Annotated in this window: 45 protein-coding genes and 1 pseudogene (2 of these 46 cut by a window edge); 26 read left to right on the top strand and 20 right to left on the bottom strand. The window is 62.5% G+C overall.

Annotation, left to right across the window (positions count from 1 at the left end):
* Window positions 1-850, bottom strand: the 5' portion of a protein-coding gene (rfbB, locus tag ASD68_RS15500; protein WP_056608378.1) for a dTDP-glucose 4,6-dehydratase. It extends 200 nt beyond the left edge of the window; 850 of the gene's 1050 nt are visible here — the first part of the coding sequence; it begins with the start codon at window positions 848-850; its stop codon lies beyond the left edge, outside the window.
* 195 nt (window positions 851-1045) lie between these two features.
* Between rfbB and ASD68_RS15495 the strand changes: the two genes are divergently transcribed.
* From ASD68_RS15495 to ASD68_RS15445, 11 genes are all read left to right on the top strand, one after another.
* On the top strand, window positions 1046-2209 hold the full coding sequence (locus tag ASD68_RS15495; RefSeq protein WP_056608751.1) for a cystathionine gamma-synthase: 1164 nt from the start codon (window positions 1046-1048) through the stop codon (window positions 2207-2209).
* Window positions 2210-2274: 65 nt separating this feature from the next.
* Entirely contained in the window at window positions 2275-3000 is a 726-nt protein-coding gene (locus tag ASD68_RS15490) for an ABC transporter permease (RefSeq protein ID WP_162247423.1), read from the top strand.
* 1 nt (window position 3001) lies between these two features.
* On the top strand, window positions 3002-3781 hold the full coding sequence (locus tag ASD68_RS15485) for an ATP-binding cassette domain-containing protein (RefSeq protein WP_082546101.1): 780 nt from the start codon (window positions 3002-3004) through the stop codon (window positions 3779-3781).
* A 7-nt stretch (window positions 3782-3788) separates the two neighbouring features.
* Window positions 3789-5126, top strand: a complete 1338-nt coding sequence (locus ASD68_RS16700; RefSeq protein WP_156458438.1) for a glycosyltransferase — start codon at window positions 3789-3791, stop codon at window positions 5124-5126.
* A 140-nt stretch (window positions 5127-5266) separates the two neighbouring features.
* Window positions 5267-6520, top strand: a complete 1254-nt coding sequence (gene wecC, locus ASD68_RS15475; protein ID WP_304437674.1) for a UDP-N-acetyl-D-mannosamine dehydrogenase — start codon at window positions 5267-5269, stop codon at window positions 6518-6520.
* A 3-nt stretch (window positions 6521-6523) separates the two neighbouring features.
* The gene (locus ASD68_RS15470; RefSeq protein ID WP_056608367.1) at window positions 6524-11254 is read left to right on the top strand and encodes an FkbM family methyltransferase; all 4731 of its coding nucleotides are present in this window, start codon (window positions 6524-6526) and stop codon (window positions 11252-11254) included.
* Between the two features lie 93 nt (window positions 11255-11347).
* Entirely contained in the window at window positions 11348-11851 is a 504-nt protein-coding gene (locus ASD68_RS17010) for a hypothetical protein (protein ID WP_156458437.1), read from the top strand.
* A 25-nt stretch (window positions 11852-11876) separates the two neighbouring features.
* A complete protein-coding gene (locus ASD68_RS15460) occupies window positions 11877-12593 on the top strand; it encodes a DUF6270 domain-containing protein (RefSeq protein ID WP_056608360.1) in 717 nt (238 codons plus the stop codon).
* A gap of 94 nt (window positions 12594-12687) precedes the next feature.
* Window positions 12688-13719 (top strand): glycosyltransferase family 2 protein, encoded by a 1032-nt coding sequence (locus tag ASD68_RS15455; protein ID WP_235578764.1) that lies wholly within the window; start codon window positions 12688-12690, stop codon window positions 13717-13719.
* Complete coding sequence (locus ASD68_RS15450; protein ID WP_082546099.1) at window positions 13712-14113, top strand: GtrA family protein; 402 nt, start codon at window positions 13712-13714, stop codon at window positions 14111-14113. Before ASD68_RS15455 ends, ASD68_RS15450 begins: the two co-directional genes overlap by 8 nt.
* A gap of 56 nt (window positions 14114-14169) precedes the next feature.
* On the top strand, window positions 14170-15525 hold the full coding sequence (locus ASD68_RS15445) for a glycosyltransferase family 39 protein (RefSeq protein WP_056608353.1): 1356 nt from the start codon (window positions 14170-14172) through the stop codon (window positions 15523-15525).
* A gap of 329 nt (window positions 15526-15854) precedes the next feature.
* On the opposite strand, the gene ASD68_RS15440 is transcribed toward ASD68_RS15445, so the two are convergent.
* From ASD68_RS15440 to ASD68_RS15410, 7 genes are all read right to left on the bottom strand, one after another.
* Window positions 15855-16514, bottom strand: coding sequence for a class I SAM-dependent methyltransferase (locus ASD68_RS15440; RefSeq protein ID WP_156458436.1), 660 nt, complete (start codon window positions 16512-16514; stop codon window positions 15855-15857).
* A gap of 74 nt (window positions 16515-16588) precedes the next feature.
* Window positions 16589-17740 (bottom strand): UDP-N-acetylglucosamine 2-epimerase (non-hydrolyzing), encoded by a 1152-nt coding sequence (gene wecB, locus ASD68_RS15435; protein ID WP_056608348.1) that lies wholly within the window; start codon window positions 17738-17740, stop codon window positions 16589-16591.
* A gap of 22 nt (window positions 17741-17762) precedes the next feature.
* Window positions 17763-18704: an FAD-binding protein gene (locus ASD68_RS15430; RefSeq protein ID WP_056608345.1), complete on the bottom strand. Its 942-nt coding sequence runs from the start codon at window positions 18702-18704 to the stop codon at window positions 17763-17765.
* A gap of 103 nt (window positions 18705-18807) precedes the next feature.
* Window positions 18808-19554, bottom strand: coding sequence for an electron transfer flavoprotein subunit beta/FixA family protein (locus tag ASD68_RS15425; protein ID WP_056608342.1), 747 nt, complete (start codon window positions 19552-19554; stop codon window positions 18808-18810).
* A gap of 102 nt (window positions 19555-19656) precedes the next feature.
* The gene (locus tag ASD68_RS15420; RefSeq protein ID WP_343123444.1) at window positions 19657-21771 is read right to left on the bottom strand and encodes a glycosyltransferase; all 2115 of its coding nucleotides are present in this window, start codon (window positions 21769-21771) and stop codon (window positions 19657-19659) included.
* A gap of 121 nt (window positions 21772-21892) precedes the next feature.
* The gene (locus tag ASD68_RS16695) at window positions 21893-22543 is read right to left on the bottom strand and encodes a sulfotransferase family 2 domain-containing protein (protein ID WP_082546098.1); all 651 of its coding nucleotides are present in this window, start codon (window positions 22541-22543) and stop codon (window positions 21893-21895) included.
* Window positions 22544-22549: 6 nt separating this feature from the next.
* Complete coding sequence (locus tag ASD68_RS15410) at window positions 22550-24157, bottom strand: electron transfer flavoprotein-ubiquinone oxidoreductase (RefSeq protein WP_056085411.1); 1608 nt, start codon at window positions 24155-24157, stop codon at window positions 22550-22552.
* Between the two features lie 211 nt (window positions 24158-24368).
* Here ASD68_RS15410 and ASD68_RS15405 point away from each other — a divergent pair, with 211 nt between their 5' ends.
* The 8 genes and pseudogenes from ASD68_RS15405 to ASD68_RS15370 all read left to right on the top strand — a co-directional run bounded on the left by ASD68_RS15405 (window position 24369) and on the right by ASD68_RS15370 (window position 33874).
* Window positions 24369-25766 (top strand): amidase, encoded by a 1398-nt coding sequence (locus tag ASD68_RS15405; protein WP_056608333.1) that lies wholly within the window; start codon window positions 24369-24371, stop codon window positions 25764-25766.
* Window positions 25767-26068: 302 nt separating this feature from the next.
* The gene (gene cysD, locus ASD68_RS15400; protein ID WP_056608331.1) at window positions 26069-26983 is read left to right on the top strand and encodes a sulfate adenylyltransferase subunit CysD; all 915 of its coding nucleotides are present in this window, start codon (window positions 26069-26071) and stop codon (window positions 26981-26983) included.
* On the top strand, window positions 26983-28890 hold the full coding sequence (gene cysN / locus ASD68_RS15395) for a sulfate adenylyltransferase subunit CysN (RefSeq protein ID WP_056608329.1): 1908 nt from the start codon (window positions 26983-26985) through the stop codon (window positions 28888-28890). The genes cysD and cysN overlap by 1 nt, the downstream gene beginning before the upstream one ends.
* Window positions 28891-29012: 122 nt before the next feature.
* On the top strand, window positions 29013-29633 hold the full coding sequence (locus ASD68_RS15390) for an alpha-ketoglutarate-dependent dioxygenase AlkB (protein WP_056608327.1): 621 nt from the start codon (window positions 29013-29015) through the stop codon (window positions 29631-29633).
* A 109-nt stretch (window positions 29634-29742) separates the two neighbouring features.
* Window positions 29743-30843, top strand: coding sequence for a glycine cleavage system aminomethyltransferase GcvT (gcvT, locus tag ASD68_RS15385; protein ID WP_056608325.1), 1101 nt, complete (start codon window positions 29743-29745; stop codon window positions 30841-30843).
* Window positions 30844-30940: 97 nt separating this feature from the next.
* Window positions 30941-31336, top strand: coding sequence for a glycine cleavage system protein GcvH (gcvH, locus tag ASD68_RS15380; RefSeq protein ID WP_007080625.1), 396 nt, complete (start codon window positions 30941-30943; stop codon window positions 31334-31336).
* Window positions 31337-31890: 554 nt separating this feature from the next.
* Window positions 31891-32145: pseudogene (gene metJ / locus ASD68_RS17480) on the top strand (met regulon transcriptional regulator MetJ); the annotation flags it as partial.
* A gap of 718 nt (window positions 32146-32863) precedes the next feature.
* On the top strand, window positions 32864-33874 hold the full coding sequence (locus ASD68_RS15370) for an energy transducer TonB (protein ID WP_056608323.1): 1011 nt from the start codon (window positions 32864-32866) through the stop codon (window positions 33872-33874).
* Between the two features lie 91 nt (window positions 33875-33965).
* On the opposite strand, the gene ASD68_RS15365 is transcribed toward ASD68_RS15370, so the two are convergent.
* Window positions 33966-35273: a serine hydrolase domain-containing protein gene (locus tag ASD68_RS15365; protein ID WP_056608320.1), complete on the bottom strand. Its 1308-nt coding sequence runs from the start codon at window positions 35271-35273 to the stop codon at window positions 33966-33968.
* Between the two features lie 55 nt (window positions 35274-35328).
* On the opposite strand from ASD68_RS15365, the gene ASD68_RS15360 reads away from it, so the two are divergent.
* The 3 genes from ASD68_RS15360 to ASD68_RS15350 all read left to right on the top strand — a co-directional run bounded on the left by ASD68_RS15360 (window position 35329) and on the right by ASD68_RS15350 (window position 39291).
* Complete coding sequence (locus ASD68_RS15360) at window positions 35329-35916, top strand: LemA family protein (protein WP_056608317.1); 588 nt, start codon at window positions 35329-35331, stop codon at window positions 35914-35916.
* A 50-nt stretch (window positions 35917-35966) separates the two neighbouring features.
* Entirely contained in the window at window positions 35967-37850 is a 1884-nt protein-coding gene (locus tag ASD68_RS15355; RefSeq protein WP_056608315.1) for a M48 family metallopeptidase, read from the top strand.
* A gap of 133 nt (window positions 37851-37983) precedes the next feature.
* Window positions 37984-39291, top strand: a complete 1308-nt coding sequence (locus ASD68_RS15350; RefSeq protein ID WP_082546120.1) for an MFS transporter — start codon at window positions 37984-37986, stop codon at window positions 39289-39291.
* A gap of 56 nt (window positions 39292-39347) precedes the next feature.
* Here the strand turns inward: ASD68_RS15350 and ASD68_RS15345 are convergent, their stop codons facing one another.
* Both ASD68_RS15345 and mtgA read right to left on the bottom strand, forming a co-directional pair.
* A complete protein-coding gene (locus ASD68_RS15345) occupies window positions 39348-39776 on the bottom strand; it encodes a CBS domain-containing protein (RefSeq protein ID WP_007080632.1) in 429 nt (142 codons plus the stop codon).
* An 86-nt stretch (window positions 39777-39862) separates the two neighbouring features.
* On the bottom strand, window positions 39863-40594 hold the full coding sequence (gene mtgA, locus ASD68_RS15340) for a monofunctional biosynthetic peptidoglycan transglycosylase (RefSeq protein ID WP_235578774.1): 732 nt from the start codon (window positions 40592-40594) through the stop codon (window positions 39863-39865).
* 180 nt (window positions 40595-40774) lie between these two features.
* On the opposite strand from mtgA, the gene ASD68_RS15335 reads away from it, so the two are divergent.
* Window positions 40775-41674: an Hsp33 family molecular chaperone HslO gene (locus ASD68_RS15335; RefSeq protein WP_056608309.1), complete on the top strand. Its 900-nt coding sequence runs from the start codon at window positions 40775-40777 to the stop codon at window positions 41672-41674.
* A gap of 24 nt (window positions 41675-41698) precedes the next feature.
* Here ASD68_RS15335 and ASD68_RS15330 read toward each other — a convergent pair whose 3' ends face one another.
* Window positions 41699-44599, bottom strand: coding sequence for an EAL domain-containing protein (locus ASD68_RS15330; RefSeq protein WP_056085387.1), 2901 nt, complete (start codon window positions 44597-44599; stop codon window positions 41699-41701).
* A 241-nt stretch (window positions 44600-44840) separates the two neighbouring features.
* Between ASD68_RS15330 and ASD68_RS15325 the strand changes: the two genes are divergently transcribed.
* Window positions 44841-45731, top strand: coding sequence for a hypothetical protein (locus ASD68_RS15325; RefSeq protein WP_056085385.1), 891 nt, complete (start codon window positions 44841-44843; stop codon window positions 45729-45731).
* A 75-nt stretch (window positions 45732-45806) separates the two neighbouring features.
* On the opposite strand, the gene ASD68_RS15320 is transcribed toward ASD68_RS15325, so the two are convergent.
* The 4 genes from ASD68_RS15320 to ASD68_RS15305 all read right to left on the bottom strand — a co-directional run bounded on the left by ASD68_RS15320 (window position 45807) and on the right by ASD68_RS15305 (window position 48383).
* Window positions 45807-46709, bottom strand: a complete 903-nt coding sequence (locus ASD68_RS15320) for a DUF4097 family beta strand repeat-containing protein (RefSeq protein ID WP_056085593.1) — start codon at window positions 46707-46709, stop codon at window positions 45807-45809.
* Window positions 46710-46725: 16 nt separating this feature from the next.
* Window positions 46726-47169: a hypothetical protein gene (locus tag ASD68_RS15315; protein ID WP_056608306.1), complete on the bottom strand. Its 444-nt coding sequence runs from the start codon at window positions 47167-47169 to the stop codon at window positions 46726-46728.
* Entirely contained in the window at window positions 47166-47711 is a 546-nt protein-coding gene (locus ASD68_RS15310; RefSeq protein WP_056085592.1) for a sigma-70 family RNA polymerase sigma factor, read from the bottom strand. Before ASD68_RS15310 ends, ASD68_RS15315 begins: the two co-directional genes overlap by 4 nt.
* Window positions 47712-47804: 93 nt before the next feature.
* Complete coding sequence (locus ASD68_RS15305) at window positions 47805-48383, bottom strand: TetR/AcrR family transcriptional regulator (RefSeq protein WP_007080640.1); 579 nt, start codon at window positions 48381-48383, stop codon at window positions 47805-47807.
* A gap of 109 nt (window positions 48384-48492) precedes the next feature.
* Here ASD68_RS15305 and ASD68_RS15300 point away from each other — a divergent pair, with 109 nt between their 5' ends.
* Both ASD68_RS15300 and ASD68_RS15295 read left to right on the top strand, forming a co-directional pair.
* A complete protein-coding gene (locus tag ASD68_RS15300) occupies window positions 48493-49398 on the top strand; it encodes an alpha/beta hydrolase (RefSeq protein ID WP_056608303.1) in 906 nt (301 codons plus the stop codon).
* A gap of 4 nt (window positions 49399-49402) precedes the next feature.
* Window positions 49403-51895: an acyl-CoA dehydrogenase gene (locus tag ASD68_RS15295; protein WP_056608300.1), complete on the top strand. Its 2493-nt coding sequence runs from the start codon at window positions 49403-49405 to the stop codon at window positions 51893-51895.
* A 60-nt stretch (window positions 51896-51955) separates the two neighbouring features.
* Here the strand turns inward: ASD68_RS15295 and ASD68_RS15290 are convergent, their stop codons facing one another.
* The 4 genes in view from ASD68_RS15290 to ASD68_RS15275 are tightly spaced (each overlapping or abutting the next) and all read right to left on the bottom strand, a layout consistent with a single transcriptional unit that may run on beyond the window.
* Window positions 51956-52954 (bottom strand): diguanylate cyclase, encoded by a 999-nt coding sequence (locus tag ASD68_RS15290; RefSeq protein ID WP_235578763.1) that lies wholly within the window; start codon window positions 52952-52954, stop codon window positions 51956-51958.
* A complete protein-coding gene (locus tag ASD68_RS15285; protein WP_056608296.1) occupies window positions 52951-53517 on the bottom strand; it encodes a chemotaxis protein CheB in 567 nt (188 codons plus the stop codon). The genes ASD68_RS15290 and ASD68_RS15285 overlap by 4 nt, the downstream gene beginning before the upstream one ends.
* Window positions 53504-54382, bottom strand: coding sequence for a protein-glutamate O-methyltransferase CheR (locus ASD68_RS15280; protein WP_056085377.1), 879 nt, complete (start codon window positions 54380-54382; stop codon window positions 53504-53506). Before ASD68_RS15280 ends, ASD68_RS15285 begins: the two co-directional genes overlap by 14 nt.
* Window positions 54379-57671: the 3' portion of a response regulator gene (locus ASD68_RS15275; protein ID WP_056608294.1), read on the bottom strand. The gene runs 328 nt beyond the window's last position; 3293 of the gene's 3621 nt are visible here — the last part of the coding sequence; the start codon falls outside the window, past its right edge; the stop codon is at window positions 54379-54381. The genes ASD68_RS15280 and ASD68_RS15275 overlap by 4 nt, the downstream gene beginning before the upstream one ends.

Here is a 57671-nt window from a genome sequence, read left to right as displayed (position 1 = left end):
TCAGCGATTCGCGCGCGCGCCCGTCGGCCAGCGGCTGGCGCGCGTCGAGCAGGGCGCAGATGGCCTTCACCACCTGGATGTTCTCGCGCTCGGCATTGCCGCCGACGTTGTAGGTTTCGCCAACCCGGCCGGCGTCGAGAACGCGGCGGATGGCGCTGCAGTGATCGCCCACGAATAGCCAGTCGCGGATGTTCTTTCCGTCGCCGTACACCGGCAAGGCCTCCCCGGCCAGCGCCTTCTGGATGATCAGCGGGATGAGCTTCTCGGGGAACTGGTACGGCCCGTAATTGTTCGAGCAGTTGGTGGTCAGCACCGGCAACCCGTAGGTGTGGTGGAACGCGCGGACCAGGTGGTCGGAGGCCGCCTTGGAGGCGGAGTAGGGCGAATTGGGCGCGTAAGCGGTCTGTTCGGTGAACTTGCCCTCGGCGCCCAGCGAGCCATAGACCTCGTCGGTCGACACGTGCAGGAAACGGAACGCGTCGCGCACCCCGTCGTCGAGGCTGCGCCAGTAGTCGCGGGCGGCTTCCAGCAAGGCCAACGTGCCCACCACATTGGTCTGCACGAACTCGGCCGGGCCATCGATGGACCGGTCCACATGCGATTCGGCCGCAAAGTTGACGATGGCGTCGGGGCGGTGTTCGGCCAGCAGTTTCGCCACCAGCTCCCGGTCACCAATGTCGCCCTGCACGAACACGTGGCGGGCGTTGCCGTTCAGCGAGGCCAGCGTGTCCGGGTTGCCGGCGTAGGTGAGCTTGTCCAGGTTGACGACGCGCAGGCCATCGGCGATGGCCTGCAGCACGAAGTTGGCGCCAATGAACCCGGCGCCGCCGGTGACGAGCAAAGTGTTCATGCAGTGTGGGTCGATGGCCTGGGCACTCCATTGTGCCATGTCGGATTGACCACTCTGGCGCTTTCAAAGCCCCGGAAGGGTGCGGGCAGGGGTTGGTTAAGGTAGCGGTGACGGTATCCCGGTTATCATTGCCGGCTGCTAGTTGGGTGGCATTTTGTGCCGCCGTCGACCTCAGCTCCTATCAGGATGTTTGCGATGACCAAGAAAACCAAGACGCCTCACGGGCTGGGTACGCGGGCGATCCACGCCGGACAACGCCCGGATCCGAGCACGGGCGCGATCATGACGCCCATCTATGCCACCTCGACCTATGTGCAGGAAAGTCCGGGCAAGCACAAGGGTTTCGAGTATTCGCGTTCTCAGAATCCCACTCGCATGGCCTTTGAACGCTGTGTAGCCGATCTGGAGGGCGGCGTGGCCGGGTTCGCCTTCGCTTCCGGGCTGGCAGCCGCGTCGACCGTGCTGGAGTTGATCGATTCGGGCAGTCATGTAATTGCGATGGACGATCTGTATGGCGGTACCTATCGGCTGTTCGAGAAGGTGCGTCGTCGTTCGGCTGGGCTGGATTTCAGCTTCGTCGACCTGAACGACACCGCGGCGATGAAGGCTGTGCTGCAGCCGAACACGCGGATGATCTGGGCGGAGACGCCCACCAATCCGATGCTGAAGCTTGTCGACTTGGCCAAGGTCGCTGCATTCGCAAAGAAACACGGTCTGATCCTGGTGGTCGACAACACCTTCTGCTCGCCGATGATCCAGCGCCCGCTGGAGTACGGCGCAGACGTGGTGCTTCACTCGGCTACCAAATACATCAATGGCCACTCCGATATCGTCGGTGGCGTAGTTGTCTGCGGCGGCGATGAGCTGGCCTCACAGCTGGGCTTTCTGCAAAATTCGGTGGGTGCGATTGCGGGGCCGTTCGATTCATTCCTGGCGATGCGTGGTCTGAAGACGCTGCACCTGCGCATGAAAGCTCATTGCGAAAGCGCCATGGTCATCGCCAAATGGCTGGAACAGCACCCGGCGGTGGAACGGGTGATCTATCCCGGTCTGAAAAGCCACCCGCAGCACGCGCTGGCCAAACGCCAGATGGATGGCTTTGGCGGCATCATCACGATCGTGGTCAAGGGTGGCATGCGCAAGGCACGCCGCATGCTGGAACGCTGCGAGCTGTTTGCACTGGCCGAGTCGCTGGGCGGCGTGGAAAGCCTGATCGAACACCCCGCCACCATGACTCACGCCTCCGTGCCTGCGGCCAACCGCAAGCGGCTGGGGATCAGCGATGGGCTGGTGCGGTTGTCGGTGGGCACCGAGGATGTGGAGGATCTTCGCGAGGAGTTGGCGAGGGCTCTGCAATGATGGGCCGTTCGCTGTTGCGAGATTACCGAGACAGCTTCAGCTACCCAGAGTTCTGGATGTATGCAATGTGGCTGGATCTGCTCACGAAATATCGCCGCTCGCGACTGGGTTTGATCTGGGCAATCATGCCGCCTGTGCTCTATGCATTCGGTATTGGTGGGTTTTATGCGTTGATCGGCCACCAGCCCCCCTCTCACATCATTGCGCATTTGGGCGTGGGTTACGTCGTATATCGTTTTGTTACCGCAACGCTTAATGAGTGCACGGTAACCTTCACGAGCCATGCTGGCTTTATTCAGGATGGACGCATCCGGTTTACGGATTATGTGCTTCGAGTCATTGCCAAGGCGCTCTTTTATTTACTCATCTCCATCCCGGTCATGGCGGTTGCGCTGTACATGAGTCCGCAGTTCCACTGGGCGGGTCTGTTGACGCTGATTCCTGCGCTCCTTGTCGTGTTGGTGAACGTGGCGTGGATGGGGGCACTTGTAGCGGTCTTGGGAGCCCGTCTTCCTGATGTCCATGAACTCATGGGCAGCATATTGATGTTTGCGTTCCTGTTCACGCCTATTCTGTGGCACGCAAGCCAAGCCCCACCCGGCACGATCCAGGGATTCATTGCCAGGCTCAATCCCCTGTTCCATCTTGTGGAAATTGTTCGCGCGCCGCTCTTGGGAGAGCCAATCAGCAAAACGACATATATGTACCTTGCGTTGTTGACCTGCTTGGGTTGGTCCCTCACTACCTGGGTGTACAAGCGTTACGCCCGATTCGTACCAATCTGGATCTGAAATGGATGCATTTCTCAACGCTCGTGGAGTTTCCCTTGATCTTCCACTTTATACGCAAGAACAGCGGAGCCTGAGCGCCACAGCCAGCGTGTTGTTGCGAGCGGCTTTCAGCCCTCCACGAAGAGAGTTGCGCACTACGCTTGACGATGTCAGCTTTGAGCTAAAGCCAGGCGATCGAGTTGCCATTATCGGTCGTAACGGCGCGGGGAAGTCGACGTTGTTGAGAGTACTGATCGGTGCTTACCCGCCAACCCGGGGTTTCATTGAGGTGAAGGGGACGCGCCAAGCGTTGCTCAATATCGCTCTTGGCTTTAGTCCGGACGCCACGCTTGTCGAAAACATCCTTCTTCGCGGCATAGCCATGGGTATGCGCCCCGCGCAGGTGAGTCAACATGTCGAGGAAATTCTCGAATTTGCTGAGCTCACGGAGAAAGCAGGGCATCGCCTCAGGACGCTATCCACAGGTCAGCGAATGCGGCTTGGGTTCGCTCTCGCAACCACGGTGCAGAACGAGATCCTCATCATGGACGAGTGGATTGGCACCGGAGATGCCGGTTTTGTGGAGCGGGCAACCGAACGCCTGAAGTCGCGCGTCGACAACGCGCAGATTGTGGTGCTGGCGAGCCATAGTGCACCGTTGTTGCGCCAGGTTTGCAATCGCGCGTTGCTCATTGAGCGTGGTCGGCTGATCGGCATGGGTGGCGTCGAAGACGTACTCCGTCAGTACAAGAAGTTGCTTGTGGCGGAGACTGAGACGCTACCCGGCAACAGTGACGGATAGCACGGGCATGCGTTTGTTGATCGTTGCATATGATTTTCCGCCTAATCCATCGCCGCAAAGTCTGCGTTGGGCATATCTGGTGCGGGAGCTTGCGGCGTCAGGGCACGAGATCAGGGTGATAACCGCGGACTTGCCGGGGTATGGCCCGGGCGGCCTACCTGAAATTCCGAATGACGTGCGGATTCAGAGAGTCTGGCCAGGCCCCTTAAGCGCGCTGCTTCGCAAGCGTCGGAGTGGCGACTTTTCAACGGGTGACGCAGCGGCCGTTGCGCGCTCGGATGGTACGTCTACCTTGGCTTCAAGTAGTCAATTGGCGTCGCTTAACTGGAAGGGGCGTCTCGCGAAGCGCTTGAAGGACAGCTTGTCGCTGGTCCTTTTCCCTGACTACCGGGCCGAATGGTCGCCTTGGGCTCGTCACGCCCTGCGTCGAATTCTTTCCGAGTTCAACCCTGACGTCGTGGTGACATCCCATGAGCCGGCTTGCTCTTTACCACTCGGGATAGAGGCAAGTCGGCAGGGCTTTTTCTGGGCGGCCGATCTTGGTGATCCGGTCCTTGCGCCGTACACGCCCTTGCGCTGGCGGAGTCGTGCCCGGCGACTGGAACGAGCGGTCTGCAAGAATGCAACATTGGTCAGCGTGACCAGCGAGTCGTTCGCCCGACTGCTTTCCGACCGTCACGGGCTCGATCCGTCGCGCTGCATGGTTTTGCCGCAGGGATTTGACGCAAATGTTGATGACCAGTCGGTGGCGGCTGGAATCTTCGAGCATGATTTGCTGGAATTGTTGTATACGGGGAGGTTCTACGATTTCCGACGTGCGGACGCACTGCTCGACGCTGTTGTTGGTATCGAAGGCGTTCGCCTGAGTATCGCGACCCCCAGTGCACCGGAATACGTGTTGCGGGCAGCGGCAGCTCACCCCGAAAAAGTGAGAATCCTTGGGTTTGTCAAGCATCGGTCGGCATTGCAGTTTCAGCGCCGCTGTGACGTATTGGTGAACCTTGCCAACGAAGATCCGGTGCAAATTCCGGGAAAAGTGAATGAATACTTGGGCTCGGGCAGGCCGATTTTGCATGTTGGTGATGCAGAGGCTGATGCTACCGGCCGGCTCATCGAAGCGCTTCACGCCGGTTGGCATGTAAAACGAAATCGAGAGGAAATCCAGACTCTGCTGCGCCAGATCCAGCGTCGCCATGCCACCGTTGGGATTGGAGGCGAGGAGCGAGACGTCGGCACAATCGCGGCCTACTCGTGGCAACGTCTGGCTGTCGACTGGGTGCGCCGAGTCGAACTCCTAAGCCCCTCAGTACAGTCAGTAAGTGGGGTCCCGGGTGGCATGGCATAGAATGGAGTGATCTTCTTTTTGGCTCGATTCAAGGTCTTCGGGCACATGGATTTGGGTTCGGTCGCTCAAATCCTGCTACAGGCGCGCACGGAAGCTTGGAGTCGACTTTTGAATACTTCTTTTGAAATAAGGAATAGACAATGATGGAACACTCATTCGGGACTGTCTCGGTAATTGGACTGGGATATATTGGTCTGCCCACTGCCACGATGTTTGCGTCGCGAGGCAAACACGTGATTGGGGTCGATGTAAGTCAACCCGCCGTCGATGCGATCAATCAAGGTCGAGCGCATATCATCGAACCCGGGTTAGACGAAATCGTGAGGACGGTGGTGTCCAGCGGATCGCTCCGGGCGGTCATGAACCCTGAGCCCGCTGATGCATTCATCGTCGCTGTTCCAACACCGGTTGATCACGTAACGCATGTTCCCGATACCAGCTATGTCGAAGCTGCAGGGCGCTCCATTGCACCGGTGTTGCGCGCCGGCAATTTGATCGTCCTAGAATCGACGTCGCCCGTGGGTACCACTCGGCAGCTCGCGCAGGTGATGGCCAAATTGCGCCCGGATCTGCGCTTTCCCCTGGACGGAGAGACGGCGCCAGACATTTATCTGGCGTATTGTCCCGAACGCATTATTCCGGGTCAGATGCTCAGGGAGCTGGTGGAGAACGACCGCATCATTGGCGGCATGTCAGGTGAATGCACAAAAAGGGCGACGGCGCTCTACGCGACGTTTGTCAAAGGTCAGTGCTTACAGGCGGATGATCGTACGGCCGAACTGTGCAAGCTGACCGAAAACGCCTTTCGGGATGTGAACATCGCGTTCGCCAATGAGCTATCCATGGTCTGTGATGACATCGGCATCGACGCGTGGAAAGTCATTGAGTTGGCGAATCACCATCCACGCGTCTCCATACTCAATCCTGGTGCTGGCGTCGGTGGGCACTGCATTGCAGTCGATCCATGGTTCATTGTCGCGTCGTCCCCGGAGCGGGCGCGATTGATGCGAACGGCGCGGGAGGTCAACGATTCCAAACCCGAATACATCCTCGCGAAGGTTGCCCGCATACTCGAACATAATCCAGGCGCCCGGATAGCCTGTCTAGGCCTTGCATACAAACCTGATGTCGATGACTTTCGCGAGAGTCCGGCGCTGGAAATTGCACTGCGCCTCAATACGCAGTATCCGGAGAATGTGGTGATTGCCGATCCATTTGCGTTTGCCTTATCTGCGATCAAAGACTCGAGAGTCGGACAGTTGCGGGTCGAATCTGCCGAGGAGGCAATCAACGGCGCGGATGTTGTATTGATGCTGGTGGGCCATAGCGCTTTCAGGAGTCTGTCGCGCCCTCAGGGAGTGGAGTTGATCGATGCAGTAGGGTTCTGGCGCTGACTCATGGCGAGCACCACCTCCCTCATTGCCGAGTTTGAGCACGCTGGCCACCAGGTAAAGCTGGCATTGCCCTCTGAGTCAGACCACATTTCGGTCCAGATTCTTGCGTCGAAGTCCTTCTACGAGCTTGCGTTTCTCCAGGCCCTCAAGGCGCTACTCAAACCAGGTGACCTCGTCCTTGATGTCGGGGCCAATATCGGCAATCACACCGTGTACTTTGCCAAGATCGCTGCTTGTCGCGTCATGGCGTTCGAGCCGGTGGCATCGACCTGCGAGTTTTTGCGGAAAAATGTGGAGCTCAATGGTTTGGGCGACCTGGTACAGATTTCGGAGCTCGCTCTTGGCGAGAGCGAAGGAGATGCCAGTGTTGCGTCGTTCGATGCGGGCAACCTGGGCGCGACTCGATTGAAGCTGGACGTGGCAGGCGAGATAAAGATCGACACGATCGACCACTTGAAAACAAAAGGGGCGATCAGGCTGATAAAGATTGATGCGGAAGGCATGGATGCGTCGGTCGTGGCCGGTGCCGGTGAGACGCTTGCACGTGATCGACCGATCGTTGCCTGCGAGGCGGCGACTCGGGACGAATATCAGCGGCTCTGCAGTTCGCTTGAGGCGCAGGGCTATGTCTCCGTAGCCTGCTTCAATGCCACAGACACCTTTATCTTTATGCCTGCGTCAACAGAGGATGAGCGGCGATTGCTAATCCGGCACGGGTTTGGCGAAATCATCGCACTCCGGCGCGAAACCAGGATGCTCGATGGGCGCTTTGCCCAGATGGGCCGGTACGCCGAACGAGTGGCGCGCGAGGGTCGAGAGCGGGCTGTGGCTCGCGCAGAGGAGCTGGTTGAGGAGACTTACGAATCCATGCGACAGACACTGCTGGTAGAGCTGCAGCATCTTGCCAGCGTGATCGTGGCCAAGGATGAAACGTCTGCGCAGATGTTTGGGCAATTGCGCGAAGTGCAGACTCAGTTGGATTCCACACGGGCCGCGCTCGATGAGCGTCAGCAACAGCTGGCTACCGAGCGCGGACAGTTGGAGGCAATGAGGCAGGCTCAGCGAAAATCCGAGACCGACATGGTCGCGCTGCGAGCACGCCTCGGCAGCGAAGTGATGGAGAAAAATCGCTGGCAGCAAGTGGCTGCCACCGCCTCCACGGGCGCGCGTTCCGCCACGCGACTGGTTGAGATGTACGGGCGCTCCATCACCTTTCAGATCGGAAGTGCAGTGCAGGCGTCGCTCCGATCGATGACAGGCATGCTCAAGCTGCCTGTGCGCATGTTTCGCATCGCTCGCGAGAAGGCAAGACGCCGTGCTTCGCCCGACGAAATGCCGGCGGATTGGCGGATAGTGGTTCCCGTGCAGATGCCCGCACTCTCCGATCCATCTGCATTTGTCGTATCGGTCGGCGCACCGTCTTTGCAACCCTCGCAGGGAGGCTTGGTTGGCCCGGCTGATATCGGGGTAGCTCCGCCAAATGCAAATGAAGCCGCCTCGCCGGTCCGACATGTGCCACGGCTGCCATTGCTGCCGCGCCATGTGGGCGATCTCAGGCTTGCGGTGATCATGGACGAGTTTACGTTCAGCTCGTATGGCCCGTGCTGCAGCGTCGAGCAGTTGCTCCCGTCGACCTGGCGCGAGCAACTGGATGCATTTGTGCCCCACATCCTGTTCATTGAATCAGCATGGCAGGGCAAGGAAGGCGCGTGGCAGGGCAAAGTGGTACATAGCTCGCCCGAGCTCGAAGGGATACTTGCGTGGTGTCGGGAGCGGCGAATACCCACGGTATTCTGGAACAAGGAAGACCCTGTCCACTTCGAGACCTTCGTCGGATTCGCGCAGCGTTTCGACTATGTTTTCACCACCGACATCGATTGCATCGGGCGATACAAGGCAGCACTGGGGCACGACCGCATTTTCCTGCTCCCGTTCGCGTGCCAGCCGCTCAACCATAATCCGATCGAGAAGTACGAACGAAAGGACGCATTCTGTTTTGCGGGCGCCTATTACGCCCGTTACCCGGAGCGGCAGAGGGATTTCGATGTCTTCATCGATACGCTGTCCGTGATGGCGCCGGTGGAGATATTTGACCGCAACCATGGCAAGGATCATCCCGACTACATGTTCCCCGAGCGTTACCGGGAGCTGATCCTGGGCAATCTGACGTTCGATCAGATTGATCTGGCCTACAAAGGCTATCAGTACGCGATCAATCTCAATTCCGTCAAACAATCACAGACCATGTTTGCGCGCCGAGCCTTTGATTTGCTGGGCTGCAATACGTTGACGGTAAGCAACTATTCGCGTGGCCTGCGCCTGATGTTCGGGGATCTGGTGGTTACCACGGATAGTGGCAGTGAGCTTCTCCGTCGTCTGCAGGGTCTGCTGGGTCAGTCGAATGTCTCCCGCTACCGCAAGTTCCGGCTTGCCGGGCTGAGGAAGATCTTGCAGGAGCACACTTACGCAGACCGGCTTGCGTATATCCTCACCAAGATTTCCGGCTTTCCGTGCACGAAGCGCGTGCCTGTTGTTCATGTGATGGCTTGCGTAAATGACGACGCGCAGGCTCAGCGCGTCGTGGAGGCATTCTTCCGCCAGTCCTATGAACACAAGAGGCTGGTTCTGGTGGCGATGGATGGCTATATGCCGCATATCGCACTGGACTGGCCGGAGATATCACTGCTGGGTGAAATCCAGGCCGAAGGATTCGTGCCGGCCACGGCCTGGCCAGGGGACTTTGTGGCGTGCTTCTCGATCAATGACTACTACGGCCCCAATTATCTGACCGATCTTGCATTGGCGACGCTTTACAGCGATGCGACGATTATCGGAAAAGCGAGCTATTACATGGCTGGCGAGTCGGGGCTGACGTTGATTGGCGAAGGAGCCCAGTACAGGGCCTGCTTGACCCCTCCGATGCAACGCAGCATCGCCCGCGCGGCCATGTTTGCCGGAAGCGTGGTCGAGTGGTTCTCTCTCGGCGAGAGCGCAAACCTGGAGGCCTCGGCGGCCTTTGCTGTCGATGAGTTCAACTATGTCGCCGATGGCGGGCACGATTCGTGGCCTGATGCAGACGATCTGCAGGGTCTCGATGTCGGCTTGCCGCTGATTGAGTTGTTGCGACGTGCAGAGGCCATTGCCCCGCAAACTTACGATCCACCCGCGGGTACGCGGTTGCTCACGGGTGAGGACTTGGCAGGGATGTTTGCCGCGCCGCACCGGGACGGTGGCGTGCGCTTGGAAATGGATGGTGCGGGCCTGGTCGTGATGTCGTCGCTCTCTCACGACAAACACCATTACGTTTATGCGAAGCAGTTGCTGCCATTACTCGGCTGGGGGGCTGATAGGCAGGTTTCCTTTCATCTGGATATGGAGCCTGGTGTATCCGTAGAGCTTGCCTTGTTGTTTTTCGATGCGGCGGGTGTGAAGACTGGCAGCGTCGTGACACATGCTTGCCGCAACGTCACGGTTCCTGTGCCGGACGGAGCTACGCAGGTCCGTCTTGCTTTACGCGTCAAGGGTGCTGGCGAGGCCCGGATCAACCGGTTCGTCATGGGGCACCTCCCCTCGCACTCCAGCCTCGAACTCGGCCGTGCGGATCATTTGTTGATAACCAATCAGTATCCGAGCGACGAACACTTGTATCGGAATGCATTCGTGCATCGCCGGGTGAAGGGATACCGGGAACGTGGCCTGCGCACGGATGTATTTTGCCTTCGCGATGTGGCCGTTACCGCTCATCGCGAGTTCGAGAATGTCGATGTCTCGGTGGGTGGCAGGGAACAACTGCAAACCAAGCTTCGCGGAAACCATTACCAGAGCGTGTTGGTGCATTTCCTCGATCGAGCAATGTGGAACGTGTTGAAGGATGTTGTCGACGACGTGCGCGTGTTGGTGTGGGTGCACGGATCGGATATCCAGCATTGGCGCCGGCGCGAATTCAACTACGGCACAGACGCAGAGCGCGGGCGCGCCAAGACGCAGAGCGACGAGCGCATGGCATTCTGGCGGGAGGTGCTTGAGCATCCCCACCCCAACCTGCATATCGTTTTTGTTTCACGCTATCTTGCCGAAACGGCGATGGAAGACCTTGGTGTGCAACTGGCGCCCGAGCAGTTTTCCATCGTGCACAACTTCATCGATGGTGATCTGTTCGACTATCAGCCGAAGGATCCCGAGCAGCGCTGGAAAGTTCTGTCCATTCGGCCATATGCGAGTCGCGTTTACGCCAATGATCTTTCGGTACGGACGATTCTTGCATTGCGGGACGAACCGGAATTTGAGCGTATGGAGTTTCGTCTGATAGGTGACGGTCCGCTGTTCGATGCCACGCTGGAGCCGTTGCTGGACTTGCCTAATGTGCGTATCGAGCGAGGCTTCCTGCAGCAGACCGAGATTGCACGGCTTCACAAGCAGTACGGCGTGTTTCTCGTACCCACGCGAATGGACTCACAGGGCGTGTCACGCGACGAGGCGATGGCATCCGGACTGGTGCCACTCACCAACGCCGTGGCCGCCGTGCCGGAGTTTGTCGACGACCAGTGTGCCTTGCTGGCGACAGGTGAGGATGTGGAGGCCATGGCAGCTCAGCTGCTGGAACTGGTCCGGTCGCCGCAGAAGTTCCAGAGGATGTCCGAGGCTGCAGCGGCTCGCGCAAGGCGACAATGTGGCGCGGACCAGACCTTGTCGCGTGAAGCGGAACTGATCAGAAGGTCCCCCTTTGGGCACTAGCGCTCAGATCCGGCAAACCCACCCATGCCAGACAACGTTGGTCGATCACGACATCTCGGACCTCCGGGTACGGGTTTCTCTTGGAGTAGAACGATGAAATATCGTTTCTTGTGCACCCTTGCCGCCCTTGCCGCCCTTGCCGCCCTTTCTGCCTGTGATCGGACGCCCCAGCAAGGCGATTCAAGTTCAGAGCGGCCGCCCGTTGCGTCGCCTGCAAGCACGGCATCGACCGCTGCCGTCAATGATACCGTGGTACTCGGCGGCGTCCGCCTGAATTTCCCGAATCATGTTCGTTCGACCAAAGACGTCACGACAGACGACGGTACGGTCACCCATCGCATGGCCGTCGAGTACATCGGCCCGGACCTGAGCGCCTTGGATGCGGATCTTCGCAAGGCGCTAGCCACCAAAAACTACACATTGGCGGGGCCGTCGGAACGGGATGGCGTATCCCGATATCTGGTCATGTCGGGGAAGGTACGCGTGGGCCAGGTGGCCGTGTCCCCGGTGGGTCCTGCGTTGACGATTAAATTGGGGGCTCCGGGAGCCACGGGCATAGCATTGTTCATCTGGCAAGATCCCAAGCCAGCGAACTGAAAGACAGATTCCGCCGGATCACCCCATGAAAATCGCCATTTTTGGAAGTTGTGTCTCGCGCGATGCGTTTGCCTTTGCCCCCAAGCCCGGGCTTGAGGTGGCGGAGTACATCGCGAGATCGTCGATGGCTAGCGCCTTTCACAAGGTGCCGCTGGAAGAGCGCTGGCTGTCAGCCGTCGAGCGTATCGAGAGTCCATTCCAGCGCCGCATGGTTGAATGTGATCTGCGCAAGCTTGCCGAGCAACGGCTGCTTGCGTCCTCGGCGGATGTGGTGCTCGTCGACTTGGTCGACGAGCGCTTCAATCTGGTTGCTCTGGGCAACTCGTTTGCCACGTGGTCGAGCGAGTTTTCCAAGCTGGGTTTCGATCCAGCAGAGTTCGATGCCGTCTTACGCATTGAGTCAAATGAGCGCAAGCCGCTGTGGCGGGAAGGTGCTCAAGCGATGCTCCAGGCGATCGGTGCTAATCGCATTGTTCTCAACGAAGTGTACTGGGCACGTGAGCTTGCCGATGGCCAGCCCATGGAGAGGCTGGAACAGATCGACCGCGCCAACGTCGAGCTGCGCGAGATGCATGCATTTTTGCGATCACTAGGGGTTGAACGCGCGATCACGTATCCCTATGACCTGTTGCGAGCCGATCCTGGCCACAAGTGGGGCTTGTCGCCATTTCATTTCATTGCGGACTTTTACGAATTCACAATGCGCTCGCTTGAGCCCTACTTGTTGCACCCGACCATTTAGGGGCGGTTAGATATTTCGCCGCGGCGCGAGCGAAGCATTCCGGAGCTCCTCTCGTCACATATGGAACGCTTAGAGATGGTTTGGGAGAACATCATTGAATGAAACAATCAGCGGGCCTGACAATTATCCCTTGCCCGTCAAGGAAAATTATCGTATCGGGGTCGTCATCCCATGCTTCAAAGTAAAGAAGCACATCCTCGAATTATTAGAAAAGATCCCGGACTATGTCAGCAGGATCTACGTAGTCGACGACAAGTGTCCCGAAGAGACGGGGGTGCTTGTCAGCAAGAGATCTGAAGACGAACGTGTGACTGTGCTGTTCAATGATGCGAATATCGGTGTGGGTGGTGCAGTGATGGCAGGCATGAAAAAGGCCATCGAAGACAAGATGGACGTTATTGTCAAAGTGGATGGAGATGGTCAGATGGATCCATCCCTTATAAAGAACTTCGTCATTCCGATACTTGATGGAGACGCGGACTATACGAAGGGTAATAGATTTTACAGTCTGGAGAGTGTGTCGGAAATGCCGGGGATGCGCATATTCGGCAACGGGGTATTGTCCCTGATGGCCAAGTTTTCCACAGGCTACTGGGATGTTTTCGACCCCACCAATGGGTACACCGCAATTCACAGCAAGGTTGCAGCTCTCTTGCCACTAAAAAAGATAAGCAACCGCTATTTTTTTGAGACCGATATGCTGTTTCGATTGGGAACAATAAGGGCTGTCGTCCAGGACATTCCCATGGTCGCCATATATCAGGACGAAAGCAGCAATCTCAAGATAAGCAAGATTCTCGGCGAATTTCTATTCAAGCACGTGAAGAATATGTTTAAAAGGATATTTTATAATTATTTCCTGAGAGATGTGAATGCGGGAAGCCTTGAGCTCCTGGCTGGAGTGGCCTTTACCGGCTTTGGTGTATGTTATGGCGGGTACCACTGGATAGAGGCTTACCGAGAAGGGCAGCCCTCCGCTGGTGGCGTTATCATGTTGTCGGCGTTGACGGTAATCCTCGGTGTCCAAATGCTTCTAGGATTTCTCGGGATCGATATGGGCTCCACGCCAAAAAAACCAATCTGTCGGCAAGCCGCGAATATCAGAGACGAAGTTGAAAATGCGTGATGACAATTTTCATCACAAAGTCCATAACCAAGGGTTATTATTCCTCCTTATTGGTGCAATTCAGTTTGCATGTGATACCTCCATCTTCATACTTCTGACATGGCTGGGTTACCCTGCGTCAGGGGCGAATGTAGCGTCGCGTCTCTTGGCTGCAATTGGCGGATTCGTGCTGAACGGAAGTCTTACTTTCAAAGGGAATGAGGCCAAGTTGGGAAAGAAAAGGTTGCTGAGATATCTGCTGACCTGGATCCTGCTGACGGCGATCAGCACCTTTGTTGTACAGGCTGCTTATGCGTGGCTCGGCATTCAGGGGGCTTGGTATGCGAAGCCGTTGGTTGAAGTTTTGCTTGCGGTCTGCAGCTTCGCCATAATGAGGCAGTGGGTCTATAAGTAATCATTGGTTGGCGAGATGCGCTCTGCTTCGGCGGTTTTTTACCTTCATTGAGATCCATGGATATGAATATCATCCGGCGCAGGAAGTTAGTGGGGTGGATTGTCAGGCACAGATGGGTCTTTCCTGCACTTATTATTTCTCTAATTCTTCATCTCTCCTTTCTCGCGGCGAATCCGGGAAAAGTTTTCAATATGCCAGGAAAATACGGGGCCGACATATCCACGTTTGGGTCCAGGGATGCCGCACTGTATGCCAAGATGGCGGACCAGATGCTGACAAAGCATATATATGGCTATAACGATGACGAGCCAAATGCCAGGATAACACCAGGGCAGCCCGTATATCTTGCCGCGTCCTTCATGTTGGCTGACGTCGCTCACGTTTCCCGTCTCAAAACGGTTCAAGTGTTCAATCTAATGATGAGCGTGGGCACCGTTTTTATCGTGTTTTATTTGTCTATCATGCTGGGCGGTACGAATTCAGTCGCGCTATTGGCTTCATTATTGTATGCGACATATTTCAGTCCGCTACACTTTTTTCGGACGACTCTCACGGAGACGCCGGCTATCTTTCTGGCCTACCTCAGTTTGTATTTGTATATTAAAACCATCAACGTAAAGAATCTTCGTCCCCACTTCCTGTTTTCGATCTGCTTTTGCGTTGCCGTGCTATTTCGGCCGACGCCGGCGCCATTGATTGTTCTGGCGGCCATGCCGGTGCTATTTAGACATTCCGGCAGGGACTGTTTACGCATTTTTACCATGTGGGCGCTTGGCGCCGCTTTGATTTTCGGTCCTTGGTTCCTGCGGAACTATCTTGTGTTTCATGAGTTGATGTTTACATCACATGGGGGGAATCCCCTGCTCGCTGGAGCGAATCCGTTTTTTGCGGATCAATATCCAACGATGTTACGGGAGGCAAGAGAAAGTGGGCTGGGTCAAGGAGGGTTTGCATTTGCCAGAATATTGGCAGGATTTAATGAGCACCCAGACCTTTGGCTAGCTTGGTTTACTGCGGGCAAGGCTTATTGGCTATTTCGCGTTCCGGCCGCCTGGTTGGGGTATTTGCCAAATTTCGCCTCGTTTAATTTTTTCGTGTACGGAGCTCAATATTTTATATTGATTTTCTCAGCAATTTTTTCAGTGATGTATGGCGTAGGTGCTAGAAAATACCTCAAGGTGACGATTCTTGGTTACGTTGTTCTGTCTCTTTTCTTCCTTCCTAATTCTCGTTATGGATTTTTTGCAATTCCCGGAATGATCGTCATGGCGGCGCTAGGTACAAATCAAGCGCTGCTCTATTGCAAAGGAATTTTCACGATAGTTAAAATTAGAACAATGGAAGTCATCAGTCCTCGTAAGAAATCTGGAATAGCTAAGGACTCAGTCGTGGCTGATCTTGCCGGCGACTAGGGTGAAATGGTCGTCGCAGTTGGGAAATGGGCCCGTGGGACTAACAAGGACGATTGGGCTCTCTTGACTTCGCGGGATGAAAAACACCGACGATGCTGCGTCTGCCAAGCCCTGGGATCGGTGCCGAGTAGGCTCGGTACAGTCTTCATGTTCAATGGATATGGCGGGTTGGATTTATCCTGGCTTTGGCGTTGCGATTACGGCAGATACTCTCGAATGCCAAAAGTTTCCTTCGAAGCTGAGCTGGAGCATAAGTGTGAAGCGTGGCTGATTTTCCCAGCGATGCGGCAGATTGCCAGGCCCCCGACGATCGTCCATTCAATAGCGCATCATCCAGATAATGCAGCTGCACCGGCACGTCGGACAACCAGCAACGTTTTGTTGAACTTGGTCGCCGGGTAGAGGAAATCTCGCATGTCCACCAGCGTAAGCCCCAGTGTCTGGAATACGTCAGCGTATTGAGCCGCGCTGCGCCAGCAAACATAGTCCGCGGATTTCTGGGTTCCCTTCTCAAAATACTCGATGATCAGCAGGTGACCTTGGAACTTCATGTGTCGGGCCAGGTTGCGAAGGCTGTTGCGCCATTCCTCATCGGTAACTACATGGTAGAGCACGTCAAGGCAAAGCACGGCGTCGTAGACCCGACCCATGTCGAAGCTGTCCAGTTCACCGCGCTCGAAACTCGCCTTGCTGTCGATTCGGGCCGACTCGAGGGCGGTGCTGGAGCAGTCAATCCCTGTCACATCGAAATCAGCATCTGCCAGCAGGTTGGCGACGACACCTGCGCCGCACCCTGCATCAAGCACACTTGAACCGTGGGGCAGGTTTAGCGCACCCAACTCGCGAGCGATACGAAGCGCCTTGTTGCAGAGCATTCGGAAGTTCTGTGCAGAAGTCAGCCCCCGGTTGCCGACATTGCGGTGGTCGTCCTTCAGCTCCCGATGACGATGTTCCCAGTACTCGATGGGATTGAACTGAGAAGTCGCCATGAACACCTCCGTGATTCGGACCAAGAGCGAAGGACATGGGAGTGATCCTCGGCAGGATGCAACGGTGTGGCCGACTAAGCGACTTGAATGGCGGTCGCGTGGCTCATGATGGTTGAGGCAATCCGACCGGACGCTTTGCCATCACCGTAAGGATTGTGCGCCGTGGCCATCTGCTTGTAGGCATGCTCATCCTCAAACAGATGAGTTACGTCTTCGATAATTCTCTTGTCGTCCGTTCCCACCAGGATGACTGTTCCGGCGTCAACAGCTTCCGGCCGCTCGGTCGTGTCGCGCATCACTAGTACCGGCTTGCCCAGCGAAGGGGCCTCTTCCTGAACACCGCCCGAGTCGGTGAGGATCACGAATGACCGTTGCATGAGGTAGACGAACGGCAGGTATTCCTGCGGCTCGATCAGGTGGACGTTCGACAGGTCCGAAAGATGTCGCCGTACCGGTTCCTGCACGTGAGGATTCAAGTGCACGGGGTAAACGATCTGAATGTCGGTGCGCTGCGCGAGGGTGGCGAGGGCCTCGCAGATGCGCTCGAAGCCGTCGCCAAAGTTCTCACGACGATGACCGGTCACCAGCAATAGCCGTTTGGCGGGATCCAGGAAAGGGAAGCGCGCTTTCATGCCGTCGCGCAGAGTGGCGTCGGTGCGCAGTCGCTCGTCCACCTGAAGCAGGGCATCGATCACCGTGTTGCCGGTGACCACGATGCTGCCCGCGGCAATGTTCTCGGCGAGCAGGTTGGCCTGGGAACGCGCGGTGGGTGCAAAGTGGAACTTGCACAGCGGCGCGGTGAGCCGGCGGTTGGCCTCTTCGGGCCAAGGTGCATCCATGTTGCCGGTACGCAGCCCAGCCTCGACATGACCCACGGGGATACGCGCGTAGAACGCAGCGAGTGCCGTGGCCAGGGTGGTGGAGGTGTCGCCGTGCACCAGTACAATATCCGGCTTGGCTTCGGCAAACACCGCTGGCATGCCAAGTAAGATCTTGGAGGTGATGCTCGCGAGCGTCTGGCCAGGCTCCATGATGTCCAGATCGAAATCCGGCACGATGTCGAAGATTTCCAGCACCTGGTCGAGCATCTGCCGATGCTGCGCCGTGACGACTACGATCGGATCGAGGTGGGGATGAGCTTTCAGCGCATGGACGACCGGGGCCATCTTGATGGCTTCGGGTCTTGTGCCGAAGACCACCATCACTTTCTTGTTATTCGCGCTCATGCGGGTATGGCTTCCTTGGGGTTTAGAGGGCGGCTTCGAGTTCCGGCAGAATCTTGAACAGATCCCCCACCAGTCCGAAGTCCGCCGCCTCGAAGATCGGTGCCTCGCCATCCTTGTTGATGGCCACGATGGTGCCGGCGTCCTTGATGCCGGTGAGGTGCTGGATGGCGCCGGAGATGCCGATGGCCATGTACAGCTCGGGGGCGATGATCTTGCCGGTCTGGCCGACCTGCATTTCGTTCGGGCAGTAGCCGGCATCGACGGCGGCGCGCGAGGCACCGACGGCGGCGCCGATCTTGTCCGCGAATTTGTAGATGATGTCGAAGTTTTCCTTCGAGCCGACACCACGGCCACCAGAGACAACTTTGGCGGCGCTTTGCAGGTCGGGACGGTCGCTGCTGCCCTGGTTCAGTTCCACGAAGCGGGTGTGGGTGGGCAGCGGAACGTCGATGGTCAGTGCCTCGACTGGCGCGGTATTGGCGCCCGAGGCGGCCGCCGACCACGAGGCGGTGCGGATGGTGGCGACCACGGTGTGATTGGCATCGGCTTCGACGGTGATGATGGCGTTGCCGGCGTAGATGGGACGGTTGAACGTGTGAGCGGCCTCGACGCTCATCACGTCGCTGACTTGGGCCACACCCAGCAGCGCAGCCACGCGCGGGGCGATGTCCTTACCGAACGTGGTGGAAGGCGCAAACACATGGCTGTAGCCATCGGCGGCCTTGGCGATCTGCGGTGCCAGCACGGCAGCCAGCGGATGCGCGTTCTCAGGCTTGGCGACGGTCAGCACGCGGCTCACGCCTTCGATCTTCGCGGCTTCCGCGGCGATGGCGTCGGGGGCGTCGGACAGCACCAGCACGTCGATGGCATCGCCCTTGATGGCGGCGGCAGCGCTGACGGCGCGCGCGGTGGATGAGTTCAGCTTGCCGCCGAGGTGTTCGGCGATGACGAGAATCTTGCTCATGAGTGTCTCCGAAGCTTCATGTAGGAGCCCGCGCTGTGGGCGATGCTCTTTGTGGTTATTGAAAAGCGTCGCCCACAGGGTGGGCTCCTACAGGTATGAGGGGTTACAGCAGGCCTTTCTGCTTCAGTGCGGCGACCAGTTCGGCGGCGTCCTTCACCATCACGCCCTTGCTGCGTTTGGCGGGCGCGGCGTAATGCGTGGTTTTCAGGTGGTCGTGCGCCTCAACGCCGAGTGAGCCGAATTCGATCACGTCGATGGGCTTGGACTTGGCCTTCATGATGTCGGGCAGCTTGATGAAGCGCGGCTCGTTGAGGCGCAGGTCGGTGGTGATCACGGCGGGCAGGTCGGCCTCGATCACTTCCAGGCCCGCGTCGACTTCGCGGGTCACCGTGGCCTTGCCATCGGCGATCTCGACCTTGCCGGCGAAGGTGGCCTGCGGGCGATCCCACAGGGCCGCCAGCATCTGGCCGGTCTGGTTGGCGTCGTCGTCGATGGCCTGCTTGCCCAGGATCACCAGGCCGGGCTGCTCTTTCTCGATCAGCTTCAGGAAGACGCGGGCGGCGGTCAGCGGCTGCACCGCGTCTTCGGTGGCCACGTGGATGGCGCGGTTGGCGCCCATGGCCAGGCCATTGCGCAGGTGGGCAGTGAGGTTGGCCGGGCCGATGCCGACCACGATCACTTCCTCGGCCACGCCTTTCTCGCGCAGGCGCAGGGCTTCTTCCAGCGCGATGTCGTCGAATGGATTGGCGGAAAGCTTGACGCCATCGGTCACCACACCACTGCCGTCGGGTTTGACCTGGATGCGCACGTTGTAATCCACGACGCGCTTGTAGCCGACCAGAATTTTCATTTGCGGGTTCCTTAGCCTTGGCGGCGCCATGCGGCCCCAGGGGAAAGCCACGATTCTACCTCGGTCGTAAAAGCTTGTCTGAGAACAGTAGGCGGCTGTTGGCTAGCTCAGGCTGCGGCGCAAGGTTTCGCGGGCGGCGTCGAAGGAGAAATGGGCGCTTACGTTGGCCAGTCCCCCGTCGGAGAGGGCAAGCCAGAGCGCTTCGTCGTCATGAAGGCGCAGGATCGCCGAGGCGAACTCGTCAGCGTCGCTTGCCAGCAGCACATCGCGACCGTCGGTCAGCCACATGCCTTCGGCAGCCATTGGTGTGGCGATTACAGGCAGGCCATGACTCATGGACATGTTGACCTTGCCCTTTACGCCGGCACCGTAGCGCAAAGGTGCCACGGCAATACGACAGTCACGCATCCAGGGCATGAGGTCGTCAACGCGGCCATGAATGGTCACGCCGGGCCGTGCGAGTGTGTGGCGCTCGTTCGCCGGCATATCGCCGATTAGGTGCAGGGGGATGTCCGGTCGCACGGATTGCACACGCGGGAGGATCTCATCCACTAGCCAGTGCGCCGCATCCATGTTGGGTGTGTGACCGAACCCACCAACGAATACCAGCCCGTGACGTCCGTCGAAGGCTCGTGAACGGCCGTAGACTTCGTGCACATTGGAGAGCAACTGCACACGTGCTCCTGGGACAAGTTCCTGCAGCATGGCGTGTTCTACCGGACTCACCACGAAAGTCACATCGGCAGCAGCGATCAACCCCAATTCGCGCTCGCGCGATGCCCGCGCTTGCCGGGCAAGCGCGGCTTTGCCGCTGTGGTTGGCGGCGCGTTGCTCCCGCAGAAAATGCAGGTCGACTGTGTCGAACAGTACCGTCGCATTCGGTGCTAATCGGCGCACCAGAGGAAGATGTGGCTCGGCAATGTAGTGTCGGCATAGCATTACTGCGTCAAGCGTGTCGCCATTCGTCGTCAGCCAAGAGGCCAGTATCGGCGCCCAAGGCTTGCACAGTACATGTACGCCCAACCTGCCCAGTCTGGTGATTTCATCTGTGCTGGCCCGCCGGTTGTCGGCCATGAACGTAATGCGCCAACCCTGTTCGCGTAGCAGCCGCATGATATTTACGAGTCGCAGCGAGCCTGAGTCACGATTCGGCTCTGGTGCCAGGGCGTCGACGATCAGTATGTGGCGGCCCGCACGGTGCTGAATCGCCTGTTCCACTCGCGTCCCGGGTATGGGGTGGTGGGCTAGTATGGTGCTCCATTTTTCCGCGAATTTTCCGCGATTGATCACCTGGTATCGCTTCACACCGGAAAATGGATCGAGCCCCGAGCTTATGCCCTCGCAGTGAATTACCAGACTCTCGGGTTGGTAGACTACGCGACGCCCGGCAGCTCTTGCAGCGAAGCAGAGATCCATGTCTTCGCAATAGGCAGGCGCATAACGCACATCGAAGCCACCAATCGTGCGAAACAGTGCCGTTTCGATCATCATTGCTGCGCCGGAGACGTAATCCACGTCGCGGCGGTGGAGGAAACGCGGGTTGTCCCGCTTTTCGAAGCGGCCTACAGTCCACGCACTGCCGTTGGCGTAGACGAGTCCGCCGGCTTCCTGCAGGCGCCCATCGGGATAGACCAATCGGCTTCCCGCAATGCCGCAATCCGCCTCTTCGTTGAAACAGTCAAGCAGTCGATCCAGCCAGCCGGCAGTGACTTGGGTATCGTTGTTGAGGAATAGAAGATGGGTGCCACGTGCCTGAGCCGCGCCGGCGTTGCAACTACCGACAAAGCCGAGATTGACCACATTACGTAGCACGCGCAGACCAGTCACCTCCGCCAGTGCTGCGAGGCTGTCATCCGGAGAGGCATCATCCACCACGATCACCTCAAACCGCGCGGCTGCACCGTGTTGCGCAATCGATCGCAGGCAGGCCAGCGTATAAGTGATCTTGCCGTGGATCGGGATGATTACCGATACCCGAGGCGCGTCGCTGGTCGGCAAAGAAAATGCATTGCGGGGTGTGTCAAGAGATAGCAGCGATAGAGCCTCGTCAGGCTTTGCGGCCGATCGAAGTTCCTGTGTGATCCGGATCCACGTGGCATACAGGCCGCGCTGCTTCGTGCTGCTAACTATCCGGCTCAACAGGTAAAGCAATCGCTTGCCATGCCATGTCAACATGCTGTTCAGGTTGATAATCCTCGCGACGGTTTGCCGCGCCAATGGTGTGTGTCGATGATTACAAGAAAACAGGGCGGCGCGGTGGCCGGTAAGTGCGTTCTTCCATTTTATTTACCGGGGGTGAGAGCGTTAAACGTCGACTCTGTTCACCTGATCCTGTTCCCTACGCTGGGTCCAGCATCGTATAGCCGAAGTTTGCGAAATCCTGCGCGTAGAGATCATTAACGATCTGTATGCTGCGCGGGGTGTACTTATCGATATATTTCAGAGACTCCGAACATGTTCCCGTTCGCACGTTGTGGTCCGGTGCCTTTTGGATGGTCAAGCCCAATGCATCGCCCAGCTTGTTCATATCTTCTTCGAGGTGCTCGGCTCGACCCACGAAATCAAGCATGTTCTTTCCATCCAGGGTGGCAAACTCCGTCATTGGACAAAAACATATCCATCTCCAGTCTGACCCTATGTCGGCAGTGGAGACGTAATGTTCAAGATAAGCCGCAAAGTCTTCCCCGATCTCGTCGAAGATGGGCTTTTTCTCCTTGGTCCAACGGGGATAGTGTTCGCTTGCGAATCTATCCTGCAGATAACCTGAGTAGATCCTGTCGTAGGGGTTGCGAGTAAATGTAAATCGAAAGTAGGTGCTAAGTAGCGGTGCTTCCGGAGTAAGCAGAAATCGTTTGATGGGCACGTGTTGCTCATAATTGTTGACTGGCCATCCGATGTCCGCATGCGGGGCGAGCGACTGCCTCAGCGTCGCAGAGCCACATTTGGGGATGACGAAATATAAAAATTTATGTCTATGAGATATCAGCATTTCATATCACAGGTTCTGGTAATTCGGCCCCGAACCACCCTCGGGCGTGACCCAGGTGATGATCTCGTACGGGTCCTTGATGTCGCAGGTCTTGCAGTGCACGCAGTTGGCTGAGTTGATCTGCAGGCGCTTGCCGTGTGGCTGGGTTTCGTCGGCCACCATCTCGTAGACGTTGGCCGGGCAGAAGCGGGTGCAGGGGTTGTCGTATTCCTCGACGCACTTGGTCGCGCAGATGTCGGTGTCGGCCACGTGCAGGTGGATGGGCTGGTCTTCGTCGTGTTCGGTAGCGGCGAAGTAGACGCTGGCCAGGCGGTCGCGCGGGGGCAGGGTGCGTTGCACGTAGTCGCGCTCGGGCTCGTCGTATTCGCCGAGCTTGTGCAGCGATGACCAGTCCGCCTTGTTCTTCAGCGTCCACGGCGAGGCGCCGCCGGTGACGGTTTCCCAGGCCGCATTGGCCATGCCGAACCACAGGCCTTTCTTGAAGCCGGGCTTCACGTTGCGCACTTTTTTCAGTTCGGCCATCACGTCCGACCCGCGCAGGCGCGCGTCGAAGCCGCGGGTATCGAGTGTTTCGGCCACGTGCTCGGCGGCCAGCATGCCGCTCTTGATGGCCTGGTGCGTGCCCTTGATCTTGGGCACGTTGAGCAGGCCGGCGGTGTCGCCGATCAGCAGTGCGCCGGGCATTTCCACCTTGGGCAGGGACTGGAAGCCGCCGGTGGCCATCGCGCGCGCGCCGGCGGAGAGGATGCTGCCGCCTTCCAGCAGGGGCTTGATCAGCGGGTGGTGCTTCCATTGCTGGAACGCTTCCCACGGCTTGTATTCGGGGTCGCTGTAGTCGAGGCCGCTGACGTAACCCAGCGCGATGCGGTCGCCATCGAGGTGATAGATGAAGCCGCCGCCATAGGTGCGCGTGTCGGCCGGCCAGCCGAAGCTGTGCACGATCTTGCCGGGCGTGGCGCGGCCGGCGGGCACCTGCCACAGCTCCTTGATGCCGATGGAATAGCCCTGCGGGTCGCTGTCCGCATCCAGCTTGAAGCGCTTGACGAGCTGCTTGGTGAGGCTGCCGCGCGCGCCCTCGGCCAGCACGGTGACCTTGGCCTTGATGTCGATGCCTTCGGTGTAGCCGGGCTTGTGCGTGCCGTCCTTGGCTACGCCCATGTCGCCGATGCGCACGCCGGCGACCGAGCCATCCTCGTTGTAAATGTTGTCGGCGGCGGCGAAGCCGGGGAACACGTCGACACCCAGCGCCTCGGCCTGCGGCGCCAGCCAGGCGCACAGCGCGCCCAGCGACACGATGAAGTTGCCGTGGTTGTGCATGCCCGGCGGCAGCGGCAGCTTGCGCGCGCCGGTCTTGCTGAGCAGGAAAAACTGGTCCTCGCCGGCCGGGATGCAGATCGGCGGCGGGTTGTCGCGCCAGCCCGGCAGCAGCGCATCCAGCGGCTGCGGCTCGATCACGGCGCCGGACAGGATGTGCGCGCCGATGGTCGAGGCCTTCTCGATCACGCAGACGTTGACGTCGGGCTTGAGCTGCTTCAGCCGGATGGCAAACGACAGCCCGGCCGGCCCCGCGCCGACCACGACAACGTCGTATTCCATGGTTTCGCGTTCGCTCATCGCGGACTCCGGCAGCAGGTGGGAAGGGCGGCATGGCGCCAAGGATGCGCGATACCACTGCGTATTGTCCGGTTTCGCGTGCTGCGCGGCAACGCAGGCGGAAACACGCGACTGTTGGCGGCGTCGTGATATGCGTGTGAAGACGCACCGGCGCTTGCAATCGACTTGCGTTCAATGGCGATAATCAGGGCACGATCCGAAGGGAATGCTCATGAATCAAACGCCACCGATCGCCGATTTCGAACTGCGCCGCGCCAGTCTGTGTCAATTGCTGCACTGGCTGGCCGTCGGCAGGGTCCAGCCGCAGGCGCTGGCCGATGCCTACCTGAGCGCGATCGAGCGGATCGACCCGCAACTCAACAGTTACGTGGATGTGCGCGCCGGTTTGCTGCACGACCAGGCGCAAATGGCGGATCGCCGCCGCCGCGACGGCGTGATCGGCCGGCTCGACGGGATTCCGCTGGCGGTGAAAGACAACTTCGACGTTGCTGGCTGGCCGACCCGGGCGGGCCTGCCCGATCGCAACACGCCGGTACAGGACGATGCCCACGTCACCGCCCGGTTGCGCGCGGCCGGCGCCTTGCTGATCGGCAAGACCAATATGGATGAAGGCGCGTTGGGCGCCGCCACCGACAACCCGCATTTTGGCGCCACCCATAATCCGCACCGGCACGGTTACACCGCGGGCGGTTCGTCCGGCGGCGCGGCGGCGGCCGTGGCGGCGGGGCTGGCGGTGGCCGCGGTGGCGTCGGACAGCCTGGGGTCGGTGCGTATCCCGGCCAGTTATTGCGGCGTCTACGGGCTCAAGCCCACCCATGGCGAAATCTCCGCCCGTGGCATGGTGACGGCCGCGCGCCGGCTCGATGCGGTCGGCCTGCTGGCGCGCAGCGCCGACGACCTCACCGTGCTGCTGCAGGTGCTGGCCGGTTACGACGCCGACGATGCACGCTCGCGCCGCCGCCGGGTGGCGTTCGCCTTGCCCGACTGGGAGCCGGGCCACCTGCGCGTGGGCCTGCTGCCGAACCTGGCCGCCGTAGGCGTGGAGCCCGAGGTGATCGAAGTGTTCGAGGCGGCGATGGCGAAACTGCCGCACGCCCTCAGCGACCGTCGCACCGTCGATTTCGCCGACTGGAATTTCAGCCGCACCCGCCGCGCCGGCCTGCTGTTGATGGAGGCCGAGATGCTGGGCACGTTCGCCAGCGACCTGGCCCATACCGAAAAGCCGGTGTCCGCGCGCTTCCGCGGCATGCTCGACTTTGCCGCGAAGAAGAGTGCCGCCGACTACGCCATCGCCGACCGCGTGCTCGATGCCGCCACGTTGAAGATGCGCCGCCTGTTCGCCCAGGTCGACGTGCTGGTGCTGCCCACCACGCCACAGGGTGCTTTCCCGCTGGATGGCCCGGTACCCGATTCCCAGGCCGATCTCACCAGTTTTGCCAGCCTGGCCGGCTGCCCGGCGGTGAGCCTGCCGATGGGCCATCTGCCCAATGGGCTGCCGGTGGGGTTGCAGCTGGTGGGCGCCAGGGGTTCGGATCTGCGGCTGCTGGAGCTGGCATCAGTGTGCGCGGCTACGCTGGATACGGCGCCGACGTACCCGGTGATTGCCTAGCGTTGGCGGGCGGTGGCCCTTCGGCTCCGCTGCGCTACGCTCAGGGCGATCGGTTCAGGGGGCTTGTGTTCGGCGGAGTTGGCCACGGTCCCGCCCAGCCGGTCACCCCGAGCGTAGGCCGCAGGCTGGAGTCGAAGGGCGCCCCCCGTGGCGGCTGTCCATATGGCCGCGTGTTATTAAGATATGAAAAGACGTCTGGACGTCTATTCATGAAATTGGCCTAAGATGAGTGCCCCGGGACGCGTATCAGTTGGGTCTGTTGGCGTGTTTCCCGATGCCACCCGATGTCGAGCTTCCCACTGATGACCATCCCCGCAACACCGCGTACGCACCTCGATGACCTCGAGGCGGAAAGTATCCACATTTTTCGCGAGGTGATGGCCAGCTTTCAGAAGCCGGTCATGCTGTATTCGATCGGCAAGGATTCGTCGGTATTGCTGCATCTGCTGCGCAAGGCCTTCTATCCGGGCAAGTCGCCGATCCCGCTGCTGCACGTGGATACCACCTGGAAGTTCCGCGAGATGATCGCTTTCCGCAACGAGGTGGCAGCAGCAGGTGATGTAGACGTGCTGGTGCATATCAATGAGGAAGGCGTGCGCCAGGGCATTTCTCCGCTGACGCATGGCGCCACCGTGCATACCGATGTGATGAAAACCCAGGCGTTGAAGCAGGCACTGGACAAGTACGGCTTCGATGCGGCCATCGGCGGGGCGCGGCGTGATGAGGAAAAGTCGCGCGCGAAGGAGCGCGTCTTCTCGTTCCGCAACGCGCAGCATCGCTGGGACCCGAAAAACCAGCGTCCCGAGCTGTGGCACACCTACAACACGCATATCCGCAAGGGCGAAAGCGTGCGGGTGTTCCCGATGTCCAACTGGACCGAAATGGATGTGTGGCTGTACATCCAGCGCGAGAACATCCCGGTGGTGCCGCTGTATTTCGCCAAGCCGCGGCCGATTGTCGAGCGCGATGGTGCGTTGATCATGGTCGACGACGAGCGCTTCACCCTGCGCGAGGGTGAAACCGTGCAGATGCGGGAGGTGCGCTTCCGCACGCTGGGCTGTTACCCGCTGACCGGGGCGGTGGAATCCTCCGCCACCACGCTGGAAAGCATCATCGAGGAGATGGCCACCTCGCGCAGTTCCGAGCGACAGGGGCGGGTGATCGACCAGGACCCCACCGCCTCGATGGAACGCAAGAAGCAGGAGGGTTATTTCTGATGAATGCACAACCTGACATCGTCGTCGATACGGCCGCCGTGGCCGCGGCCACGGCTTCCAAGAGCCTGCTGCGTTTCATCACCTGCGGCAGCGTGGACGACGGCAAGAGCACCTTGCTGGGCCGCCTGCTGTATGACGCCGGCATGCTGTCGGACGACCAGCTCGACACCCTGGCGCGCGAAAGCAAGCGCCAGCGCGGTGACGGCAGCGACGTACTGGACTTCTCCCTGCTCACCGACGGCCTGGATGCCGAGCGCCAGCAGGGCATCACCATCGACGTGGCGTACCGCTACTTCCACACTGCGCGGCGCAGCCTGATCGTGGCCGATTGCCCCGGACACGAGCAGTACACCCGCAACATGGCCACCGGCGCCTCCAATGCCGAGCTGGCCGTAGTACTGGTCGATGCGCGCAAGGGACTGCTGCCGCAGACGCGCCGTCACACTTATATATGTGGCCTGCTGGGCATCCGCCACGTGGTGCTGGCGGTGAACAAGATGGATCTGGTCGATTACGACCAGGCCACCTACGAAACCATCGCCACCCAGTACCGGCAACTGGCGCAGGGCCTGGGCATCACCGACGTGCATTGCCTGCCGGTGGCGGCGCTTACCGGCGACAACGTGGGCAGCCGTTCGCCGCGCATGCCGTGGTACCAGGGCGAAAGCCTGCTGGAGGTGCTGGAGACGGTCGACGTGGCGGCGGTGCGTGCCGACGATTTCCGCATGCCGGTGCAATGGGTCAATCGCCCGGATCAGTCGTTCCGCGGTTACGCCGGCACCATCAGTGGTGGCCGCGTTTCGCGCGGTGACGAGATCGTGGTGCAGCCTGGCGTGCAGCGTGCGCGCATCGATCGCATCGTCACCGCCGATGGTGATCTGGACAGCGCCGTCGAAGGGCAGGCAGTCACGCTTTGCTTCGACCGCGAGATCGACGCCAGCCGCGGCGACGTGATCGCCGATGCGCTGCGCCCGGCGCCGGTGGCCGACCAGTTCACCTGCCACCTGCTGTGGATGGGCGACACCACCCTGCTGCCCAACCGCACCTACTGGATGAAGATCGGCACCCGCACCGTCAATGCGCGGGTGATGTCGATCAAGCACAAGGTGGATGTGAACAGCCAGGCGAAGCTGGCTGCGCGCCACCTGGATCTCAACGAGGTGGGCTATTGCACGGTGGGTCTGGACGACGCTATCGCTTTCGAGGCCTATACCGCCAACCGCACGCTGGGCGGCTTCATCCTGATCGATCGGCAGACCAACGCCACGGTCGCCTGCGGCATGCTGGATTTCGCGCTGGACCGTTCGTCCAACGTGCATTGGCAGCACATGGATATCGACAAGTCCGTGCGTGGCTCCAGCAAGGGCCAGCAGCCGACGTGCCTGTGGTTCACCGGCTTGTCCGGCGCCGGCAAATCCACCATCGCGAATCTGGTGGAGCGGCGCCTGCACGTGCTCGGCTATCACACCTACCTGCTGGATGGCGACAACGTGCGCCATGGCATCAACAAGGATCTGGGCTTCACCCCCGAAGCGCGCGTCGAGAACATCCGCCGCGTGGCCGAGGTGGCGCACCTGATGGTGGACGCCGGATTGATCGTGCTGGTCAGCGTGATCTCGCCGTACCAGAGCGAGCGCCGCTCGGCACGCGAACTGTTCGACACCGGCGAGTTCCTGGAAGTGTTCGTGGACACCACGCTGGCCGAATGCGAAGCGCGCGATCCGAAGGGCCTCTACCAGAAGGCGCGTGCGGGCGAGATCCGCAACTTCACCGGTATCGACTCGCCGTACGAAAAGCCCGAGGCGCCGGATATCCATCTCGTCACCGCCGGCCAACGCGCCGAGGAACTGGCCGAGCAGGTCACCCAGCAACTGCTGGCGCGGCTGAACGCTCCCGACCTCGACTGATCCACCACCCTTCTGTAGGAGCGACTTCAGTCGCGACGCTTCTGCTCTGGAATTCCAAGGCAAGAGCATCGCGACTGAAGTCGCTCCTACAGTTGGATCATCGCCTGCCGGATAATCGCGCCATGACGATGACCGAATGGCAGCGCGTGGATCTGCAGGCCGGTGCCGACGTGGCGCTGTTGTCGCAATGGCTGGGGCCGCAGGAAGCCGCGGCCACCTTCACCGCGCTTTACGCGGCCATCCCGTGGGAAACCCATCGCCTGCGCCTGTTCGGTCGTGAGGTGGCTGCGCCGCGGTTGAGCTGCTGGATCGGCGATCCACACACCAGCTATGCCTATTCCGGCACCCGCTTCGAGCCTCGCCCCTGGTTGCCCTTGCTGGCCGAACTGCGCGAACGCCTGCAGCAGACCTGCGATGCCCGGTTCAACAGCGTGCTCGCCAATCTCTATCGCGATGGCCGTGATTCGATGGGTTGGCACAGCGACGACGAACCCGAGCTTGGCGCCCAGCCATTGATCGCATCGTTGAGCCTGGGCGCGGAACGGCGCTTTCGCCTGCGTCGGCGCCTGCCGCGCACGCTCAAGCCATCGCCCGCCGATACGGTGAACCTGCTGTTGCCGCCGGGCAGCGTGCTGCGCATGGCTGGCGCCACCCAGCGGCTGTACCGGCACGATCTGCCGAAGACGCGCGTCGCCGTGGGCCCGCGCATCAACCTCACCTTCCGCTGGATCGAACCGCGCTGATACTCCGTGCATGGCGCGCGTTGTGGCGGAAGTCCAGTGCCAGAGGCGCGCTTGGATTGCGTGCCTGCGCTGGGGATAATGCAGCCACTTCCTTTCAAGCCGTTTCCCCATGACCGAAAAGACCGTACTCAACGCCACGCATCGCGCACTTGGCGCGCGCATGGTCGACTTCGGCGGCTGGGACATGCCGATCAACTACGGCTCGCAGATCGAGGAGCACCACGCGGTGCGCCGCGACGCGGGCATGTTCGACGTGTCGCACATGACCGTGATCGACCTGCACGGCCCGCGCACGCGCGAGTTCCTGCGCCATCTGCTGGCCAACAACGTCGACAAGCTGAAGAAACAGGGCAAGGCGCTGTACTCGTGCATGCTCAACGAACGCGGCGGCGTGATCGATGACCTGATCGTGTACTTCTTCGATGAAGCGCATTTCCGCCTGGTGGTGAACGCCGGCACCCGCGCCAAGGATCTGGCGTGGATCACGCAGCAGGCCCAGGACTTCGCGGTGGAAGTGAAGGAGCGTCCCGACTTCGCCATGATCGCGGTGCAAGGCCCCAACGCGCGCGGCAAGGTGCTCGACCTGCTCAACGCCATGGATCGCCCGCGCATCGAAGCGCTGGGCAAGTTCACCGCGGCCGCGGCGCAGGGCCCGCGCGGCATGCCGCTGTTCATCGCGCGCACCGGCTACACCGGCGAGGACGGCTTCGAGATCATGCTGCCGAATGACGATGCCGTTGCGTTGTGGCAGGCATTGAGCGAGGCGGGCGTCGCCCCGGCCGGTCTGGGTGCGCGCGATACCTTGCGCCTGGAGGCCGGCATGAACCTCTACGGCCAGGACATGGATGACGATGTGTCGCCGTGGGAGGCCAACCTCGGCTGGACGATCGCCCTGGACGAAGGCCGCGACTTCATCGGCCGAGGTCCGCTGGAGGCGATGAAGGCCGCCGGCGTGCCCCGCGTGATGATCGGCCTGGTGCTGGATGAGAAAGGCGTGCTGCGCCACGGCCAGCGCGTAACGACCGCCAACGGCAGCGGGGAAATCCTCTCCGGAAGCTTCGCCCCGACCTTGAACAAGGCGGTGGCCTTCGCGCGCATCCCGGCCGGCGATCCGGGCGAGATCAGCGTGGACATTCGCGGTCGCGAGCTGCCGGTGCGGCAGGTGAAGTATCCATTTGTCCGCGATGGTCAGCCGTGCGCTGGCATATGAGCGTTTTCACCGCGCCCATGGCACGGTTTGTACACAACGGTTGCGTCTAGAATTGCCGCCGTTACTCTGCCCAACCTCTTACTGACTGGATCCGACCATGAGCGAAATACCCGGTGATCTGAAGTTCCTGAAGTCCCACGAATGGGCACGCGCCGAAGACGATGGTCTGGTCCGCGTGGGCATCTCCGAGCACGCGCAGGAGCAGCTCGGCGACTTGGTCTATGTGGAATTGCCGGAGGTCGGCGCCAGCGTCGTGGCCGGTGCCGGCACGGCCGTGGTCGAATCGGTGAAGGCCGCATCGGATATCTATTCGCCGATCTCCGGCGAGGTGGTCGAGATCAATGAGCTGCTCGGCGACAAGCCCGAGACGATCAACGAAGACGCCTACGGCGATGGATGGATGTTCCTGGTGCGTCCCAGCGACCGCGCCGAACTCGACGAACTGCTCGACGCCCACGACTACGAAGCACTGATCGAAAACGAAGATCATTGAGCGCGACGTGTCCGGAACGAATGACGGCCGCCTATGCGGCCGTCGTTTTTTTGACTCGTCGATGATGCAGATCGACGATCGGTGTGTGCGAAAACGCGGTCGACGAGGACGCGTTGCGCTTCGCCTTCTGCGTGCCGAACAACCCGCTTCGTCGCGTTTTCGTCACGCCAGGATCGACCAGGCAGAATTATTTTTCAGCTTGTGATCGACGCCGCGACGAACTTTCAGTGGCGTTCTGTTCATATGCGCAGCACCAAAAAAAGCGGTTGCCTGCCATGCTTGTCACAACGACAGGCACGGCGGTCGAATTTCTTTTATTGCGCCTTATTGCGCGTATCCAGCGCAATACAGCGCTTTTTTGCAATTTCAGTGAAATATGGAATGGACGTATAGACGTCCATGACATGCAAGGGTACTTGGCGGGGCGACCCTGACTGCAACGGGTTTTCAGTCCTTCCAGGTGCCTTTCAACCGAATGGATTTCATGCCTAAAATCCATTGACAGGTGAAATCTTCGGGGCTAGCTTTCGCATCAGATAACGGGGAACGTTGCCATGGCGACATCAAAATTTATCAAGCCTTATGTAGAGCACGGTGAGAAGGCGGCAGCCGTACGCAAGATCACCGTCTCGATTCCGCTTCACGTACTGCACAAGCTGTCCGATCTGCGCACGTATCGCCAGGTCAACAATCTTCGGCACGCTACCAACAGCGACTTGTTGGTCGAAGCGTTCCTTCACGCTTTTACTGGGCAACCACTGCCAACTGATGAGGAGCTGAGACGAACCATGGCCACTGCCAAAAAACCTGCTGCAAAGAAACCGGCCGCCAAGAAGGCCGCCAAGAAATCCACCGCGAAGAAGGTTGCTGCCAAGAAGCCGGTAGCGAAGAAGCCGGTCGCGAAGAAAGCCGCTGCCAAGAAGGTTGCGGTGAAGAAGGTTGCCGCGAAGAAAGCGGCTCCGAAGAAAGCTGCCGCCAAGAAACCGGCGGCCGCCAAGAAAGCCGCCGTGAAGAAGGTTGCGGTGAAGAAGGTTGCCGCGAAGAAAGCGGCGCCGAAGAAAGCCGCCGTCAAGAAAGCTGCACCGGCTCGGGTGGTCAAGGCCACCAAGACCGCCAAGGCAAAAGCGAAGAAATAAGCACCCAAGAAACACGCTGTACGTTGTCGCATTCATCGTTGTTTTCTCTCCCCGCGGTGCCCAGCGCGGGGAGAGCACTTCGAAAGTCTTCGTCCCGGCCTGGCCGGGACGCTTCGTTTCCGGCTCCCGGTTTTATGCGCGGGACGCAAAACTGCCGGACCACCGTTCTCTCCGGATTGCCCTCGCCGCACGGCTCGTTCGCAGGACGTCGCCGTCCACGCCGGCCCTGCCGCCGCCCGCGCAAACGATACGTTGAACGTTGATTTGCCGTGCCACTTCGTTTGGGGTTACCTTGTCGCACATCCGCGCTGCGGCCTGTCAGGGGACCGGTCGCTCCTGGATCTACAGGGGGAAAAAAGCGCGGGTATCTATCGACACTCAGCGAGAGACTATGGATACCCGAAATACACTTCATTCGCGCCGGCGTTCGCGCGGTGCGTTCAGGCCCGTGGCCATTGCCATTCTGGTCGTCATCGGTTTGCTGGCCATCGCCGCATGGTTCCTGATCGTGCGCCCGTACCAGGCGCAAGTGCTGGCTGATGCGGGTGGTCATCCTTCCACACCGGTGGCAGCCACCACGTCCAACGCCGCGCCACCGCCAGCCAATGTGCAGGCGATGGGTACCAGCGAGCTCCTTTCCGAAGCGGGCAAGGCGGTAAGGGAGCAACGATTGCTGGCGCCGGCCGGCAACAATGCGTTCGAGTTCTACCTGCGCGTGCTTGAGAAGCAGCCGGGCAACCAGGTGGCGACCGATGCGCTGCGTGAGACGTTTCCGTTCGCGGCCACGTCGGCGGAGCAGGTCATCAACCGAAGTGACTTCGGTGAAGCACAGCGACAGATCGACTTGCTCGCCAAGGCGGACCCGACGAATTTCACCCTGACCATCCTGCGCTCGAAACTCGATGCGCAGCGCAAGGTGCTGGACAAGCAGCAGCAGCAACTGGTGCTCGACCAACAGAAGGCGCAGGAGCTTGCGCAGCAGAAAGAGGCGGCGGACAAGCTGGCGGCCGAGCAGCAGGCGGCCCAGGCCGCGCAGGTGGCGGCTCAGCAGAAAGCGCAGCCGACACGTACGCCGCAAAGGACGACAGCGGCTGATACCGCGCCGGCCCCGAGTGCGCAAGACAATGCCGCAATCACCGAGGCCGTGCTGGTCAAGGGCGCGGCGGCGCGCTATCCCCCATCGGCGATGCGGGCGCAGCAGGAAGGCTGGGTCATCGTGTCCTTCATGATCGATCCCGATGGCAGGACCAGCCACATCGACGTGGTGAGTTCGGAACCTCGTCGTGTCTTCGACCGTGCCGCGATAGAAGCCGTGGGCCGATACGTGTTCACCCCGGCGACGCGAGGTGGCGTGCCGACGGCCAGCAAGCAGCAGCAGCGCATCGAGTTCAAGTTGCGCTGAGTGAAGCCCCGGGGCATGCAGGTTCGTTGAGCTTGCATGTCCTTCAACCTTGCATCACCGACGCGCGGTACCGCATGTCCGCGCTTCCGGCTCAATGATGGCTGGGCTTCCGGTGCCTCACGGCTTTCTTGTGCTTCGGCGCCGCCTTGCGCACCGGGCGGGAAGGTGGCGGTGCGTGTTCGAGACCGGCCCAGTCGACGTGTGGCAATCCCAGCAGGCCGTCCAGCACCATCGGCATCAGGCCGCTGGGCGTGGGTCCGGTGGAATTCCACAAGGTGACCACACCGACCTGATACTTGGGGAAGAAGCCGATCATGGTGCGGTAACCGGCCACTGCGCCGGCGTGGTAGATCAGCGTTTCGCCGCCGTAGTCGTACACGCGCCAGCCCAGTGCGTAATGCGCCGCGGTGAGTCGGCCGCGACGCCACGGCGTGGCATGCAGTTCACTCGGGGTGGCCACGCCGGGGGCGTGCAGCACCTTGAGCAAGGAGGGCGACAGCACATCGGGACGGCCGCCCATTTGTGCGACCAGCCATTTCTCCATGTCGCGCAGGCTGGCGTTGACGCCGGCTGCCGGCGCCACGCGGTAATAGGTTTCGTTGGGCGTGAACGGGATCCAGCCGCGGCGGCTGGCGTGATGCGGGCGCGCCCAGCTCTTGCTGGTTTCCAGCGCGGCCAACCCGTAGCTGGCCGTGGTCATGCCCAGCGGGTAGAACAACCGCTTGTCCACCAGGTGATAGAAGAAGTCGCCCGTGCGTGCGAACAGCACATCGCCGATCATGCCGAACGCCACGTTCTGGTAGCCGTAGCACTGGCCGATGCCGCAGGTCATGTCGACTTCGTCCAGCTTGCGCACCAGCTCCTGGTACGGCACGTCGCCTTCGAGCAGGTTGTCGTAGGTGTTGCGTGGCAAGCCCAGCCGCTGGCCGAGGATGTCACCGACCGTGGCCTGATCGGAAGCGTGCGCATCCTTCAGCTTGAAGTACGGCAGCACATCGATGAGCCGGGTATCCCAGCCGAGCTTGCCGTCGTCGACCAGCAAGCCTGTGATCGCGGTGGCGAAGGCCTTTGACAATGACGCCAGCCGGAAGACCGTCTTCGGTGTGACCGGCTCCTTCGTCGCCGCGTCGGCGTAGCCGACCGTCCCCTCGAACACCACCTTGTCGCCGATCACGACGGCCGTGGCCAGGCCGGCCACGGCATCACGCTTGCCCAGCGTATTCAGCCATTGGCGATAGTCGTCGAGCGTGGCCTTGACGCGCGCCGGCGGCAGCTTCTGCACGCCAGGGGCGGGGGTGGTCGAAGCCGGGGCGACGGGCGCGGCGTTACTTGTGTCAAGCGGTGCGCAAGCCAGGGAGAGTGCACCGGCGGCGACCAAAAATATCTTTCGAAACGGCATGTTATTCTGATTTCGTTGCGGCGCGAACACGTGCTGGGGAGAGGAGGCGATACCGATGAGCCTGATTATTTTGCTGGTAGTAGTCGTTTTGATTGTCTTGTACTTCGTGGCGATCTACAACGGACTGGTTACCTCGCGCAACAGCTACAAGAACGCTTTCGCGCAGATAGACGTGCAGCTTACGCGCCGACACGATCTGATTCCCAACCTTGTGGAAACGGCCAAGGGCTACCTTGCCCACGAACGCGGCACGCTGGAGGCCGTGGTGCAGGCGCGCAATGCGGCCGTGAACGGTTTGGCCGGCGCCAAGGCCAACCCCGGCGCCCCCGCAGCGATGCAACAGCTGGCCGGCAGCGAGAACGCGTTGACACAGACCCTGGGGCATCTGTTCGCGTTGCAGGAAGCGTACCCCGACCTGAAGGCCAACCAGACCATGATGCAGTTGTCCGAGGAGCTCACCTCCACGGAAAACCGTGTGGCCTTCGCGCGGCAGGCGTTCAACGATTCGGTGCTGACCTACAACAACAAGCGCGAAGTCTTTCCGGCGTCGGTGGTGGCCAACAGCTTCGGCTTCGTGGCGGCCGAGCCGTTGAAGATCGAAGACCCGGCCGTGCGCGACGTGCCGAAGGTTTCCTTCAGCTGATCGTCATCGCGTCGCGGCACCCGCCGTGACGCGCCAGGTTCGGAGTGCACATGGATTTCTTTGCGCAACAGGCGCGCGTGCGCGGCAGCAGCCGTCGACTGGTCGTGCTGTTCGCGCTGGCGGTGGTCGCCATCGTGGTGGCGATCGACGCAGTGGTGTGGGTCGCCATGGGGCAGCGCCCGGTCGATGGCGGCCCCGCGCCGTCGAACCTGCCCTTGCTGGCGACGACCACGGTGGTGGTGCTGATGGGCATCGGCCTCAGCTCGCTGTTCCGCATCATGAGCCTGACTGGTGGCGGCAAGAAGGTGGCCGAAAGCCTCGGCGCGGTGCCGGTGCCGCCGGATACGCGCGAGCCCATGCTGCGCCAGCTGCGCAACGTGATCGAAGAGGTGGCGATCGCCGCGGGCGTGCCGGTACCGGACATCTACCTGATGCCCGACGAGCCCGGTATCAACGCGTTCGCCGCCGGTTACTCGGCCTCCGACGCCGCGATATGCGTGACCCGTGGCTGCCTGGAGCAATTGAGCCGCGACGAACTGCAGGGCGTGATCGCGCATGAGTTCAGTCATGTGTTGAACGGCGACATGCGGCTCAACATCCGCCTCATGGGGCTGCTGTTCGGCATCATGGTGCTGGCCATCGTGGGCCAGCGCGTGATCTGGTTCGGCGGCGGACGCAGCAGCCGTCGCGACGGTGGTGGCAACCAGGTCTGGATGATCGGGCTGGCGCTGATCGTGGTGGGCTACATCGGTTACTTTTTCGCGCGCCTGATCCAGGCGGCGGTGGCGCGTTCGCGTGAATCGCTGGCGGATGCCTCGGCCGTGCAGTTCACCCGGCAAACGGATGGCATTGCCGGTGCGCTGAAAAAGATCGCCGTGCTCAGCGAAGGCTCCACCCTGCAGGCAGCGAACAAGCAGGAAGTGGCGCACATGCTGTTCGGCGAGGCGGGCCGGTTCAATGCCTTGTTCGCCACCCATCCACCGCTGCTCGATCGTATCCTGGCGCTGCAACCCGGCTTTCGTGAAGAGGAGCTGGCCCGATTGGCCAGCGCGATGGAAGCGGCCACCGCGCCACCGCTGGCCACGCCGCCACCAGCGCCTGCCACCGCTGCGCCGGGTATGGGCGTGCCGCCTCTGCCCGTGCTGATGGGCGCCGCGCTGGCTGCGGGCCAGCCGGGTTTCCAGCGCGCAGGCGCGGTGCGGCGAAGTCTGCCGCAGGTGTTGGTCGATGCGACGCGGCAGCCGGAGTCCGCGTTGGCTGTGGTGCTCGCGCTGGCGATGTCCGTGCAGGACGAGATCCGGCGTTTGCAACAGCGGCAAGTGGCCGACGCCTTCGGTGACGATGTGCTCGACACGGTCACCGCGCTGACGCACGAGGTCGTGTCACTGGCGCCGGAGTCGCGCCTGCCGTTGGCGGCGCTGGCCTTCCCGGCCCTGAAGCAGCTTTCCGAAGGACGGCAGAAAACCCTGCTGGATACCTTGGGCGCGCTGGTGCGCGCGGACGGCCAGGTCGATCTGAACGAATATGGCCTGACCCGGCTTTTGCGGATGCAACTGCAGGAAGCGCAACGTCCGCGCCAGGCACCGCTGGACGGCTCGGGAAAACTGACGGCGCGCCGCGACAGCGTGGCGCTGGTGTGCGCGGTGGTGGCGCTTTATGGCAATGCCGACGAAACCGCGGCGCGTCGTGCCTGGTTGCTGGCGATGCAGTCATGTTTCCCCAACCAGGCCGTGACCTGGCAGGCACCGCCCGCGGCATGGCAGACACCATTCGACAACGCGCTGGATCAGCTGGACGAATTGTCACCGCCGGCGAAGGAATTGTTGATACAAGGCCTGGTCCACGCGATCCGTGCCGACGAGGTGATCACCACCGCGGAAGCGGAGTTGCTGCGCGTGATCTGCGCCAGCCTGCATTGCCCGCTGCCGCTGTAGGGACGCTCGCGCGCGGCCGTTCGACACGCACCGCAGCGGTGCTGGTTGATGACGTTGATGGGGCGGGTTCCATGCTGCACTGACCCGGCCAGGCGCCATGCTAGGCTTGCCGCGCCCCACGCTGGATGTATCCGTGAGTTTGTCCCGCCAACCCGCCGTCGACTCGACCACCGCGCCGTTATGGTCCGCGCTGGCGTTCTTCTTCGTGATGGCGTCGTACTACATCATCCGGCCGGTCAGGGACCAGTTGATCGGCGCGCTGGGTTCGGCGTCGCTGCCGCTGATCTACGGCGTCGTGTTCCTGGTGATGTTGTTGCTGACGCCGGTGTTCGGCGTGTTGGTGGCGCGTTTCCAGCGGCGCCACCTGCTCGGCTGGAGCTACAGCTTTTTCATCCTGTGCCTGCTGGCCTTCGTGCCGGCCTTTCTGGCGCAGCAGCAGATCGGCGCTCGCTCGCTGGGGCTGGTGTTCTACGTCTGGGCCAGCGTGTTCAACCTGTTCGTGGTGTCGCTGTTCTGGAGCTTCATGGCCGACATCTTCGACAGCGGCCAGGCGCGGCGGGTGTTTTCGCTGATCGCGCTGGGCGGCATGGCGGGTGCGGTTTTCGGGCCGCTGGTGACCAAGCTGCTGGTGCAGCTGATCGGTGTGGCGCCCTTGCTGCTGGTGTCGGCGCTGGCGCTGGGCATTGCCCTGGCGCTGCTGCTGCGCCTGTCGGCCCGGCACGACCAGCTGCCCGGGGATCCTGGCAACGTCGCCATCGGCGGCTCGCTGTGGGCTGGCATCAAGGAGCTGTGGTCGCGACCGTTCTTGCGCTACATGGCGTTGCTGATGCTGTTTGGCGACGGTATCGGCACGCTGGCCTATGCGATGGTGGCCGACTACGCGAAGGCGCATTTCTCCGATGCCGTGGCGCGCACCGCGTTCTACAACGACCTGGATCTGGCCACCAATCTGCTCGGCGCGGTGATGCAGCTGACACTCACGCGCTGGTTGCTGATACGCCGCGGTGCAGGCTGGGGGCTGGTGGTGCCGACGGTGGTGAACACGGTGTTGCTGGCCGGCGTGGCATGGATGGGCGGCGGTTCACTGACGCTGTTCGGCGCGGTGGTGCCGATGCTGTCGGTGATGCTGGTGGTCACCCGCGGCTTCGCCTACGGCATGACAAAGCCGGCGGTGGATGCGTTGTATACGCGCGTCCCGCGGGAGACGCGCTACAAGGGAAAGAACTTCGTCGAGACCGCGGTATGGCGTTTCGGCGATGTGTTGGTGACCAGTGCCGTGAGTGGCCTGCGTACGCTCGGCTGGGGTATCGGTGGCCTCGCCCTGCTGGGCACCGGCGTCGCCGCCATGGCCACCGTGGTGGCGCACCGTGCCGGCTGGTCATCCGACCTTGCCCCGGAAGATTCGGCCCGGCGCGACGGACGTGACGCACCGCCAGCATGAATGCCGCGGGGCGTTCACCGATTCCCCATTCCCGATTCCCCATTCCCGATTCCCCGCTAGCTGGTGATATAGCGCTGCAGATGCTCGATCTCTTCGGCCTGCGCGTCGATCACCGCCTTCACCAGATCGCCGATCGAGATCACACCCACGACCTGCTCACCGTCCACCACCGGCAGGTGGCGGATGCGGCTGTCGGTGCAAAGGCGCATGCAGTCGAACACGTCGGTATCCGGGCTCACCGTGATCGGGGTGCCGCTCATGATGTCCGATACCGCCGTTTGCGAGGACGAGCGGCCCTGCAGCAGTACCTTGCGCGCGTAGTCACGCTCGGACATCACGCCGACCAGCGCGCTGCCACGCATCACCATCAGGGCGCCGATGCGGTATTCGGCCATACGCTTGATCGCTTCGAGCACCGGTACATCGGGCTCGATGGAGAAGATCTTGTTGCCTTTGCCTTCCAGCAGATGTTTGACCTGGCGCATGCGTGGAATCTCCTGCCGGTCCCGGCGGGCCGGTTGGGTTGAGTCTAGCGTCCGCGGATGCGTCGCGTGTAGCGGTTGTGTGAACCTCAGTGGGGCGGCCGTTCCGGTGCATCGCCATCGATGTAACCGGGCCCGCCCAGCTGCCGCATCTGTTGCTGGATCCATTGCGCGCGACGCAACACGTAGGCGCTGGGGCGGTCGGCGTGCAACCGGCGCGGGCTGGGCAACACCGCTGCCAGCCGGGCCGATTGCGCCGCCGAGAGCCGGGCAGGCGTCACGTGGAAAAAAGCTGTGCTGGCAGCGCCCACACCGTAGATGCCGTTGCCCAGCTCGGCGATGTTCATGTACACCTCGAGAATGCGTTGCTTGGGCCAGGTCAGCTCGATGAGCACGGTGAAATATGCCTCGAGCCCCTTGCGCACGAAGCTGCGGCCGTTCCACAGAAAAAGATTTTTGGCGGTCTGCTGGCTGATTGTGCTGGCCCCGCGCAGCCGCTTGCCGTCGTCGTGGGCATCGAGTGCGGTCTGGATGGCGTCGAAATCGAAACCATGGTGGTACGGAAAGCGCTGATCCTCACCGGCCACCATGGCCAGCGGTACCTGTCGCGATGTCTTCTCCCACGACACCCAGTGGTAGTGCAGGGTGAAGTCCTTTTCGCCATGCAGCCAGGCGCCCACCTGGCGCTCCAGCATCATGGCTGAAGTCAGCGGCGGGACGAAGCGCAAAAGCAGGACCGCCAGCCAGCTGAGGGCGATCCATCCCGCGACGAACAGGGCCAGCCAACGCAGCAGTGTCTTCAGTGACGGGCGATGAAACATCTTGTGCATGCGGTGTGCGGAACCCCAAATCAGAGCGGTCAGCGGCCGCGGTGCCGGGCGGCGGCGTTGGCGGTTCCCCGACCCACGGTGCGAAAACCGGTTTCTTTCAGTATACGGGCGTTGCTCCCGCGCGCTTGCGTCCCCATCTGAAGCGCTTGACCACCAAGAGATGCGCCATCCATGGAAACCGCTTTCACTGACGACGTGCTTCACCGTTTCCTGCTTGAGCGTGCCGGCGTACGCGGCGTGCTGGTGCGGCTGGGGCCGGCGTGGCGCGAGGTGGCCGCGCGTGCCGACTATCCGGCGCCATTGCGCGAGTTGCTGGGCCACACGCTGGCGGCGAGCGCGCTGCTGACCGGCAACATCAAGCTCGATGGCGCCTTGTCGATCGAACTGAAAAGTCAGGACGCCCTGCGCCTGCTGTTTGCCGAATGCACCGATCAGGGGCGCTTGCGCGGCCTGGCCCGCTGGAGCGATCCGCTGCCGCGCACGCTGGCGCTGGATGCACTGCGCGACGCGGTGCTGGCCATCACCATCGGCAGTGTCGAGCGCGGCCAGCGCTACCAGGGCCTGGTGGCGTTGCAGCATGCCGAGTTGGCGGGCGCGCTGGAAAATTACTTCGTCCAGTCGGAGCAGTTGCCCGCGCGGATCGTGCTGGCTGCCGATGGCGAACATGCCGTGGGCCTGATGCTGCAGAAGCTGCCGGACGAAGGCGGCCGCGATGCCGCGCATGACGACGACGCATGGAATCGGGTGGCCCACCTCACCGCCACGCTCGGCAGCGCGGAAATGCTGGCCACGGCACCGGAGCAGTTGCTGTACCGGCTATTCCACGAGGAGTCCGTGCGGATGTTCGAGCCGCGTCCGTTGGCGTTCGGTTGCACCTGCAGCCGCGAGCGGGTCGGCGCGATGCTGCGCTCACTCGGTCGCGACGAAGTGGAGGCGGCATTGGCAGCGCGTGATGGCGAAATCGAGGTGATCTGCGAGTTCTGCGCCCAGCAGTACCACTTTGACCGCATCGATGCCGAGCACCTGCTCAGCGAAAGCGCGGCGCCCGGCCAGTCGCAAACGCCACAATGACAGCGGTCGCAATGATTGCCGTGCTCAGCTGAGGGGTGGCGCCTGCAGCGATTTCCAGGCTTCGGCCGGCTGCGGGCGGGCAAACAGGAAGCCCTGGGCGAAACGGCAGCCGATCTTCAGCAGCGCCTGCCGTTGCGATTCTTCCTCGATACCCTCGGCGATCACCTGCATGTGCAGCGAATCGGCCAGCGCCTGGATCGCACGCACCACGGCCAGGCCCTGGGTTTCTTCGCCGTCGGTGGGCAGCGCGGTGATGAACGAGCGGTCGATCTTCAGTGTGGCGAACGGGTACTGGTGCAGGTAGCTGAGCGAGGAGTAGCCCGTGCCGAAGTCGTCCAGCGCGATGCCCGCGCCGTGGTCGCGCAGGTTCTGCAGCATCCGTTTGACCTGCGCGGGATTCTCCAGCAGCGTGTGTTCGGTCACCTCGATGCGGATGTGCGAGGTGGGGACGTTGTATCGCTCGAACAGCTCCAGCAGGCGCTGGTCCGTATCGATGGTGCGGAAGTGCCGGCCGGACACGTTGATGCTGATGAAGCCGTGTTCGCCCACCAGGCGGTTGGCCTGCGCGCAAGCCTGTTCGAAGATCTGCCAGTCGATGAGTTCGACGCAGCCGGTCTCCTCGGCAATCAGCAGGAAATCAGCCGGAAGCAGCAGCCCGCGCTCGGGATGGTTCCAGCGCAGCAGCGCTTCGTAGCCGATGGTGCGGCCATCGGCCAGTGACACGATGGGCTGGTAGTACGGCACGAATTCGTTGCGAACCAGTGCGTGGCGCAGGTCGCCCTCCATATCCAGCAGCGACAGCGCTTCGCGTCGCAGGCGGTCATCGAATACGGCGGAGCGATGGCGGCCACCGTCCTTGGCGTTGTACATCGCCGCATCGGCGTCGCGCAGCAACTCCTCCGGCTGGCGGTAATGCGCACCGGGCAGGGCGATGCCGATGGAGGCGGAGGTGAATATCTCCTTGACGCCCAGCCGGAACGGCGTTTGCAACGCACTGATGATGCGGTCCGCGACCTGGGTGGCGGTGGCGGCGTCGTCCATGTCTTCCAGCAGTACCGCGAACTCATCGCCGCCCAGTCGGGCGACCACGTCGCGGGTCTTGAGGCAGGCGCGTACGCGGCCGCCGACCTGGAACAGCAGGTCATCACCGACCAGATGGCCGACCGAATCGTTGATGACCTTGAAGCGGTCCAGGTCGATGAACAGCACCGCGAACAGATCCTGCGGGTTGGCCAGGTTGCGTTGCAGTGCCTGCTCCAGCCGCTGCAGGAACAAGGTGCGATTGGGCAGGCCGGTGAGCGAGTCGTGCAGGGTCTCGTATTTCAGCCGGCGCTCGACGCGCTCGCGTTCGGCGATCTGCTCGCGCAGGTCGCGGTTGGCCAGGGCCAGTGCATGGGTGCGCTCGGTGACACGGCGCTCCAGCGTGGCGTACGCCTGTTTCAGCGTGGCGCTGGCGTGCTTGCGCTGCAGCGCGGTGGCGATGTGATAGCTCACGAAGGTGAGCAATTCCTGGTCGCGCTCGGTATAGGTGTGCTGTGGCGAATAGCTCTGCACGGCCAGCACGCCCATCACTTTTTCGCTCCACACCAGCGGCACGCCGAGCCAGCATACGGCGCGGGTGCCGAAACTTTCGATCTCGCCTTCGGCGATCAGCTGGTCGATGGCGGCGCCGTCCACCAGCAGCGGCTTGCCGTGGCGCAATACGTATTCGGTGGCGCCACGCCCGTGCGTGCGCGGCGGGCGCGTGCTGTCGATCTCGTCGACCGAGTAGGGAAACACCAACTGCTTCTTGTCGCCGTCGACCAGAGCGATGTAGAAGTTTCGCGCGTACAGCAGGCCGCCCACGGCCCGGTGCACGGCGGCGTAGAAGTTTTCCAGGCTTTCGGATGCGTTGGCCAGTTCGGCGATGCGGAACAGCGCCGCCTGCAGGCGTTCGCCGCGCTGGCGCTGCAATACCTGTTGGCGCAGCACGCGGTTGGCTTCGCGCAGGGCGGTGGTGCGGTCGGTGACGCGCTTTTCCAGGTCGAGATGGGCGCCGTGTCTTTCCAGCGCGGTCTGCACGTGCTGGGCCACATAGCTCAGCAGCTCCAGGTCGCGCTGCGAGTAATGGATATCGGCGCGATAGCTCTGCATCACGATGCCGCCGACCACCCGGTCGTCGCGCACCAGCGGCACGCCGAGCCAGTGCTCGCAATAAGGGCCCACCGGCACGAAATGGCCGGTGAGCTGCTGCGACAATTCCTCGATCGATCCCATCAGCGGGCGGCCGCCCTGCAGCAGGTTCCAGGTGAGGCTGTTGGGCATGTCGCTCAGCGGAATCTGCTCGTCGGGCGCGGGTGGTTCGGCGTCCACCGTGTCGACGTAATAAGGAAAACGGATGCTGTCGGTGGCGACGTCGTACAGCACGATGTAGAAGTTTTCCGCATACATCAGGCTGCCCAGGATGCCGTGCAGCGAGCGCATCAGTTCGGGCATGTCGTGTTCGGCGCCGGCCTGCTCGGCAATCGCGTAAAGCGCCCGCTGCAGCCGCTCCGCCTGCGCCAGCCGCGAGATCGCGTCGTAGAGGCGGCTGGTTTCAGCCAGTTGGCGCAGCCGGGTGTCGGCGATGCGCCCGAGCCAGGCAAGTTGTGCGTTGGCCGCGTCGGACAGCGGCGCCCCGTGGGACAGCAGGGTCAGTGTCCGCGCCGTCTGGCTGTCTTCGGCCAGGTCGATACCGCCGGATGTGGCGCTGTTGGCGGGCTCGTTCGTCGGGTGCCAGCACAGTTGACCGTCGATGCCGAGGTCCGACAGCATAAGCTCGCAGATGCCCATGACGCTGGCCGCGTCGGGAGCCTCGAGCAGTTGCTCGAACGCGCGGCGCGACAGGTTGTGTTCCCCGAGGAGGGGAATGGGCGCGGGCAGACGGGAGGTCAACGAGGCACTCATCAGGTTTGCTGTGAATCCGGCCAATCCCGGAGCAACGACGAAAGGGGTTTTATATCCGTTCAGCAGTATGGCCGCCAGTTCCAGCGGCGGGAACCCCCGGGTCAGGGCCTGGTCTATCCGTGGATATCAAGGGATGTCGCTGTGCGCTGGTTTGCGTTTTTTGTGTTTCACGGTTGTTAGTAAAACGTAAATCACGCTATGATCCTCCGTAGCCGTTATATAGAGTTGCCGACGCCACGCCATGTATCGCTTGTTCGCCCTGTTGCTGATTTCCCTGCTGCCGTTTACGGCGGCGGGCGAGTCCGCGCCTGGCGCCGATGCACAGGCGCAGTACCTGCTGCAGCAGCAGGATGCGGTCGGTCCCGCAAACACCTCGGCCGTACCGCTGTGGCGGAACAACCACGGTCAGTGGTTGAGCCTGCGGGCGAGTCATTCGGATGCGACCATGCCGGCCTCGCTAGCGTTTCGCGGCTTGGCGCCGGGCAACGTGTTCAGCAGCGGCCTTCAGTACCAGTTGGCGCCCGGCGTGCAGGCGCATGCCGATGTCAGCCAGCGTTCGTGGGTCAACCATCCGGCACGTTTGATCGACAGTGAAGTGGGCGCCACGTACAACAACGGACGTTACAGCGTGGGCCTCAGTCTGGGTGCCAGCGAAGCACCGCAGCGCACGGTGTTGCCGCGCGTGCTGCCGGGTGTGGCGCCGGGTGTGGATGGCTTGTCCGCGTTTGACCGCAGCGAGCAATTGAACGCACACGGCCGCGTGGCCCTGGGCAGCACCACCGGTATCGACCTGGGTGCCAGCGTGGGGCGTATCCGGCTGTTGCCGGGCAACCTGCTGGGCATCGATACGCTGGACCAGAAGGCGTTGAGCTTCGGCGTGGACAGCGGCCCGCTTTCCGGCACCCTGGTCGGCCGCACCATGCAGCCGCTGGCTGGCAACGCTGGCGCGTTGAGCGCGGATCAACGCTGGAGCAGCATCGACCTCGGCGTGACCGTGCGCCTGCCGTGGCAGGGTGCGTTGAGCATCGGCGCACAGAACCTGTGGTCATCCGGCAACCCGGTGAACACGCCGGTGGGTCCGGAGCCAGATCAGTCGCGCACGCCGTACGTGCAATACCATCAGGATCTGTAAGGCGTCATTCGGTTAGTGACACCACGCATCATGCCGTCCTCGCGACGGCATTTTTGTGGGCGGCGCATCCGGTGCTCAATCCTGCTGGCGAATACGCAGGTCGCCGCTGAATGTTTCGACGGTGATACTGCCGCGACCACCGCCGATACGCGTTTCCAGGCTGCTGCCCGGCCCGTGGCTGGCTTCATCCGGCTTGCCGAAGTCGCTGCGCAAGTCCCCGCTAAACGTGCTGGCGTGCAGCGTTGCGGAGGTGGCCGCTGGCAGTTGCAACTGCACGTCGCCGCTCATGCTGTCGATGCCCAGCTCGCCACCTTCGGCCAAAGCCCCTTTCAGGCGGACATCGCCCGACACCGTGCTGAGCGAAAAACTTTGCCAGGGGCCGCCCGCGGCTTCGATCCCGCCGGACACGGTCTGCAGCTTCACCTTGCCGCCCAGCACCGGCGCCAGGATGTCACCACTGACGGTCTGCAGCTCGGCATCCTGCGCGTGGCCGGACAGCTCGATGTTGCCGCTGACGCTTTCCACCTTGAGTGATGGGGTCATGGCATTGATGCGGGTTTTGCCGCTGACCGTGTTCACGGCGATGGCGCCGCCGTCGATGCCTTCGATGCTCGATGTCGCGCTGACGACGTGTACATCCACGGAGGCGGAACGCGGCAGATGCACGATCAACGAGGTCGGCTCCATCGTCTTGTCACGGCCCCAGTCGAACCAGCCGCCACCGCCTTCGGGTTCGACTTTGAGCGAGAGCGTCGGCCCCTGGCCGGTGATGGCAAGCGGCTGGGCGCCATCGCCCAACTCACCGCTGACCTGCAGCTCCGGCCGATCCCAGCCGATGACGCTGACCGCGCCTTTGACATTGCTGATCTCGAGATGGGTGCGGGCGCTGGCGGCGTGGCGCAGGTCGATGGGTGTGCCGGCGAGCGCCTGGCCCACGCACAGGCACAGCAGCAGCGGAACAAGGCGAGTGGTTTGCATGGTCATTCCTGGGTGATCAGCCGGCATCGCGCATCCGCCCCTGCCATTGCGCCTGTTGCAGGCGGGTGCGTTCCAGCAGCCGCCGCAGGGCAGGGGAATATGGCGCCTGTTGCAGGGCCTGCTGCAATTCCATCCGTGCCGCAGCGAGTTCGACGGCGGCACCGGTGAGGCGGGGGTCGGAGGGCTTCCAGACGGGTGCAGCGACGTCGGTACGGACGACATCGGGTGCGTGCCGCATGGGCCAGAGCTGCCAACCGATGCCGGCGACCAGCAGGGCCGAGGCTGCCAGGCCGGCCAGGGCGAGCCGCTGGCGTGGCCGGCGCCCGGGCGCCTTCGCCGTCGTTTCAGCGGCGGCAGCAGGCCGATCGAGCGCTGCATCGATGGACGGCCAAAGGTCGTGCTGCGGCATTACGGGTTGGCGCAAGTCGCGCAGTTGGCGTCGCCATTCGAATTCGTTCATCGCGGCTCTCCCAGAGCGTTGCGCAACAGCAGGCGGGCGCGGTGCAACTGTGCCTTCGAGGTGCCGACGGCCACACCCAGCTCGTGGCCGATATCCTCGTGTCGCCAGCCTTCGATGTCGTGCAGGACCAGCACCGCGCGTGCACCCGGCGGCAACTTGCCGATCGCCCGTTGCAGCTCGTCGCGCTCGGCGGCGCAGAACGGGGCTTCGCCCAGATCGGGCAGGTGGTCGTCGTCGACCATGCGCACCGGATCGGCGCCGCGCGCGCGGATATCCATCAAGGCCACATTGACGGCGAGCCGGTACAGCCAGGTGCCGAACGCGCTTTCGTGGCGAAAGCCGGGCAGCTTCTGCCAGGCGCGCACGAAGGCCTCCTGGGTCAGGTCTTCGGCCCGTGCGTGGTCGTAGCCGGCCAGCCGATGCACGGCGCCGTAGATCCGGCCGATGTGCAGGCGGTATAGGCGCTCGAAGGCATGGCGGTCACCGGCGGCGGCCGCGTGTACGTCGTCCGTGTCGATGGCGTCGATCGGCGCGGGCGACATGGGTTTTCCGAGGTCGGGGCAGGCAGCGATCATATCGCCAGCATGGATGCGCCGCGTTGCGAAAACGTTTGAACGCGTCGGCCGGTTATGCGCTCAGGCGGGGATCAGCGTGGCGATCATGTGCTCGACATAGGCATCGAACTCATCGTGACTGAGCCGGGGCAGGCCCAGGGTGAAGTTCAATTGCAGGAAGCCGACGTAGGCGGCGTAGGTCAGCCGCGCCCGGTTGAGCGCATCGGCCGGTGCCAGGCCAGCCTGGCGGTAGGCGGTTTCCAGAAACTCGGTGCGACGGCTGGAGACGCGCGCCATCACCGGTACCACCAGCGGGTGGTCCAGCGCCTTCAGCAAAGCCGCGTAAACCCGGTGCGGCTGCAATTCGTGCGCCACCCGGCGGAACAGCTCGGGCAGGCGTTCGCGCGGGTCGGCGATCAGCTCGATCTGGCTGATGATCTCGCGCTCGCCATATTGCTCCCAGCGTTCCAGCGTGGCCTGCAGCAGCGCCTCGCGGGTGCGGAAGTGCCAGTAGAAACTGCCCTTGGTCACGCCCAGCCGCCGTGCCAGCGCTTCCACCGCCAGGGCGCCCACGCCCTGTTCGGCGATCAATTGCAGTGCGGCCAGCTCCCAGTCTTCGGCGGAGAGGCGGTTTCGTTCCGGTTTGCTGGTCGCATTCATCCGCGTATGGTAGCCCCGACGCGGGGTTTTGTAATGGCAAAAAACGCAGGCATGGCTTGCTGACGGAGGCTCTGGACGTTCACCCGCGCCGCAGTCCATACTCAGTCGTATGGTAAATCCTGTCGAAAACACCGATCGCCTGTCATCCGTGCTTGCCGCCGACGGCCTGAAGCTGGCCGTGGAAACGGTCCATCCGGCCGGCAACCCCACCTTGTTGTTCGCGCACGGCTTCGGCCAGACACGTGGCGCCTGGACGACCACGGCAGCGGCCCTGGCGGCGCAGGGGTGTCGCTGCGTGAGCTTCGATCAGCGCGGCCATGGCGACAGCGGGCGCAACCGTGATGGCGGCTACCGCATCGAACAGTTTGCCGACGACCTGGTCCGCGTTGCCCGCGCACAACCCCAGCCACCGGTTCTGGTGGGCGCGTCGATGGGGGGATTGCTGGGCATGGCCACCGCCGCCGAGGTTTCGCCGCGGCCGTATCGCGCCCTGGTGTTGGTGGATATCACGCCGCGCTGGGAAGCCGAAGGCGTTGCCCGCATCGTGACCTTCATGAAGGCGTATCCCGACGGTTTTGCCGACATTGCCGAGGCTGCCGAGCGGATTGCCGCTTACCTGCCGCAGCGGCGCGAGCGCAAGAGCAGTGAGCAATTGCGCCCGTTGTTGCGGGAGGGCGCCGACGGCCGGCTACGCTGGCACTGGGACCCGATGCTGCTGGACATGGTGCACGAGAGTGAGCGCCATCAACCGCGGCTGCTGGCCGCGGCCGCGAATATCGACGTGCCGGTGCTGTTGCTGTCCGGTGGCCGCAGCGACGTCGTCTCCCGTGCCACGGTGGAGGAATTCCTGCAGGTGGCGCCGGGTGTGCAACACGTGGAATTGCCGCAGGCCACCCACATGGTTGCGGGTGACGCCAACGATGCGTTCACCCGCGAAATCGCCCGCTTCGTGCAAAGTCTTGATCAACCCGTTGCCCGCCAAGCCGCAGGCAACCCCCAAGTCGTGATGAGGTAGTGAGATGACCGTGATACTGACCGTACTGGCAGCGTTGATCGCGTCGTGTGCCTGTGCCTACCACCGCAGCAGCCTGCGCACGTGGGCCATCGCCACGGTCGTGACCACCGTGATCGTGGGCCTGGTGCTGCAAACACCGTGGACGATGGTGATCCTGCTGGTGATCGAGGGCTTGATCGCGGTGCCGTTGCTGATGGTGGGTTTCCGCCGCCAGCAGATCAGCGCGCCGCTGCTGAAGATGTTCGCCAAGGTCACGCCGAAACTTTCGGAAACCGAGCAGACCGCGCTGGAGGCGGGCACCGTGGGGTTCGAGGGCGAACTGTTCTCGGGCAAGCCGGACTGGTCGCAACTGCTGCGTGAGCCGAAGCCGGTGCTGAGCGCGGAGGAGCAGGCGTTTCTCGACGGCCCGGTGGAAGAACTCTGCGCGATGATCGACGACTGGCAGATCACCCACGAGCTGGCCGACCTGCCGCCGGAAGTGTGGGACTTCATCAAGAAGAACCGCTTCTTCGGCATGATCATCCCGAAGCAGTACGGTGGCCTGCAATTTTCCGCGCTGGCGCATTCGGCCGTATTGCAGAAGCTGGCCAGCATCTCGGCCACGGTGTCTTCCACCGTCGCCGTGCCGAACTCGCTGGGCCCGGCCGAGCTGCTGCTGCACTACGGCAGCGACGAGCAGAAGAACCATTACCTGCCGCGGCTGGCGGTGGGCGAGGAGATTCCCTGCTTCGCGCTGACTGGTCCGTACGCCGGCTCCGACGCCACCTCGATCACCGACCATGGCGTGGTCTGCAAGCAGATGGTCGATGGCGTCGAGACGCTGGGCATGCGGCTCACCTTCGACAAGCGCTACATCACGCTGGCGCCGATCGCCACCGTGGTCGGCCTGGCGTTCCGGCTGTACGACCCGGACAAGCTGCTGGGCGAAAACGAAGACCTGGGCATCACCCTGGCGCTGTTGCCGCGCGCCACGCCGGGCCTGGAAATCGGGCGGCGGCATTTCCCGTTGAACATCCCGTTCCAGAATGGCCCGCTGCACGGCAAGGATGTGTTCGTGCCGCTGTCGGTGCTGATCGGTGGGCCGAAAATGGCCGGCCATGGCTGGCGCATGCTGGTTGAGGTGTTGTCGGTGGGCCGCGCCATTTCGCTGCCGTCCAACGCCACCGGCGCGATGCGCACGTCCACGGCGGCCACCGGCGCGTATGCGCGCATGCGCAAGCAGTTCGGCCTGGCCATTGCGCGTTTCGAGGGCGTGGAGGAAGCGCTGGCGCGCATCGGTGGCCTCACCTACGCCACCACGGCGTTGTCGCGCGCCACAGCCGCGGCGGTCGATCGCGGTGAGAAGCCGGCGGTGACATCGGCCATCGCCAAATACCACGCCACCGAATGGGCGCGCCAGGTCGCCAGCGACACCATGGACGTGCACGGCGGCAAGGCCGTGCAATTGGGGCCGAAGAACTACGCCGGCCGCGGTTGGGCCAGCGTGCCGATCGCGATCACGGTGGAAGGCGCCAACATCATGACGCGCAGCCTGATGATCTTCGGCCAGGGTGCGATCCGCTGCCATCCCTACGTGTTGAAGGAAATGCAGGCGCTCTCGATCGCCGACCGTGGCGAGCAACTGCGCGTGTTCGATCGGGCCCTGTTCGGCCATATCGGTTTCGGCATCTCCAATGCCGTGCGCAGCCTGGTGCTTGGCTTGACCGGATCGGCCATTGGCGAGGCTGCCGGCGATGCCTACACGCGCCGCTATTACCGCAAGCTCAACCGCTATTCCGCCGCGCTGGCGTTGTGCGCCGACGTGGCCATGGGCGTGCTGGGCGGCAAGCTCAAGTTCAAGGAAAAGCTGTCGGCGCGGTTGGGCGACGTGCTGAGCTATCTGTACATCGCCAGCGCCATGCTGAAACGCTACGAGGACAACGGCCGGCCCGAGGCCGATCGGCCGCTGCTGGCTTGGGCGTTTCACGAGTGCGTGTGGCGGATGCAGATGGCGCTGGACGGCGTGATCCGCAACTTCCCGGTGCGGCCGGTAGCGTGGATGCTGCGCGTGCTGGTGTTTCCGTTCGGCCGGCGCGAAGTGCCGCCGTCCGACCGGCTGGGGCGCCGGGTGGCGGCGATCATCACGGCGCCGGGCGAGGCGCGCGACCGCCTGCTGGAATGGATCTACCTGACGCCCACGCCGAACAACACCGTCGGCCGCATGGAAGCCTTGCTGCCCCAGGTGATTGCTGCCGAGCCGGTCGAGCGGAAGTTCGGCAAGGCGCAGAAGGCGGGTCAGTTCAAGTCGCACGACTATGTCGGCCAGCTGCACGAGGCGCTGGATCAGGGCGTCATTTCGACGGCCGAACTGGAGTTGCTGAAGCGGGTGCGCGAAGGCGTGTTCGAGTTCATCTCGGTGGACGACTTCGATACGTCCGAATTGCGCGCCAAGGTGACCCGGGCCGACCGCGGGCAGCAGGCCGCGGCCGGGAGCGAGGCTGAAAACGGCACGGCCTGATCTTCGCCATGAGGCAAGGCGCGGCCATTGCAGCATGGCCGCGCCGTCTCTTTAACGCGTTCAGTCCGTTGCCATCGCGCAGCGGTTGCGGCCGCCGTCCTTGGCCCGGTAAAGCGCGCGATCGGCAGCCTGGATCAGCTCCTCGTCGTCCGCCTTTTCCTCCCACAGCGCGATGCCGATGCTGGCGCTGATGTTCGCCTCGAAGGGGCCGTGGCGGCCTTCCAGCGGATACGGTCGGGCCAGCAGGTCGCACACTTGCTGGCAGCGTTCCAGGATTGGCGCCACGTCGGTGACGTCCTCCAGGATCAGCGCAAACTCGTCGCCGCCCAGGCGCGCCACGGTGTCGTTGGAGCGCAGGTGCCCGCGCAGGCGCATGCCGATCGCCTGCAGCAGTGCATCACCGGCGGGGTGTCCGTAGGTATCGTTTACCGCCTTGAACCCGTCGATGTCCATCAACGCCAGCGCGAACGGGTGGTGCTGGCGCGAGCCTCGTTGCATGGCGGTCTGCAGGCGGTCGTGGAACAGCACGCGGTTGGGCAGGCCGGTGAGCATGTCGTGGGTGGCCTGGTGTCGCACCTGCGCCTCGACCCGCTTGCGCTCGGTGATTTCCACCTGCAACTGCTGGTTGCGTTCGGTCAGCTCGTCCATCGCCTGCTGCAACTGCACGCGGGCGGAATAGAGGTCGAGGAATACCCGCACCTTCGACTGCAGGATCGCATCGTTGATCGGCTTGGCGATGTAGTCGACCGCGCCGGAGCGGTAGCCCTTGAGGCGATTGAGATCGTCCGCGTAGGCGGCGGTGACGAAGATGATCGGCGTGTCGCGCATCTGCTCGGTCTCGCTGAGCAGCGCGGCCACTTCGAAGCCGTCCATGTCCGGCATGTTCACGTCGAGCAGGATCAGCGCGAAATCGTGGTCCAGGCACAAGGCCAGCGCCTCGTTGCCGCTGCCGGCCTCCAGCAACTGGGCGCCGCAGCGCGCCAGCAGGCGGCGCATGGCGACCAGGTTGGCCGGGGTGTCGTCCACCACCAGGATTTTCGGGGATATCGCCGTGTTCACGTCATGCACAACCGGTTGATCAGGGGAGCCATTTCATCCAGCGCCAGGCAATGGTCGGCGCCCGCCAGTTCCAGTGCCGCCCGCGGCATGGCGGGCGCTGCAGCGTCGTCGGGCTGCTGCACGATGGCGACGCCGCCCGCGCGCCGCACGCACGCCAGGCCCGCCGCGCCGTCGGCGTTGGCGCCGGTCAGTATTACAGCGATCAGGCCTGCGCCGTAGGCTTCGGCGGCGCTGCCGAACAATACGTCGATCGAGGGCCGCGAGAAGCCGACGGGTTCATCGATCGACAACGCGAATCGGCGGCCGCGCTCGATCAGCAAATGGTAATCAGGCGGCGCCACCTGAACCATACCGCCACGCACCGGCTCGCGTTCGCAAGCCTCGATCACCGGCAGGGTGCTGTGCTGCGCCAGCAGCTGGCACAAGATGTGAGGGCTGCTGGCGGCGTGGCTGCACACGACGACGGATGCCGGCAGCCGATGGTCGAGCGCCCCGAGCAGTCGCGCGAGCGCGCCCGGCCCGCCGGTGGAGCAACCGATGACGATGGTTTCAACCGCCTTCATGATCGTGAACCGGCTCGGGGCAACGGCGGAACAGGCGCAGCGAGCTGTCCAGAGCCTCGAAGTCGCGTGCGGCGGGCGCCAGCGCCAGGTTCTCGCGCAGGCCGAGGCACAGGAAGCCACCCGGCAGCAGGCTGTCGCGGAACATCGCCAGCACGCGATTCTGCAGCGGGTTGGAAAAGTAGATCAGCACGTTGCGGCAGAGCACCAGCTGCGCCTCGCAGAACACCGCGTCGGTGACCAGATTGTGGTCGGCGAAAACCACGTTGCGGCGCAGGCGCTGATCGAGTTTGATGAAGTCGTAGCGCGCGCTGTAATAGTCGGCCAGCGAGCAGGTTCCGCCGGCCGCCTGGTAGTTGCGCGACCACGCCTGCGCCTCCCGCGCCGGATAGATGCCTTCGCGTGCCTGGCGCAGCGCGGCGTCGTTGAAGTCAGTGGCGTAGATCTGGCAACGGTCGTACAGCCCGGCTTCTTCCAGCAGGATCGCCAGAGAGTAGATTTCTTGCCCGCGGGCGCAGCCCGCCTGCCAGATCGTGATGCGCGGATGTACCGACAGCGCAGGCAGCACCTGTTCGCGCAACGCGCGAAACACGGGCGGATCGCGGAACATGTCCGAGACCGGCACCGACAACCCCTCCAGCACCTGCGGCAGGAAGGTGGGGTCGTGCAGCAGACGCCCGGTCAGCGTGCTGATGTTGGTGGTGTGGTGCTGCTCGACCAGCTGATAGACGCGCCGCTTCAGCGAGGCGGGTGCGTATTGCGCGAAATCGTAACCGTGGCGCTGGCGCATCGCGCTCACGAACAGGTTCAACTCGATGTCGTCGAGTTCGGGGTCGATGCCGGACAGATTCAACGCGACCGGGTTCATTGCGGCAGCCACACGCGAATCATCGAACCGAGCTTGTCGATATCGATCGGCTTGGAAAGGTAATCGCTGGCACCGGCCTCGATGCATTTCTCGCGATCGCCGCGCATCGCCTTGGCGGTGAGCGCGATGATCGGCAACTGCGCCAACGCAGGCTGGGCGCGGATCGCCCGTATCGTCTCGTAGCCATCCATGCCCGGCATCATGATGTCCATCAACACGATGTCGGGTGGCGGGTTCTCCGCCAGCGTCTTCAGGGCCTTCTCGCCATCCTGCGCCATCGTGGCCAGCAGGCCCCAGCCGCGCAGCACCTTGGACAAGGCGAAGAGGTTGCGCATGTCGTCGTCCACCAGCAATACGCTGTGGCCTTTCAACTCGTCGCCGACCGGCGCTTTCGCGCTGGAGCGGTGGCCGTTGTGCTGGATGCTGTGCAGGAACAGGCTGACTTCATCCAGCAGGCGCTCGGGCGAACGCGCGCCCTTGACCACGATGGAGTCGGTGTACTGGCGCAGCTTGCGGCTCTCCTCGCGATCGAGTTCGCGCCCGGAATAGATGACCACCGGCGGCACGCCGCTGTCGCTGTCGGCCATGTGCTGCAGCATCTCCACGCCCGACATGCCGGGCAGGCCCAGGTCGAGCACGATGCAGTCGTAGCGGGTGTGGCTGGCCTTCTCCAACGCGTCCTCGGCGGATTCGGCCTCGTCGATATCCAGGTCGTCGCGATGCAGCATGGTGCGCACCGCGGTGCGGGAGTCGCGGTCGTCATCCACGATCAGCAGATGCCGCGTACGGCCCTCGGCAAAATGCAGCAGGCGCTCGAACGCCGCGCCGATCGCTTCGCGGCTCACCGGCTTGGTGAGGAACCCCACGGCGCCCATCTCGCGGCCGCGGTTGGCATCGCCGGAGGCGGAGATGAAATGCACTGGCAGATGGCGGGTGGCCTCGTCGGCCTTCAGGCGCTCGATCACCGTCCAGCCGTCCATCCCCGGCAGCATCACGTCGAGCAGGATGCCGGTCGGTGCGTATTCGTGCGCCAGCGCCAGGCCGGTTTCACCATCGGCGGCCGCCAGTACCTGGTAGCCCTTGCGATGGATCATGTCGGTCAGGATGCGCGCGAAGGCGGGGTCGTCCTCGATCACCAGGATCGTGGTCCGGCCCGGTACCAGGTGATGCCGGTCGTCCTCGATCGCTTCGGACCGCAAGGTCGGCAGTTGCGGCTGCGGCGCCGGCGTCCACGGTGTCGGCGACGTCGAATCGCCCGGCATGGCCGCCAGCTCCGGCGGCCGCTCCGGCAACACCACGGTGAACACGCTGCCCTTGCCGGTTTCGCTTTGCAGCACGATGTCGCCACCCAGCAGCTCGACAATGCGCAGGCAGATGGCCAGGCCCAGGCCGGTGCCGCCGTATTGGCGGCTGGTGCTGGCGTCGACCTGTTCGAAGGCGTGGAAGATGTGTTCGAATTTTTCGCTGGGAATGCCGATGCCGGTGTCGATGACGCTGATGGCCAGCAGTGGCTGGCCGGCGAATTTTTCCGACAGCCCAAGGGCGGGGTCGGGCCGCCCGATGCGGATGCTGACGCCGCCGCTCACGGTGAACTTGAACGCGTTGCCGATCAGGTTGTTGGCGACCTGCTCCAGCCGGGCGCCGTCGGTGCGCAGCACGGCCGGAAGGTCGGCGTCGATGGTGACGTCGAAATCGAGCTTCTTCTCCTGCGCCACGTGACTGAAGGTGCGCCGCAGGGAGCGTTCGAAGTCGGCCAGCGGCAGGTCGTCGATGACCAGCTCCATCTTGCCCGCTTCGATCTTGGACAGATCCAGGATGTCGTTGATCAGCCGCAGCAGGTTGCTGCCGGCGTCGTGGATGATGCGCGCCGACTCGATCTGCTCCGCATCCAGGTTGCCGGTGTCGTTGTCGGCCAGGCTGCGCGACAGGATCAGCAGGCTGTTCAGCGGCGTGCGCAACTCGTGCGACATGTTGGCCAGGAAATCGGACTTGTATTGGCTGGCGCGGGCCAGTTCCTCGGCCTTGTGCTCGGTATCCAGTTGCAGGTCTTCCAGCACCTGGCGCTGCCGGTTCAGGCTGTCGGTCTTGTCGCGCAGTTCCTCGTTCGACGCCTGCAGCTCCTCCGCCTGCACCCGCAGTTCCTCTTCGGACACGGTCAGCCGCTGCGATTGCTCTTCCAGCTCCAGCGTCTTGATGTGCAGCGCCTCGTTGCTCTGGCGCAGTACTTCCTTTTGCTGGCGCATCAGCAATTCCGACGCGCGCAAATCGTCGGCCTGCTGCTGGCTGCGTTCCAGCAGCTCCTGCGTGTTGATGGCGCGGCTGAGGTTTTCCTGGGTCAGCGCAATCAGCGGCAGCAGTTCGGTCAGCAACTCCATCGGCGAGCCGGTGATCGGCTCGAAGCCGGCCAGCTCCAGTACGCCGGTGACCTGGCCGCGGTACAGGATGGGCTGGATCATCACGTGCGAAGGCAAGGCTTCGCCACTGGCCGAATGCACCCGCACGTAAGTCTCGGGTACCCGATCGAGCACGATCGGCGCGCGCTCCTGCAGGCACTGGCCCACCAGGCCGTCACCGGAGGCATAAGTCTGGATGGGATCGGACGATGCGTGCAGGCCGTAGGCGCCGCGCAATTCGAGCCGCTCGTGGCGCGCGTCGTGGGTGTAGTACATCGCCACGCCGGTCTTCAGCAGTGGTGCCAGATGGCTGGTCAGCGACTGGCCGAAATCCCGGTAGGTGGTGGCTTTCTGCAGGTCCTGGGCGATCGTGGCGAGATGCGATTTCACCCAGTCCTGGTCGGTGGTGGCGATCACCATCTGCTTGAACACTTGCAGCGCCCGCGACAGCTCGCCTATTTCGTCGGGGCGGCTCAGTCGCGTCACCGTCATCGAGGTGTCGCCGGAGGCCACGCGATTCATCTGCCGCGTGATCTGCAATACCGGCAGGATGATCAGCCGGTTGGTCAGGCGTATGACATACAGGCCGAACAGTACGCCGGCCAGCGCCGCCAGCAGGGTGAAGATGCGCAGCTTGTCCAGCGCGCCGACGAGGCCGTGATGCCGCTGCTCCAGCAGCTTTTGCTCGGTCTCGGACATCCGCCCGAGCAGGTTGGCGACGGTGCTTGCCTGCGCGGCATGCGACGCGAGCCGCTCGGCCGCAAGCCGGTGCCAGTTTGCGTCGGCGTCGGCCGGCCCGGCGGCGGTCATGGCGTCCATGGTCTGGTTCAGGCCATTCGCCCATTGCGTCCCGACCGTCTGCAGCTGATCGACACGGCCTTGTTGCAGCGGGTTGT

Source organism: Rhodanobacter sp. Root627 (assembly GCF_001427835.1).
In the GTDB taxonomy this organism is placed as follows: Bacteria; Pseudomonadota; Gammaproteobacteria; order Xanthomonadales; family Rhodanobacteraceae; genus Rhodanobacter; species Rhodanobacter ginsenosidimutans.
This window is presented reverse-complemented; position numbering and strand designations above follow the sequence as displayed.

Coding starts and splice junctions, on each gene's coding strand:
- ASD68_RS15495 (WP_056608751.1), top strand. CDS start 1,046: ATGACCAAGAAAACCAAGACGCCTCACGGGCTGGGTACGCGGGCGATC.
- ASD68_RS15490 (WP_162247423.1), top strand. CDS start 2,275: ATGTGGCTGGATCTGCTCACGAAATATCGCCGCTCGCGACTGGGTTTG.
- ASD68_RS15485 (WP_082546101.1), top strand. CDS start 3,002: ATGGATGCATTTCTCAACGCTCGTGGAGTTTCCCTTGATCTTCCACTT.
- ASD68_RS16700 (WP_156458438.1), top strand. CDS start 3,789: ATGCGTTTGTTGATCGTTGCATATGATTTTCCGCCTAATCCATCGCCG.
- wecC (WP_304437674.1), top strand. CDS start 5,267: ATGATGGAACACTCATTCGGGACTGTCTCGGTAATTGGACTGGGATAT.
- ASD68_RS15470 (WP_056608367.1), top strand. CDS start 6,524: ATGGCGAGCACCACCTCCCTCATTGCCGAGTTTGAGCACGCTGGCCAC.
- ASD68_RS17010 (WP_156458437.1), top strand. CDS start 11,348: ATGAAATATCGTTTCTTGTGCACCCTTGCCGCCCTTGCCGCCCTTGCC.
- ASD68_RS15460 (WP_056608360.1), top strand. CDS start 11,877: ATGAAAATCGCCATTTTTGGAAGTTGTGTCTCGCGCGATGCGTTTGCC.
- ASD68_RS15450 (WP_082546099.1), top strand. CDS start 13,712: ATGCGTGATGACAATTTTCATCACAAAGTCCATAACCAAGGGTTATTA.
- ASD68_RS15445 (WP_056608353.1), top strand. CDS start 14,170: ATGGATATGAATATCATCCGGCGCAGGAAGTTAGTGGGGTGGATTGTC.
- ASD68_RS15440 (WP_156458436.1), bottom strand. CDS start 16,514: ATGGCGACTTCTCAGTTCAATCCCATCGAGTACTGGGAACATCGTCAT.
- wecB (WP_056608348.1), bottom strand. CDS start 17,740: ATGAGCGCGAATAACAAGAAAGTGATGGTGGTCTTCGGCACAAGACCC.
- ASD68_RS15430 (WP_056608345.1), bottom strand. CDS start 18,704: ATGAGCAAGATTCTCGTCATCGCCGAACACCTCGGCGGCAAGCTGAAC.
- ASD68_RS15425 (WP_056608342.1), bottom strand. CDS start 19,554: ATGAAAATTCTGGTCGGCTACAAGCGCGTCGTGGATTACAACGTGCGC.
- ASD68_RS16695 (WP_082546098.1), bottom strand. CDS start 22,543: ATGCTGATATCTCATAGACATAAATTTTTATATTTCGTCATCCCCAAA.
- ASD68_RS15410 (WP_056085411.1), bottom strand. CDS start 24,157: ATGAGCGAACGCGAAACCATGGAATACGACGTTGTCGTGGTCGGCGCG.
- ASD68_RS15405 (WP_056608333.1), top strand. CDS start 24,369: ATGAATCAAACGCCACCGATCGCCGATTTCGAACTGCGCCGCGCCAGT.
- cysD (WP_056608331.1), top strand. CDS start 26,069: ATGACCATCCCCGCAACACCGCGTACGCACCTCGATGACCTCGAGGCG.
- cysN (WP_056608329.1), top strand. CDS start 26,983: ATGAATGCACAACCTGACATCGTCGTCGATACGGCCGCCGTGGCCGCG.
- ASD68_RS15390 (WP_056608327.1), top strand. CDS start 29,013: ATGACGATGACCGAATGGCAGCGCGTGGATCTGCAGGCCGGTGCCGAC.
- gcvT (WP_056608325.1), top strand. CDS start 29,743: ATGACCGAAAAGACCGTACTCAACGCCACGCATCGCGCACTTGGCGCG.
- gcvH (WP_007080625.1), top strand. CDS start 30,941: ATGAGCGAAATACCCGGTGATCTGAAGTTCCTGAAGTCCCACGAATGG.
- ASD68_RS15370 (WP_056608323.1), top strand. CDS start 32,864: ATGGATACCCGAAATACACTTCATTCGCGCCGGCGTTCGCGCGGTGCG.
- ASD68_RS15365 (WP_056608320.1), bottom strand. CDS start 35,273: ATGCCGTTTCGAAAGATATTTTTGGTCGCCGCCGGTGCACTCTCCCTG.
- ASD68_RS15360 (WP_056608317.1), top strand. CDS start 35,329: ATGAGCCTGATTATTTTGCTGGTAGTAGTCGTTTTGATTGTCTTGTAC.
- ASD68_RS15355 (WP_056608315.1), top strand. CDS start 35,967: ATGGATTTCTTTGCGCAACAGGCGCGCGTGCGCGGCAGCAGCCGTCGA.
- ASD68_RS15345 (WP_007080632.1), bottom strand. CDS start 39,776: ATGCGCCAGGTCAAACATCTGCTGGAAGGCAAAGGCAACAAGATCTTC.
- mtgA (WP_235578774.1), bottom strand. CDS start 40,594: ATGTTTCATCGCCCGTCACTGAAGACACTGCTGCGTTGGCTGGCCCTG.
- ASD68_RS15335 (WP_056608309.1), top strand. CDS start 40,775: ATGGAAACCGCTTTCACTGACGACGTGCTTCACCGTTTCCTGCTTGAG.
- ASD68_RS15330 (WP_056085387.1), bottom strand. CDS start 44,599: ATGAGTGCCTCGTTGACCTCCCGTCTGCCCGCGCCCATTCCCCTCCTC.
- ASD68_RS15325 (WP_056085385.1), top strand. CDS start 44,841: ATGTATCGCTTGTTCGCCCTGTTGCTGATTTCCCTGCTGCCGTTTACG.
- ASD68_RS15320 (WP_056085593.1), bottom strand. CDS start 46,709: ATGCAAACCACTCGCCTTGTTCCGCTGCTGCTGTGCCTGTGCGTGGGC.
- ASD68_RS15315 (WP_056608306.1), bottom strand. CDS start 47,169: ATGAACGAATTCGAATGGCGACGCCAACTGCGCGACTTGCGCCAACCC.
- ASD68_RS15310 (WP_056085592.1), bottom strand. CDS start 47,711: ATGTCGCCCGCGCCGATCGACGCCATCGACACGGACGACGTACACGCG.
- ASD68_RS15305 (WP_007080640.1), bottom strand. CDS start 48,383: ATGAATGCGACCAGCAAACCGGAACGAAACCGCCTCTCCGCCGAAGAC.
- ASD68_RS15300 (WP_056608303.1), top strand. CDS start 48,493: ATGGTAAATCCTGTCGAAAACACCGATCGCCTGTCATCCGTGCTTGCC.
- ASD68_RS15295 (WP_056608300.1), top strand. CDS start 49,403: ATGACCGTGATACTGACCGTACTGGCAGCGTTGATCGCGTCGTGTGCC.
- ASD68_RS15285 (WP_056608296.1), bottom strand. CDS start 53,517: ATGAAGGCGGTTGAAACCATCGTCATCGGTTGCTCCACCGGCGGGCCG.
- ASD68_RS15280 (WP_056085377.1), bottom strand. CDS start 54,382: ATGAACCCGGTCGCGTTGAATCTGTCCGGCATCGACCCCGAACTCGAC.